The organism is Arthrobacter sp. AG367 (assembly GCF_007828995.1).
Lineage (GTDB): Bacteria > Actinomycetota > Actinomycetes > Actinomycetales > Micrococcaceae > Arthrobacter.
Genome location: NZ_VIVE01000002.1, coordinates 230,687 through 286,191 on the forward strand (window position 1 = coordinate 230,687; position 55,505 = coordinate 286,191).

Sequence of the window (55,505 nt, forward strand, 5' to 3'; positions counted from 1 at the left end):
GTCCACGTCGACGACGTCGAACTGGTCATCCACGTGGACCCGCCCACCGAGCACAAGGCGTACCTGCACCGTTCCGGCCGCACCGCGCGTGCCGGCTCCGACGGCACCGTGGTCACGCTGACCCTCCCGGAGCAGCAGTCCGACGTCAAGAAGCTCATGAAGGCTGCCGGCGTCGACGTGAACTTTGAGCGCGTCACGGCAAACTCCCCGCTCGTGGCCGACCTGGTGGGTGAGATCGCCGACAAGGTCGACCCCCGCACCCGCGCCGCTCTGATGGCCGCCAAGGCTCCCCGCCAGGGCGGCGGCACCTCCACCGGTGCCAATGCTGAGCGCAAGCGTGCACGCCGCCAGGCTGCACCGTCTGCCGGTGGGCGCGGCGGCCGGGGCGGACGCGGCAAGGTTTCGGCCGAACCGGCCCGCACCGATGTTCCCCGCGCCGAGCGCCGGGCCGTGGCCTTCGAAGGCCGCACGGAAGCCCGCGCGGCATTCGACCGCAATGCCGAGCAAAATGAGGACCGCGCGGTGGCAGCAGCCGCTGCCCGCCGCAACGCCCGTGGCCGTGGTACCGCTTCGACCCACCGCAACGACGTCCCCGCAGCAGGTGGCCGCTCATCGGCCGGCCGCGGTTCGGACGGCCGTGCAGCAGAGGGCCGGGGCGATTCCCGGATCACCCGCAGCGACGCACCGCGCGGCGGCACCGGCCGTCCGGCTTCAGGCGGACGCCCCGCCGGCGGCGGCCAGCGCAGCGGCCGCCCCGCAACCGGCCAGCGTGCAGCAGCGGGGGCATCCGGCCAGCGCTCAGGTGCGGGTGCAACCGGCGGCAGCAAGGCTGTCTGGTCCTCCAACACCGGTGGAACCTCAGGCGGCTCCTACAGTGCAGGCAATGGCGGCGGCTCCGGCCGTCCGGCCCGCAGCGGCCCGCGCCGCGCGTCCGCCCCGGCGTCGAACGAACGCCGCGGCCGCTAGCCAATGAAAATGGCGGGCTCAACCACACGGTTGAGCCCGCCTTTTTTGTATTTGACGTACCTACCAGCCGCGGGCGCGCCACTCTTCCAGATGCGGCCGCTCGGCGCCCAGCGTGGTGGGCTTGCCGTGCCCCGGGTGCACCACGGCGCTGTCCGGGTAGGCGTTGAACAGCCGCTCCGTGACATCGGACAGGAGCTGGGTGAACCGGCCGGGATCCTTCTGCGTGTTGCCCACTCCGCCCGGGAACAGCGAGTCGCCGGAGAAGATGTGGGCGGGGCCGTCCGGATCCTGGTAGAGAAAAGCGATCGAGCCGGGCGTGTGCCCGCGCAGGTGCACGGCGGTCACGTCGAAGCCGTCGAAATTGCCGACGTCCCCGTGGCCAAGCCGCACGTCCACGGGAACCGGCAACGCATCGGCGTCGTCCGCTCCGGCGGCTGTCCGCGCGCCGGTGGCCTCCACCAGCCCCTTGAGCGCCCGGACATGGTCCCAGTGCTGGTGCGTGGTTGCGACCAGCGCCAGGCGCGGCGTGGCCGATGTGTCCGCAGCGCCGTCCGCGAGCAGCTGCTGGATGGCAGGGAGATCGTCAGCGGCGTCAATCAGCAGCTGTGCCCCGCTTTCCTTGGCGGTCAGCAGGTACACGTTGTTGTCCATCGCACTGACGGAGATGCTGCGGATGGTCAGGGCCGGCAGGTCGTAGCGAAGTGATTCCATGGGCTTTGTTCCAGCCACGGGCTACAGGTCCAGCGGCAGGGTGGTCGAGTAGACCTGCTTGGATGGCGGCGCGGCCAGGACCTCATGCAGCGCGCTCTTGCCTTCCGGTGTTCTCCGCCAGGCCGCGTAGTCGTCATGGTCCTGCGTGGTGGCCCAGGTTTCCACCACCAGGATGTGGCAGGGGTCGGCGTCATCCACCAGCGCTTCGATGCCCTGGTTGCCGGGCCACGCCCGGGTGGCGGCCAGCGTTTCGGACAGGTACTTCGCGGCGTTCTCGCGGTGGGCGGGGTCGATCTGGACTTCGAAGTGGACGATGGCAGGCATGGGGCTCCTTGGGTTGGGTGAGGGACGGGTTTTTGGAGAGCGGCTTTATTCCCGGCCTTCGGACACCCAGGCGGGGTCCGCTGAACGGGAGCCGACGACGGCGTCCGACGCTGCGTCGAGGGCCTCCAGGTGCGCCGGGGTGAGGTCCAGGCCCAGCGCGCCAAGGTTTTCGTCGATGCGTGCGGCCTTGCGGGTGCCGGGAATGGGGACGACCGGCAGGCCGAGCCGCTTGCCCTGGGCGAGCAGCCAGGCCAGGGCCACCTGCGCCGGCGTGGCGGCCAGCTGGTCCGCCACGGCCCGGACGGCGTCCACCACCGCCTGGTTGGCGCTTGCGGCGTCCGGCGCAAAGCGGGGGATGTTCCGCCGGAAGTCCTTCTCGCCCAGGCTTGCGGTATCGACGGTTCCGGTGAGGAATCCGCGGCCCAGCGGCGAGTAGGGGACGAATCCCACTCCCAGGGCGGCTGCGGCGGGAACAACATTGCGTTCCACGTCCCGGCTCCAGATGGACCATTCGCTCTGGACCGCGGCGATCGGGTGGACCGCTGCCGCGTCCTGCAGCTCCTGCGCCGTCACTTCTGACAGGCCCAGGTGCTTGACCTTGCCCTGCTGGACCAGTTCCGCCATGGCGCCCACGGTTTCCTCGATGGGCACCCTGACGTCCCGGCGGTGCATGTAGTACAGGTCGATGGCGTCGGTGCCCAGCCGCTGCAGGCTCCGCTCAACGGCCTGGTGCACGTACCCGGCGTCGCCACGGATGTCCGTGTAGCCGTCAGTCGGCGTGCCCACCAGCGCGAACTTGGTGGCCAGCTGGACCTCGCCCCGCCGGTCCTTGAGCAGCCGGGAAATCAGTTCCTCGTTGCTGCCGCCGCCGTAGATGTCCGCGGTGTCGATGAAGCTGACGCCGGCGTCAACGGCGTGATGCAGTGTCCGCAGTGCCTCGGCGGGGTCAACCTCGCCGTATACGGGGGTAAGGGCCATGCCCCCGAATCCAAGGGGGCTGACGGCCAGGCCGTCGCCAAGCTGGACGGTGCCGCGGCGGTCGGTGGGTGCGTTTGCCATGGGTGCTCCTGTTCGTTTCCTGCTCTTGGAATTGGTTGTCTAAAGCCAGGGGATGATGCGGTCCGCGGCCGGGCGGGTGGCCTGGATCAGCCGGGCATTTGCTTCATCGGGTCCGCCGGCCCAGGCCACCGCAGCCTCCCGGTCCATCCCGAAGGATACGTGCCGGTCCACCAGCCGCTGCAGCCGCAGCGCGGGCGGGGTCTCGAGGAACCAGACCTGGTCCAGTTGCGCCCGTACCTCCTTCCACGGTTCCTGGTCCGCCAGCAGGTAGGTGCCCTCCGTGATGACCAGCGGGACGTCCGCCGGCACGGCAATGGAAGCCGCCACCGGCTCGTCCAGGGCGCGGCGGAACTCCGGTGCGTAGACGACGGCCTCGTCCCGGCGCACCAGGCGGCGCAGCAGCGAAAGGTACCCGCCGGCGTCGAACGTATCAATGGCGCCTTTACGCTGCCGCAGCGGGGTCCCCTCGATGATGGCGTTGCCCAGGTGAAAACCGTCCATGGGAACCACAACCGACATTCCCGGGCCGAACTGCTCCTGCAGCCAGGCGGCAAAGGTGGACTTCCCGGAGCCCGGCGCCCCGGCGATGCCCAGGATGGTCCGCGTTCCGGGCGCTACCCGGTGCCGCAGGGCGTCCAAGGCGTCAGTGATCTCGGGGGAGTCCATGGCAAAAGCCTAACCGCCGGGATCAGCGGCGGCTCGACTCCACGGGATAGTCAGCGGCGGCGTGGTCCCTGGCCGGCAGCGCCTTGAGGCCGGCCGCGCAGCCCACGATGCCTGCGATGAACAGCAGTTTCACCACGCTGAACGGTTCCACCCCGGTGGCCATCGCCCAGCCCACCGTCAATGCGGCGCCAATGCCCACCCAGATGGCGTAGGCGGTGCCGAGCGGAATGCTGCGGATGGACATGCCCAGGCCCAGCATGCTCAGGGCGGCCGTGACGGCGAAGACGAGCGTGGGCAGCGGCCTGCTGAAACCGTCGGACAAGCCCAGCGCCGTGGCCCACACGGCTTCCAGGACAGCGGAGGCCAGGAGCACCAGCCAGGGAAACGGGCGCTTCATCATCACGCCACCACCTTCAGGCCAACCACGCACGCGGCGATGCCGGACAGCAGCAGCAGGCGCGCCGCCGTCGGACGTTCAACCTTGCTGGCCATCGCATAGGCGGAGGTCAGGACCACGCCCACCCCCACCCAAACCGCGTAGGCAGTGCCGGTGGGAATGGACTGCATGGCCACGGCCAGTCCGCCGGTGCTGGCGGCAACGGCCACAAGGAACAGGGCGGCAGGGGCCACGCGCCGGCGGCCGGAAGCCCGGGAGGCGTTGTGCAGGGCGGCTGCCCAGACGGCCTCCAGCGCGCCGGAAAGAAGAAGGAATAACCACGCCATGACCAGATCCTTTGGCCAGTCTTGTCGCGTGCCGGGTACTGAACCGTCGTCCGGAGGCTCGGGGTGGAGCCTTGGATCCCAGCGTAGCAACGCACTACGGCGGGCGGCCACGTTGGTGCCCAACCTCACCACCCGCGGCGGCCGGCCGGATCAACCGGCGCTCTCAGCCGGCGCGTTGCGCCAGCAGCTGTTCCACCCGCTCCGGCGCGTAGAGGCTCTCCTCCACCAGCCGGCACAGGCCCACTGCGGTGGCCTTCCGGCTGTCAGCAGGGACGATCTCCAGATCCACCAGCGAGGGTTCGAAGGCATCGGCCAGGATTTGCTGCCGGCAGGCCTGCAGGAAACCAGGGAGGACCCCCACCAGCCCGCCCACCGCCACCCGGCCGGGGTTCAGCGTTCCCACGATGGCGGCGAGGACGCGTCCGAGCACCCTTCCGGCGTCTGCGACTGCGGCACGGACGTCCGGATCGTCGTCGGCCGCGTCAACGAGCCGCCGCAGCGACCCGTAATGCGCAAATTGCGGGGCGGCAAGCAGCGCGCGCCCGGAGGCCACCGCCGCCAGGCAGCCGTCCCTGCCGCACCGGCACCGGCAGCCGGCGGCTTCCGGGATGCGCACATGCCCGATGTCACCGGCGGCCCCGTGGGCGCCGCGCACCAACGAGCCCCGGACAATGATGCCGGAGCCGATCCCGGTGCTGACCTTCACCGCGACGAGGGAGTCGAGCGGGCCGCGGACCTCCCCCACCGCCATTGACCGGGTGTCGTTTTCCAGCAGGACCGGGCAGTCGAGCCTGGATTCCATGGCCTCCTGCAAAAGCTGCAGGTCCCAATGGGCAAGGACGGTCCGCTCCAGGCCCAGGCGGTGGAGGGGGTCAACGGGGGCGGGCAGTCCCACTCCTGCCCCTACGGGTTGCCGGCCGTCCAGCAGCCGCAGCGCCTCACCCACCACCTGGTCCACCACCACCTCCTGCGCATTCCCGATCTCCACAGGGATGCGGACGGAAGCCACCACCTCCCTGCTCAGGGACAGGAGATGGATTCCGGCGTGCGTATGGCCGATTTCCAGGCACACCACCAGCTTGTCGCGGTCATCGAACCGGAGGGAGCGGGGCGGCCGGCCCCGCTGGGCGCGCAGGGGAGTGGACTCGTAGACAAGGCCCGCCGCGAAAAGTGCATCGAGCCGCTCGTAGAGGGTGGATCGCGCCATTCCGGTGATCTCCAGCAGGTCCGCCCGGCTGTACCCCGCGGTGTTGGAGCGCAGGAGCTGGAGAAGATGCCCGGCGCTGGTGGCCGGCCCCGGCGACGGCTGGGCGGTCTCGCCCACCAGCGTCCTCTGCTCCGTCATGCGGCAGGCTTCCTTTCCACTGCGGGCGCGGGCGTGGCCCGTCCATCATTGACGCGATCTGTATCACACAATTATGATCGATCATCAGACAAAATACCTAGCAGCCCTTCACCCCAGGAGGCTCTAATGTCCGTTTCCGCCCACCACGACGTCAGCCGGCGAGCATTGCTGAAGGGGGGCCTGACGGTTTTGGCGGCCGGTCCGGTCCTTGCAGCCTGCGGGGTGAATACCAGCGGGAGCGGAGGCAAGGGTTCGGTCAGCTTCCTCTCCACGCAGTTCTCCCCGGTGGAGGAACGCCAGAAGTACGAGGCCACGCTCAAGAAATTCGCGGGGGACATCAGCGTGGCCTACAACCCCGTTGACACGGGCGTATTCAACACCACGCTGAAATCCCAGCTGGCAGCGGGGAAAGTCGAGGTGGGAATCGCAGGCGGACTGCACGGTGACCTGGCCCCCTTCGCCTCGCAGCTTGAGGATCTCAGCTCGCTCATGAGCGACCTCTCCTCGGCGGGCTACTCCAAGGACGTGACCGAGCTGGCCAAGCTGGGCACCGACGTCCCCCGGTACATCCCCTGGATCCAGGCCACCTACGTGCTGGCCATCAACAAGAAGGCGCTGCAGTGGCTGCCGTCGGGAGCTGATGTCAACAAGCTCACCTACGACCAGTACCTTGCGTGGGCCAAGGCGGCCAAGGACGCCAACGGCCGGCCCGTCTTCGGCCTTCCCGCCGGCCCCAAGGGACTCCACCACCGCTTCTACCAGGGCTTCCTGCTGCCCAGCTTCACGGGCGGGCAAATCACCACCTTCCGCAACCAGGACGCCGTCAGCGCCTGGACGTACATGCGCGAGCTTTGGGCCAACACGAATCCGGCGTCCACCAACTACGACTTCATGCAGGAGCCGCTGGCCAACGGCGAGGTCCTGGTGGCCTGGGACCACGTGGCGCGCCTCATCACGGCCGTCAAGGACAAGCCGGACGACTGGCAGATGGTTCCGGCCCCGTCCGGGCCCAAGGGCAGGGGCTACCTCCTGATCGTGGGTGGCATGGCAGTGCCGAAGGGTTCCCCCGAGAAGGACAAAGCCTTTGAGCTCATCAAGGCCCTGTCCAAGCCCGAGGCGCAGATCGAGACACTGAAATCCAACGCATTCTTCCCTGTGGTGAAGACGGACATCGGCGGCGACCTGCCAGGCGGCATCGCCCTTGAAGCGAAGGCCGTCAAGGCGCAGCAGGAGGCTTCCGACGCCCTGCTCGCCCTGCCGCCCGTGGGCCTGGGCGACAAGGACCCCCAGGTCTCCCAGCTGTTCAAGAACTGCTTCCAGGAGATCTGCCTGAACAACTCGGACGTCAAGGCCACGCTGGACAAGCAGGGCGCGGAACTGGCCAAGATCATGGACACCCTCAACGTCCCGTGCTGGGCGCCGGATCCCAAGACATCCCCCTGCAAGGTCGCGTGATGGCCGCACCGGACGCGCCGGCGGCAGCCAGGCCGCACGTTCCCCCTGCGGGGCCCAAGGTCCGTGCCCCCAGGAGGAGGGGAAGCTCCGCGGCCCTGCTCCTGATTGCCCCGTCGATCGTGTTCATGACGCTGCTCTTTGGCTGGCCGATGGTCAGCGGCGTCCTGCAGGCATTCGGCGGCCCCGAAGGCTTGACGACGGCGAACTTTACCCGGATGTCCCAGGACCCGTACTTCTGGTCCTCGGTGGGCAACACCCTCCTGCTCATCGTGGTGATGATCCCCATCCAGTTCGTCCTCGCCCTGGCGATGGCCCTGCTGATCCGGGCCAAGCCCCGGGGGGCGTCTGCCTACTTCTACGTCTGGGCCATCCCGCTCGCGGTCAGCGACCTCGCCGCCGGCCTGGTGTGGCTGACGGTCTTCACGGACCGCGGCTACCTCAACTCGCTCCTTGCATCCATGGGCCAGCAGCCCGTCTCCTGGCTCGCCTATGACAACTACCCCTCCATGTTCGCGGCGGTGCTCATTGCGGAGGTGTGGCGTGCCACGTCGCTGGTGTTCGTGATTGTCGTGGCCGGCCTGCAGTCCATTCCCAAGGATTACGAGGAAGCCGCCGGGGTCTTCGGGGCCAGCTTCTGGAACCGGCTGTGGCACGTGACCCTGCCGCTGCTGCGTCCCAGCCTGCAAACAGCGTTGATCCTGAGGACCATCCTGGCCTTCCAGACATTCGCCGTTGCCCTTGCCCTCACCGGCCAGAACTTTCCGCTGGTGGTGGGCGAGACCTACCGCTGGTACACAGGCCTGCAGGATCCCAACGTGGCATCGGCGCTGGCGCTGGTGGTCATGTTCGTCTCCATGGTCACGGCCGTGGGCTACCTGAAACTCCTGAGGGACCAGACGGAGGCGGCGCGATGAGCCATGCAACGACGGCCAGGACCACTGCCGGTGCCGACCGGCCCGAACCCGAGGTGGACCGCCGGCCCCTGGCCCGGCAGCGCCGCAACCGGGTGCTCCTCCAGGTGGCCTGCATCCTGATCACGCTCTTCATGGCACTGCCCATCTACCTGATCGCACTGGCCGCGATGTCCAGCCGGCAATCGCTGCAGAAGTTCCCGCTCAGCTTCATCCCGGACAACTTCTCCACCGAGACCATGCAGACATTCCTGCAGTCCACCGGCATCCTGGGCGGCCTCATCAACTCCGTCCAGGTGGGCGTGTTCACGCTTGTGCTGTCGCTGCTCATCGGCGTTCCGGCAGGATACGCCGTGGCGCGCTTTGCCTTCCGGGGCAGGGAGCCGTACCAGCTCTTCCTGCTGTTCACCCGCGCCCTGCCGATCGTGGTGCTGTCCGTGCCGCTGGCCCAGCTCTTCCTGCAGACGGGGCTGTACGACAGCGCGCTCGCCGTCGTCCTGCTCCACTCGGCGCTGGCCCTGCCCACCACCATCCTGATTACGGCCTCGGTGTTCCTCGGTGTTCCGCGGGACGTGGAGGAAGCGGCGCGGATCTTCGGCTGCAGCCCGGTGCAGGCCTTCCTCAAAGTGGTGCTGCCCATGGCCATACCCGGCATCGCGGCGGCCTCGATCTTCACGTTCGTCATGTCCTGGAACGAGGTCCTGGGCGCGTCGATCCTGACCCTGAACCAGCGCACCCTCCCTGCCCAGGTCCTCAGCAGCCTCGCCGAATCGCCACTTGCCTACCGCTTCGCCGGCGGCTTCCTGCTGGTGGTCCCGGCACTGGTCTTCATCTTCTTCATGCGCCGCTACCTCACCAACATGTGGGGCTCCACCATCCGCTGATTGCGTCCCAGAGAGGCCGTCCCATGGCTGACATCTCCATCAAGGGTCTGCACAAGACCTACCCGGGCAGCACCGAGCTGGCCACGAACAACGTCTCCCTCGAGGTTGCCGAGGGCGAGTTCATGGTGCTGTTGGGACCCTCCGGCTGCGGGAAGACCACCCTGCTGCGCATGGTGGCGGGCCTGGACTTCCCGGACCAGGGCAGCATCTCCATCGGCGGGAGGGACGTGACCTACCTGCCCCCGCAGGACCGCAACCTGTCCATGGTCTTCCAGTCCTACGCCGTCTTCCCGCACCGGAACGTCCGCACCAACATCGCGTTCGGGCTGATGATGAAGAAGGTCCCCCGGGAAGAGCTGGAGCGGAAGGTGGAATGGGCGGCGGACCTGCTGCAGCTGAGCCCGTACCTGGACCGCTACCCCGCCAACCTCTCCGGCGGCCAGCGGCAGCGTGTCGCCGTGGCCCGGGCCATCGTCATGGACGCCGATGTGCTGCTGATGGATGAGCCCCTGTCCAACCTGGATGCCCTTCTTCGCCTCGACTTCCGCGCCGAGTTGAAGAAGATCGTCCAGCAGCTGGGTTCCACCACGCTGTACGTCACCCACGACCAGGTGGAGGCGATGAGCCTCTCGGACCGGGTGGCGGTGATGAAGAAGGGCCAGATCGCCCAGCTCGGCCACCCGATCACGGTGTACGAGGAGCCGGCCGACCGCTTTGTGGGCGGTTTCATCGGATCCCCGCCCATGAATTTCCTGGACGGCCGGATCACCCCGCAAGGTGGCCTGGAAGTGGGCGGCCAGAGCATCGCGGCGCCCGAATTCCTGGCCCGGGCAGCGGCCCGTACCGGCGGCACGGCGGTCATGGTGGGCATCCGGGCCGAGAACATTTCGCTGGAGCAGCGGGGCGCGGAGGGTTCCCTGGATGCGGCCGTGGAGGTGGTGGAACCGCTCGGACACGCCACCTTGCTGACCGTGGACCTGGGTGGGCAGACCGTCAAGGTCCAGGTTCCCTCAACAGCGCGGGTTTCGGCGGGGGACACGGTAGGACTGCGTTTCGAGCAAAGCGCCCTCCGCTTTTTCGACACGGAAACCCAGTTGGGGCTGACGGCGTGAGCGCCGAAGCGGACGCGACTGGTTTTCCGCTTCGGGACCTGGCGGACATGAGGCAGCGGGCCAGGGATGTCCTGGCCGCCAATGACCTGGGCACCATGGTCACCGCCGCGCCGAATCTCTATCCGCACATGTGGAGCTGGGACGCGGCCTTCGTGGCCACCGGCCTGTCCACGGTGAGCGTGGCCCGGGCGCTGCAGGAGCTGGACTACCTTCTCGCGGCGCAGTGGAAAAGCGGAATGATTCCGCACATCGTGTTCTCCGACGTCCCCGGCTACTTCCCGGACGTGGAGCGGTGGGGAACGCGCGGAGCATCGCCCGAGGGGGTGCAGTCCAGCGGCATCTGCCAGCCGCCCGTCCACGCGACGCTGCTGCGCCGCATCGTGGAGCGCGCGACGGCGGCGGGCGGCGAGGACGCCCGGCTCGCCGAAGAGTTCACCCGGCGGACGCTGCCCCAGTGGATCCGCTGGCATGCGTGGCTGCGCACCAGCCGCGGTGGCGACGGCTCGGGCCTGCTCACGATCTACCATGGCTGGGAGTCCGGCATGGATAACTCGCCGCGGTTCGACGGACCATACTCCAGGGTCCATCCCGGGCCGATGGAGCCCTTTGTCCGGACGGACACGCAAAAGGTCACCGACCGGAGCCAGCGGCCCAGCGACGAGGAATACAGCCGCTACCTCTGGCTGGTGCAGCAGATGGCCGATGTCCGGTTTGACGACGCCCGGCTGCCGGAAGTGATGGACTTCCAGGTCAAGGACGTCTTCATGTCGGCGATCTTCGCCGCGGCCAACGAGGACCTGGCCGTGTTGGCTGAACACATCGGCCTGCGCGGGGATGTGGCCCGGTTGCGGGAGTGGGCGGTGGAGTTCCGGGAGGGCGTGGACGCCACCGTGGATGACCAAACCGGGCTGGCGCGGGACCGCGATGTGCTGGCCGGTGAATGGATCGGGTTGCCCACGATGGCCGGGTTCGCGCCGCTCATCTCCACGGCGGATGACTCCCTGTTGCGGCGGCAGCTGGACATCTTCGAAGGACCGGACTGGACAGGCGACCCGCGCCTGGCCTTCCCGCTGCCGGCATCAACCTCCACCACTTATGAGGGCCTCAAACCCCGGCAGTACTGGCGCGGACCGGTCTGGCCGGTGATGAACTGGTTCCTGGCGGGCTGCCTGCGCAGGCGCGGCGACGGGGAACGGTACCTGCGGCTGCGGGACGCTTCCCTTGCCCAGCTGATGGAGGGCCACTTCGCCGAGTACTACGAACCGTTTACCGGCGAGCCGCTTGGCAGCATGGACCAGTCCTGGACGGCGGCCGTTGCCCTGGAATGGCTCGCCGATCCTGACGCCGGCTGACCCGTGGAGGCGCCGCCGTCGTCCCTTCCAGTAACCGCACCACCGGTGCGCCTCCTCATTGCCGGCGCCGGTGCACGGGGTTCCGCCTATGCCCGTCTTGCCGTGGATACCGGCCGGGCCGCCGTGGTGGGGATCGCGGAGCCGCGACGGCACCTGCGCGAAGCCATCGCGGCGGAGCTCCACGTGCCGGCGGAGCGTGTCTTCGAGGACTGGCAGGCCATGCTCCGCAACCGGCTGCCTGCCGACGGCATCATCATTGCCACCCCGGACCGCGACCACGGAAGGCCGTTTGCGGCCGCCGCAGCCCACGGCTACCCGGTCCTCCTGGAGAAGCCCATCGCGCCCGACCCCGCCGGCTGCGCGGAGCTGGCGCGCCTGCAGCAGGAATCGGGAATCAGGGCAGCCGTCTGCCACGTCCTGCGCTACACGCCGCTGACCACCCTGCTGCGGCAACTTCTCTCCGCCGGGGCAGTGGGCCGGGTCATCTCCGTCCAGCACCTGGAACCCGTGGGCTTCTGGCATTTCGCGCACTCCTACGTCCGCGGGAACTGGCGGCGTGAGGCGGAGTCCAGCCCCTTCCTGCTGGCCAAGTGCACGCACGACGTCGACTGGCTCTCCTTCATCATTGGAAGCCGGCCCCTTCGGGTGTCCTCCTTTGGCAGGCTGTCGCATTTCCGTCCGGAGGAAGCGCCGGAAGGCGCGTCAGGGCGCTGCACGGACTGCCCGGCGGAAGCCCGCTGCCCCTATTCGGCCCTGCGCATCTACGCGCCGGGCCGGCCGCCGGACGGTGCCCCTGCGGACCCCGGCAGGGCCTATTTTGCCGACGTGGTGGACCCGGGCGGCACACCGGAATCGCTGTGGAAGGCGTTGGCAACGGGGCCCTACGGGCGGTGCGTCTACTCAGGAGGCAACGACGTGGTGGACCACCAGGTGGTGAACATCGACTACGAGGACGGCACCACCGCCGCCTTCACCGCCACGGCCTTCACCGCCGCAGGCCCGCGCCGCACCAGGATCTTCGGGAGCCACGGAGAAATCTCCATCGAGGCAGGCAGCATCTCGGTCCATGACTTCCTGACCGGGACCACCACCGCCTACCCCGCCCCCGCCGCTGCCCCCACGGTGCCCGGCGAAAAGCATGAAGGCGGCGACCGGGGACTCGTGCAGGCCTGGGTCGCTGCCCTGGCCGGCGGTGACTGGTCCGGAGTGGTGTCGGGGCTGGAGGAGTCATTGGTCAGCCATGCGGTGGTTTTCGCGGCTGAGGAGGCGCGCCGGAGGGGCGCCGTGGTACCGGTGGAAGGGTTCAGTTCCCGGCCGTAACCGGATCGAGCGACACCACGGCCAGGAAGCCGCGGCCCAGGACCTCGGGCGAGTCGGCGTCGGAACCCACCACGGCGTCGTACCTGCCCAGCTCCAGCGGCTCGGTTCCGCTGTCGCTGACCGTCGCCTGCCCCTGCAGCAGCACCGCAAGCTGGCCCTCAAACACTGGGTGGGCGCGCTTCTTGGACAGCTCGATGATGGACGTGTAGCCCTTGAAGGCGGCCGTTCGCGTGATGACGTTCAGGTCCCGGATGTCACCGGTGGGCAGTTTGGCCGCGGTGGCGGCGCCGCCGTCGAACCTGAAGGGACGGTACTTCTCCAGGGGCTGTTCCGCCCCGTCCACGGTGAGCAGCAGCAATTCCCCCTCGATGACCGTCAGGACCCGCTCCATGCCGGGGAACGCGGAGAAGTCCCCGGCCTTGGCCACGTCTGCGATGCTCACACGCCAGTCCCAGCCGCCGTCGGCCGCGCCCTGGCGGGCGATTTCCCTGGTCACCCCGCCGCCGTTGCGCCATGGTTCGGCCTTGAGTTCAGCGAAGCGGATGATCTGCATCAGCCCAGCCTAGTTCGCTGCGGTGGTCACGCGTCGCAGCCCGTACCCTGTCCCTGCTACTCTCCTGCGGGGGGTCATCACGAAAACAGCCTGAAGGAGCCGGGAATGTTCGTTAAAGTGTGTGGTCTCAGCACGCCCGAATCGGTGCGTGAAGCGGTGGATGCCGGCGCGGACGCCGTGGGGTTCGTCCTCACCGCAAGCCCCCGCGTTGTCTCGCCGTCGCAGGTGGCCTCCCTGCTGTCAGGGGTCCCCAAGGGTGTTTCCCCGATCGGGGTCTTCCGGGATGAGCCCGTGGCGGACGCCATCGCCATTGCCCGGGCCGCAGGCCTGGAATGGATCCAGCTGCACGGCCAGCGGTCGCGTGCGGACGTGGCAACAGTGCACGACGCCGGCATGAAGCTGGTCAGGGCCGTCACCATGGGTGCCGGCCAGGATGAGTTCGACGACTGGGGCGAGGACCTGCTCCTGATTGACGCCGCGGTGCCGGGCTCAGGGGAATCCTGGGACTACGCCTCCGTGGCGGACCTGCCGGTGCTGCAGGGACGGAACTGGCTGCTCGCCGGCGGACTGGACGCTGCCAATGTTGGCCAGGCATCAGCGGCCGCGCATGCCTGGGGGGTGGATGTTTCCTCAGGCGTGGAGGCATCCCGGGGCGTGAAGGACCCTGCCAAGATCCGCGCCTTTGTCCACGCCGCAAAGTCGGCCGCCACGGTGTAGGTGCCGCAGCCCGGCCGGGGATCAGGGCAGGATCAGGGGAGTCCCCCAGCGCCGCGTGGCAGGGGCTGGGGGCAGAATGGGTGCATGAAGACACTTCTGAACATCATCTGGCTGGTTTTCGGCGGCCTGTGGCTGGCCCTGGGCTATTTCCTCGCGGGCGTGGTCTGCTGCCTGCTGATCGTCACCATCCCCTGGGGCATCGCCTCGTTCCGGATCGCCGCCTACACGTTGTGGCCGTTCGGCCGGATGGTGGTGGACAAGCCCGGCGGCACCGGTGTCTTCTCGCTGCTGGGCAACGTGATCTGGCTGCTCGTGGCCGGCATCTGGATCGCCATCGGCCACGTGGTGACCGCGTTCGCCATGGCCGTGACCATCATCGGGATCCCGCTGGCCATCGCCAACCTCAAGCTCATCCCGGTGTCCCTTATGCCGCTGGGCAAGCAGATCGTGCCCACCAATACGCCGTTTGTGAGCAACTACCCCGTCAGCCGCTACCGCTAGGCGGATCCGTCCGGGCGCATCGCCCGCAGCACGCAGAACTCGTTGCCGTCGGGATCAGCCATGACAACCCAGGTTGCCGCTGCCCCCTGTCCCACCGAGATTTGCCGGGCGCCCAGCTCTTCCAGCCTGGCCACCTCCGCGTCCTGGTCCTCCGGGCGGAGGTCCAGGTGAAGGCGGTTCTTGAGTTCCTTCTGCTCCGGGACCCTGAGGAAAAGCAGGTCCGGCAACACGCCGTCCCCGGCGCTGCCTGCCGGCGGCTCCAGCACGATCTCGTCGTCCTCTTCATGGGTGCGGCGCCAGCCAAGCGCTTTTTCCCAAAAGGCAGCAGGAACCCGGGGGTCGGTGGAATCAATGGCAAGGGCTTGGATGCGCAGGCTCATCCGTGCAGTTTTGCATCCGGTTCCGGCATCCGTAAACCCGTGGAAGCCGCAGCCCCTTAGAGCGGCCGGAACGCCCCGTTGCGCAGGAGGGCCACCGAACCGCTTTGGTCCAGTTCCGCGGCGATGTCCACGTCCTCTGGGTAGCCGGCCCCGGTCAACTCGCGGCCGCTGGAACACAACTGGAGCATCTCACGCAGCCGAGGTTCGGCGGCTTCGAAAACGGCCATGGCAGCTACCGCCTCCGGCGCGTAGCCGTGCCTGCCGTCCCCGGCTTCGTAGCCGCCCCTGCCGGCGGCCGCCAGCCCGGCGATGAACGCGCCCGCCCCGATCTGGTCCTCCACCGCAGGCCGCAGCGTGCCGTCCGGCCAGCGCTCCCCGGCAGCAACCACCGCCAGTACCGCGTCCTCCGGAAGGTTCGCCGCCACCCAGTCGGCCGTGGCTGCGGCGTTCCGGAGGCACACTGCGGCCACCAGCGGTACGTCCCCGGCCAGCGCGTGGCAAAGTTCCGACCCGTTGGGGGAGGGCAGGACCACTTTTCCCAGGGCTTCTGCCGCGCGGAGGCTTGCGGGGGAGAGGCTCAGCCCGCCACCGCCGCGCGGGCCGGCCAGCTGCGCCTGGTGGTGGGCGGCGAAGTCTTCGGCGCTGGTGTCCCGCCACGGGTAGGGAAACACCTCCGCGCCGCGGTCCAGCGCCACACTGACGCAGGTGCTGAAGGAAAAGACATCCACCACCACCGCAATGTCGGCGCCGGACGCCACGGTCCCGGCTCCATCAAGGCCCCAGTCCAGCCTGACCGTGAACGGAAGCTGGCGGTGCGCGGCATTGGCGGAGTGCGTGTGCCGTGAACCGGAGCCCGGGGCGTTCATGCCAGTTCACCTTTCAGGTTCAGGTGCGCGGCGTCCTGCCACAGTTCCCGGGCCCGCGGGTGGTGGAAGAGCGGGTCCAGTTCCAGCAGGTGGCGCACGACGGCGGCCCTGCCGGCTGCGAAGTCGGCGTCACCGATGTGCGCGTAGTCTTTGCGGACAGCGGCAAGGTAGCGGGCGTATTCCTCAGGATCGCCGCCGAGGACCGAGAGGTCCGCGTCGCAGAGGAGGGCGCCGTCGTGGTCCCCTGGTTCGGGCTGGTGGTCCGACGTGAGCCGGACCAGCCGCGCCACTTCCGCCACCTCGTCCGGCGGCAGCCCGGTCCCGGCCAGTCGGCTTTCCGCCAGCCGGGCGGACTCCTCCTCGTCCCTGCCCGCCGCGCCGCGGTACACGGCATCGTGGAACCAGGCCGCCAGCAGCACGGTCCGCGGCGCCTGGCCCGGTTCGGTGAGCAGGTCCAGTGCCTCCAGGACGGAGAGCAGGTGGGTGCAGCCGTGGTAATGCCGGTGTGGTTCGCTCCACCGGTCCAGCAGGTCCAGGAACAGTGCGTCACGGCCCGGCATGATGGCTTCCCAGCGGGTCAGCAGCGGGACCTTCAGCGACTTGTTCCGCCGGCGTGCCGGGATCCGGAGCCCGCTGGCGATGAGTTTGCGGACCAGCACCCTGCCCTCCACCCGGACCGCGCCTGCCGCCACCAGCTCCTCAATGCGGCGTTCCGGCACATCGTAATGGTCGCCGTCGAACGCCCGCTCCGGGATCCCCGCGGCAGCTGCGAACGCATGCAGCTCATCCAGCGAAGAGTCCGAGACCAGGTGCGAGAAATGTGTTCCGTGTGCAGGCCACAGCGGCTGGTCAATGTAGATGGCCATGGAAGGAGTCTAGTGCCGCCCTTCGGGCAGGGGACGCGCAGCCACGGGGCACGCAGTCATTTTGCATATGCTCCCAGAAGCGGAGGCCTAATCCGCATCTGCGGACTAGAATCAAGAAATGACCCTTATCCGCGTTTCTGAAGCTGCCCGTCTCCTGGGCGTAAGTGACGATACCGTCCGCCGCTGGACGGAGCACGGAACACTTACCCCGCTCCGGGACGGCTCCGGCCGGCTCGCCGTCGATGGACTCGAGCTGGCGACGCATGCGCAAAAGCTGGCCCAGCTGCCCGATGACCCCAAGAGCGGGAGCAGCTCCGCCCGGAACCGGTTCGTGGGCCTGGTCACCAACGTCATCACGGACAAGGTGATGGCACAGGTGGAACTGCAGTGCGGGCCGTTCCGGGTGGTCTCGCTGATGAGCAGCGAGGCCGTGCTGGAACTGGGCCTGGAACCGGGCTCGGTGGCCACGGCGGTGGTCAAGGCAACAACGGTCATCATCGAATCCCCGAAGGGCAGGGCCACCGCATGACCCGGACCTCCACGCGTACCGCGGTGTCCGCCTCCCTGGCGCGGCTCCTTTCCCTTGCTGTCCTGCCGGCCGCCGTGCTGCTGCTGACCGTCCTCACCGGCTGCGCTGCGGGCGGAGCGGCCCAGGGCGCAGGCCCTGGCGAGGAGAACAGCGCGGGCAACAGCGCAGCCGGCTCAGGCGCCAAGCCGGAAGGCACCATCACCGTTTTCGCGGCCGCCTCCCTCAAAGGCACCTTCACCGAACTCGCCCGCACCTTCGAGGCGGAAAACCCCGGCACCACGGTTGCCCTGAGCTTTGCAGGGTCCTCGGACCTGGCCAGCCAGATCAGCCAGGGGGCGCCGGCGGATGTCTTCGCGCCGGCGGACCTGGCCAACATGAAGAAGGTGCAGGACGCCGGGCTGGTGGACGGCGCCGCCAGGAACTTCGCCACCAACACGCTCGCCATCGCAGTAGCGCCGGGCAACCCGGCAGGAATCACCGCACTGAAGGACCTTGCCCGGCCGGGCCTCAAACTGGTCACCTGCGCAAGGCAGGTTCCCTGCGGGACTGCCGCGGCCACGGCCGCGGAGGCGGCCGGAGTGGCGCTGAATCCGGTCAGCGAGGAGAACGCGGTCACGGACGTCCTGGGCAAGGTGGCCTCCGGGGAGGCCGACGCCGGGCTGGTCTACGGCACGGACATCAAGTCCGCCGGGTCCAAGGTGGCCGGGATCCAGTTCCCGGAATCAGGGAGTGCGGTCAACACCTACCCGATCGCCGGCGTCGCCGGCGGCCGGAACAAGGCCGCCGCCCGGGCTTTCCTGGACCTGGTCACCGGTCCGGAAGGCCGGCGCGTCCTCGCTGCAGCGGGGTTTGGGCCGGCCGGCGCCGGTGACGGAAGCGTCAAGTGACCCGGGAGCAGGCAGCAAGGCGGCAGCCCTTTCTGCCCATGGTGCGGCCACGCACCCCAAGCCCGGCCTACTCCGGCATCCCCGGCTGGGTCCGCGCGCTGGCCGTCCTGGCCGCCGTCGTCGTCGTGCTTCCGCTGCTGGCGATGGTGCTCCGCGTGGACTGGCCGCGGTTCCTCCCGCTGGTGACCTCCGGGCCGTCGCTGACCGCGCTGGGGCTGAGCCTGCGGACCTCGGCCGCCAGCACCCTGCTGTGCATTGTGCTGGGCGTACCGCTGGCTCTGGTCCTTGCCCGGGACACCTTCCGCCTGCAGGGGCTGCTGCGCTCGCTGGTGCTCCTGCCGCTGGTCCTTCCTCCTGTGGTGGGCGGCATCGCGCTGCTCTACACGTTCGGCCGGCAGGGGCTGCTGGGGCAGGCGCTGAACGTGCTCGGCCTGCAGATCGCCTTCTCCACCACCGCGGTGGTCCTGGCGCAGACGTTCGTGGCCCTGCCGTTCCTGGTGGTTAGCCTTGAGGGTGCCCTGCGCACCTCGGGCTCCCGCTACGAGGCGGTGGCGGCGACGCTGGGCGCACGCCCCGGCACGGTGTTCCGTCGCGTCACGCTTCCGCTGGTGCTCCCGGGGCTGGCGTCCGGCGCGGTCCTCGCCTTCGCGCGGAGCCTGGGCGAGTTCGGCGCCACGCTGACGTTCGCGGGCAGCCTGCAGGGGGTGACGCGGACCCTGCCGCTGGAAATCTACCTGCAGCGCGAAACGGACCCGGACGCCGCCGTCGCCCTGTCCCTGGTACTCGTGGCCGTCGCCGTGGCGGTGGTTGCCCTTGCATACCGGCGCCCGGCACCGGGCCGTTCCGGGTCAGGCAAAAGGACGACGGCGCCGGCCCCGGCAGGAGGGGGTGTCCGGTGACATTGTCCTTCCACGCAGTGGTGGCCGGGCGCAGCTTCGACGTGGCCCTGAGCGTCCGACCGGGCGAAACCGTGGCCGTCATGGGGCCCAACGGTGCCGGTAAATCAACCCTGCTGGCCGGCATCGCGGGCCTCCTGCGGCCGGACAGCGGCCGGGCCGAACTCAACGGCAGGACCCTCTTTGACCTCGACGGCGGAAAACGTACGTGGGCGGCTCCGCACCGCCGCGGCACCGCCCTGCTGGCCCAGGAACCGCTGCTCTTCCCCCACCTGAATGCCCTGGACAATGTCTCGTTCGGGCCCCGCAGCGCCGGAGTTTCCAAGCGGAATGCGGAGGAGCAGGCGCTGCACTGGCTGGCCGAGGTGGAGGCCGGAGAACTGGCCGGGCGGCGTCCCGCCCAGCTGTCCGGCGGCCAGGCCCAGCGCGTGGCCGTGGCCCGTGCGCTCGCCGCCGACCCCGCCCTCCTCCTGCTCGACGAGCCGCTGGCAGCCCTGGATATCCACTCCGCGCCGCTGCTGCGCCGCCTGTTCAAGCGCGTCCTCGCAGGCCGGCAGGCCATCATCGTGACCCACGACGTACTGGACGCGCTGGTGCTCGCGGACCGGGTGGTCATCCTGGAAAACGGTCGGATCGCGGAGGAAGGCCCCACCCGGGCGGTGCTGGAGCGGCCGCGCAGCTCCTTTGCCGCCGGGCTCGCCGGGCTGAACTTCATTCCGGGCATCCTCGACGGGGCGGGGGTGCGGACCAGCCACGGCCTGCGGATTGCCGGCCACGACGAGGAAGCCGTCCCCGCCGCGGCGTCCGGGGAGCCTGTCCCGCTGCCCAGGGCGGGCGGTCCCGGCGTCGCCGTGTTCCCGCCGTCGGCCGTTTCCGTGTTCCTCGACGATGCGCACGGCAGCCCGCGGAACTCGTTTGCCGTCACCATCACGGACCTCGAGCCGCACGGCGACCAGATCCGCGTCCGGGCCGGCGGCCTGGCCGCGGACATCACCCCTGCCGCCTCCGCCGACCTGGGCCTTGTCCCCGGCATGACGGTGCACTTCGTGGTCAAGGCTGCGGCCGTGTCCGTGTACGGGACCTAGGCGGAGTATGTCCCGGCAGCCGATTGTCCAAGCAGGCCCGGCGGGACCTCCGGCTCTGGACAGCCGTTTCGCCGTGGGCAAACATGGCTAGTGGACGTCGCCGTCCAAAGTTGAGCGTAGTAGACTCAACTTAGTCAACAAGCCCCCGAAAGGAGCTCTCTTTGGACGTCAAATTCACCACCAAGAGCCAGGAGGCTCTTTCCGCCGCGGCAATGAACGCCTCGACGGCCGGCAACCCCCAGGTGGAACCGGCCCACCTCCTCAAGGCGCTGATGGACCAGCGTGAGGGCGTCGCCGTCGCGCTGCTTCGCGCAACCGGCGCCGATCCCGATGCCGTCAGCGTCCAGGCCAGCAGTGCCATCAAGGCACTGCCCGCCACGTCGGGCGGCTCCAGCCAGCAGGCGCAGCTGTCCCGGCCCGCACTGCAGGCCATCCAGCACGCCAAGGAGGAAGCGGACCGTCTGGGCGACAGCTTTGTCTCCACCGAGGTGCTCCTGGTGGGCCTCTCCACCGGCAACGATGCCGCCGCCCGCCTGCTGCGCGACGCCGGCGCCTCCCGCGAGGCACTCCTCGCCGCCCTGCCGGGCGTCCGCGGCGACCGCAAGGTGGACAGCCCGGACCCCGAAAACACCTTCCAGGCGCTCGAGAAGTACGGCACCGACCTCACCTCCATGGCCCGCGCCGGCAAGCTGGACCCCGTGATCGGCCGGGACGCCGAAATCCGGCGCGTAGTGCAGGTCCTGTCCCGCCGCACCAAGAACAACCCGGTGCTCATCGGCGAACCCGGCGTGGGCAAGACCGCCGTGGTGGAAGGCCTGGCCCAGCGGATGGTGGCCGGCGACGTCCCGGAGAGCCTGCGGGGCAAGACCCTCATCTCCCTTGACCTCGGCTCCATGGTGGCCGGCGCCAAGTACCGCGGCGAATTCGAGGAGCGGCTGAAGGCGGTCCTCGAGGAGATCAAGGGCTCAGACGGCCAGATTGTCACCTTCATCGACGAGATCCACACCGTGGTGGGCGCCGGCGCCACCGGCGATTCCTCCATGGACGCCGGCAACATGCTCAAGCCCATGCTGGCCCGTGGCGAGCTGCGGCTGATCGGCGCCACGACGCTGGACGAGTACCGGGAGAACATCGAGAAGGACGCAGCCCTGGAACGCCGCTTCCAGCAGGTGTACGTTGGCGAGCCCAGCGTGGAGGACACCATCGGCATCCTCCGTGGCCTGAAGGAGCGCTACGAGGCGCACCACAAGGTCTCCATCGCCGACTCCGCGCTGGTGGCGGCAGCCACGCTGTCCAACCGCTACATTTCGGGCCGCCAGCTGCCGGACAAGGCCATCGACCTGGTGGACGAGGCCGCGTCCCGGCTGCGCATGGAGATCGACTCCGCCCCGGAGGAGATCGACCAGCTGCGGCGCCAGGTGGACCGGCTCACCATGGAGGAGCTCGCGCTGGAGGGCGAGACCGACGCTGCCTCCGTGGAGCGGCTGGCTGCGCTCCGGGCCGACAAGGCGGACAAGGAGGAGGAGCTCTCCGCGCTCAACGCCCGCTGGGAGGCTGAAAAGGCCGGCCTGAACCGGGTGGGTGACCTGAAGGCCAAGCTCGATGAGCTGCGGTCCGCCGCGGACAAGGCCCAGCGCGAGGGTGATCTGGAGACCGCCTCGCGGATCCTCTACGGGGAAATTCCGGCGCTGGAACGCGAGCTGAACGCCGCTGCCGAAGCGGAGGCCGCCGTGACGGACAAGTCCGCGCAGATGGTGGCGGAGGAAGTGACGGCAGAAGACATCGCGGAGGTCATTTCCGCGTGGACCGGCATCCCGGCCGGCCGCATGCTGCAAGGTGAAAGCCAGAAGCTGCTGCACATGGAGGAGGAGCTCGGCAAGCGCCTCATCGGCCAGGGCAAGGCTGTAGCCGCAGTCTCAGACGCCGTCCGGCGCGCCAGGGCGGGCATCAGTGACCCCAACCGGCCCACGGGTTCCTTCCTGTTCCTGGGCCCCACCGGCGTAGGCAAGACCGAGTTGGCCAAGGCCCTGGCGGACTTCCTGTTCGACGACGAACGCGCCATGGTGCGGATCGACATGTCCGAGTACGGCGAGAAGCACAGCGTCGCCCGGCTGGTCGGGGCGCCTCCGGGATACGTGGGCTACGAGGAAGGCGGGCAGCTGACCGAGGCCGTGCGCCGTCGTCCCTACTCGGTGGTGCTGCTGGACGAAGTGGAGAAGGCGCACCCCGAGGTGTTCGACATCCTCCTGCAGGTGCTCGACGACGGCCGCCTCACCGACGGGCAGGGCCGTACCGTGGACTTCCGCAACGTGATCCTGGTGCTCACCTCCAACCTGGGCAGCCAGTTCCTGGTGGACCAGACGCTGGACGCCGAGGCCAAGCGCAATGCGGTCATGGCCACGGTGAACGCGTCCTTCAAGCCGGAGTTCCTCAACCGGCTCGATGAAGTGGTGCTGTTCGATGCCCTCACGGTGGAGGAGCTGGCGCACATTGTGGAACTGCACGTGGCGGAACTGGGCCGCAGGCTGCACGAGCGCCGGCTCACCCTCGATGTGACCGACAGCGCCAAGGCCTGGCTGGCGCTGTCCGGCTACGACCCCGCCTACGGCGCCCGGCCGCTGCGCCGCCTGGTGCAGCGCGAGATCGGCGACCGGCTGGCCAAGTCCATCCTCGCCGGTGAAATCAGCGACGGCGACACCGTCCTGGTTGATACCGCGCCGGACTTTGGGGAACTGACGGAGCGCAACGTGGACGCGTTGACGGGCGCCCCCAGTTCCGGACTGTCGGTGCGGCGGAAGGACTAGCCGCAGGGCCTCTGAAGCGGGCCGTGCTGCCCTGGCGGGCTGACCGTCAGGGCAGCACGCTCGCGTTAATCACATTGCCGGTGTCTGCCGTGACGTAGCAATCAACCCTGCGGTCGCCGGATTCCCAACTGGTGCTGCTGGGGAAGCTGCGCTGGTAGTTGAGCTGGAAGTTTTTCGCCGCCGGGCCGAGTTTCGCCGCCTGGCAGACTTCCAGTGCCTTGGCCTTGAGCGGCTCCGCCCCCGGGTACTTGGCGCTTTCCGGATATGTCAAGGTGGCCACCAGCTGGGCCGAATGGCCCGTATCGCAGGGCACCAGCGTGGACGTCAGGGCCTGGGGATCGAAATCCTTGAAGCAGTCACCCAGTGCGTACGCCGGGGGTGCGACCCCTTCGCGGGGAAGGGGTTGGGGAGTGGCCGGCGGCGTGACCGCGGTTTGCAGCACGCCCTGTGCGTCATTCTTTGCCGCATCGGTGCCGGGCGATGAGTTCAACCAGACGGCAAGCCACACCAGTGAGCCGGCAACGGCAAGGATAACGACGACCAGAAACGCCTTCCACAGGGCAGGCTTCCTGTTGGTGTGTTTTTCCGGCGCAGGATCATGGCGCGGCTGGGACCAGGTAACGGATTCCGGGGCGGGGGCTGGACCGGTCCCACTGTGGATCTTCGGCAGGCTTCCGGTCCGCGGAGGCGAAGCGGGTTTCGGCGGGATGTCCTGGTGGTTCACGGGTGCGCATCCTCCTGGGTTTTGGTGCCACGGCTCGCCAACGGCCAGATAAAATCGGCAGTTCTTAAGCGACTCTACCGAAGAAAAATGCCGGAATCCCGCGGGAGGAGGTGCATCATGGTACCCCACCCGGCCGTCCGGGGCGCCGGGCGGCAAGCGGGGCCCGCCGAAAGCATGTAATCTAGGTGTACGACAAATTGACCAAACATTCCGGGGCCTCACCGATCGCCAAGGTGACCACCTCCGGTCCAAGTACAAAAGGGGGTCACGCCATGGGGCGCGGCCGTCAAAAGGCAAAAGCTACCAAGCAGGCTCGGGACATTAAGTACTACTCCCCGAACACTGACTACTCGGCACTTCAGCGTGAGCTGACGGGCCCTGGAAGTCGTTCAACGAGCCATTACTCGAATGAACCGGTCGAACCGGACTATTCGGCTTATGTGGATAAGTACGCGGATGATTTGGATGACGATGACGACGAGGTAGACAACCGTCGCATCGGCTAGTTGTCGCAAGCCTGCTGTGGCCCCTGGCCCGGCTGCTGTGGCGCCGCTTACGTCATGGAGCCCGCTGCCCCACCGAATTACCGGCAGGGCAGCGGGCTTTCCGTGTTTGGTTGGTAACCTGCCCGCATGACTGTTCGGACCACGTACGCCAGCGGCGAGCCCTGCTGGGCGGATCTCCAGACCCCCGATGTTGATGCCGCCAAAGATTTCTACGGCCGCCTGTTCGGCTGGACCTACCAGGACTTCCCCACTCCGGACGGCCGCAGCTACGCGCAGGCCTTTGTCCGCGGGCAGTTGGTGGCCACCATTGCGCCGCAAAATCCCTTGCAGCTTGAGGCCGGCACCGCTGCCGAGTGGAACGTCTACTTTGCGGCCGCAGATGCCGCGGACCTGCTCCAGGAAGCGGGCCATGCCGGCGGAACCGCCCAGTTCGGGCCTGAGAAGGTGGGCGACACCGGGGTGCTGGGCTTTTTGGCCCCTCCCGGCGGCGGAACCACCGGGATCTGGCAGGCAGGTACCCACTTCGGCAGCCGGCTCTTCAACGAACCGGGCGCCTTGGCCTGGGCTGAGCTCTTTACACCCGAGCCGCAGGCCGCCATCGGCTTCTTCCAGCAGCTTTTCGGCCATGAAGTCACCGAGTACCCCCAGGACGACGGCGGCAGCTACCGCACGCTGCTCATCGACGGCAGCGAGGTGGCCGGCATCGTTCCTGCCGACGAAGGCGAGGAAGCGGACTGGCAGATCTACTTTGGCGCGGCAGATATTGCCGCGGCGGCAGCGGCCGCCCTGGCAGCAGGCGGCGAAGTCCTGGTGGAGCCGGATGACCGTCCCACGGTGGGATCACTGGCCACCATCGAGGACCCGCAGGGCGGTGTGCTGAACCTCATACAGGTCGCTTAAAAGTGGAGGCTCCCCACCGCGTGCAGTGGGGAGCCTCCAGCAGTTGGCTAGGCGTAGGCGTTGACCAGGCGGACAGCGCCGCCGTCCACGCCCTTGGCGCCCTGGACGTAATCCGGGCCGGACTTCAGGATGGAGTCCGAATCCTCGGTGACCGTGCCCATGATCCAGGACGGCAGGCCCCGGTCGTTCAGGCGGGCAACGGCGGCGTCGGCAGCTTGGGGCGACACGATGGCCACCATGCCCACGCCAAGGTTCAGGGTGCGCTCGAGGTCCGCCAGGGGCACGTTGCCCAGCTCCGAGACCAGCTTGAAGATGGCCGGCAGTTCCCAGGTGGCGCGGTCCACGGTGGCCACGAGGCCCTGGGGGAGGACGCGGGCCAGGTTGGCGGCCAGGCCGCCGCCGGTAACGTGGCTGAAGCCGTGAACAGCCGCTTCGGCGCTGACCGGGAAGGTGCGGGCCAGGTCCAGGCAATCGGCCGCGTAGACGCGGGTGGGTTCCAGGAGTTCCTCACCCAGGGTGCGGCCCAGTTCGGACACCTGGCGGTCCAGGGCCCAGCCGGCGTGGTTGATGACGCGGCGGACCAGCGAGTAGCCGTTGGAGTGGAGGCCGGAAGAGGCCATGCCGATCACGACGTCGCCCGCACGGACGCGGTCCGGTCCCAGCAGGGCATCGGCCTCGACCACGCCGGTGGCTGCGCCGGCAACGTCGTATTCGTGCTCGCCCAGCAGGCCCGGGTGCTCGGCAGTCTCGCCGCCCACCAGGGCGGTGCCGGCCACGGAGCAGGCGGCCGCGATGCCGCGGACAATGCCCGCGATGCGTTCCGGGACCACCTTGCCGCAGGCGATGTAGTCGGTCATGTAGAGCGGCTCGGCGCCTACCACCACGATGTCATCCACCACCATGCCCACAAGGTCGAACCCGATGGTGTCGTGGATGTCCATGGCCTGGGCGATGGCAACCTTGGTGCCCACGCCGTCGGTGGACGTGGCCAGCAGCGGCCTCTTGTAGGTCAGCAGCCGGGAAACGTCGTAAAGGCCGGCGAAGCCGCCCACCCCGCCGATCACCGAGGAGTTGTGGGTTGCCTTGACGGCATCCTTCATGAGCTCGACGGCGCGGTCCCCGGCTTCAACGTCCACGCCTGCGGAGGCGTAGGTGATGCCGGAGTTGTTTGCGGCGGGGCTAACGGAAGTCATACGGACTCTTTCTTATCGGCGCTGGTGGCGGCGGGTACGTCGGGCACAAGGTCGGCTTCGGTCAGCAGGTTCTCGAATTCTGAGTCCGGGCCCGGATCACAGCCGGTAGCCCCGGCCTTTTCAGCGGGGTCCTCGGTGGCGTCAACGGCCAGGGCGGCGGTTTGGCCGGGAAGCGCGGACGGGGAGGGCTTCAGGCCGCCCAGGTCGGTGCGTTCCAGGAGGTTCTTTCCCAGCTTGTCCGCATCCGGGAGCTTGATGGGGTACTTGCCGGTGAAGCAGGCGGTGCAGAGGCGTTCGCGCGGCTGGCGGGTGGCACCGATCATGCCGTCCTCGGAGATGTAGGCCAGCGAGTCTGCGCCGATGGCTTGGGAGATCTCCTCAATGGTGGCGCCGTTGGCAATCAGTTCGGCCCGGGAAGCGAAGTCGATGCCATAGAAGCACGGCCACTGCACAGGAGGGGAGGAAATCTTCACGTGCACTGCGGCGGCGCCGGCTTCCCGGAGCATCCGCACAATGGCGCGCTGGGTGTTGCCGCGGACGATCGAATCATCCACCACCACAACACGCTTGCCGCGGATCACGGATTCAAGGGCGTTGAGCTTGAGCCGGATGCCCAGCTGGCGCAGGGTCTGGGAGGGCTGGATGAAGGTACGGCCCACGTAGGAGTTCTTGACGAAGCCGTGCGCGAACGGGATGCCGGATTCTTCGGCGTAGCCAACAGCCGCGGGGGTGCCGGATTCCGGCACGGGGATGACGATGTCCGCCTGCTGCGTGTTTTCGCGGGCCAGCTGGCGGCCCATCTCCACGCGGGACTCGTACACGGAGCGGCCGGCGATGGCCGCGTCCGGGCGCGCGAGGTAGACGTACTCGAAAACGCAACCTGCCGGCGTCGGCTCCGCGAACCGCTTGGACCGCACGCCTTCCTCGTCGATGGCAATGAACTCGCCCGGCTCGATCTCCCGGATGAAGCTGGCGCCCACGGTGGCCAGGGCGGACTGCTCGGAGGCAACCACCCAGCCGCGCTCCAACCGGCCCAGGACCAGCGGGCGGATGCCGAAGGTGTCACGTGCAGCGTAGAGCGTGCCCTCGTCCATGAACACGAAGCAGAAGCCGCCCTTGATCTTGGGCAGGAGTTCGGTGGCGGTTTCTTCCAGGGTCTTGCCGGGCTCGCCCTCCAGCAGGGCGGTGACCAAGGCAGTGTCAGAGGTGTTGCCCTGCTTCATTTCGCCGGTGAGGTGGCCGCCGTTGCGCTCGGTGATCATGGCATTGAGCTCGGCGGTGTTGGTCAGGTTGCCGTTGTGTGCCAGGGCCACCGTGCCGGTGGCGGTGGCGCCAAGGGTGGGCTGCGCATTGGCCCAGTGGCTGGCGCCGGTGGTGGAGTAGCGGCAGTGGCCCACGGCCAGGTGCCCGGTCAGGGTGTTCAGCGTGGTCTCGTCGAAGACCTGGGACACGAGGCCCATGTCCTTGTAGACGTTGATCCGCTTGCCGTCGCTGGTTGCTATGCCAGCCGACTCCTGACCGCGGTGCTGCAGTGCATACAGCCCGTAATAGGTAAGTTTTGCTACCTCTTCGCCTGGGGCCCAGACGCCGAAGACGCCGCAAGCGTCCTGCGGGCCTTTTTCGCCGGGGAGAAGATCATGGGAAAGTTTTCCATCGCCGCGTGCCACTGGTCGATTATCTCACGATATGGGGTATGACTTTTCCGGCCGCCCGTTTGTGACTTGCTACGCCTGGGGATCGGTGTCCGGCTCCGAGTCGGGAACGGCCTCCACGACGGCCCGGTCCTGCCGCTTCAGGCTGCGGCGGTCCAGGACCAGCGCCAGTGCGGCGCCCAGGATTGCGCCGCACGCGGCAAACATCACCAGGAAGAATCCGAAGACAGCGCCGGGGTCGAACGTTGCATCGCCCGGTACCGCGTAGGCAACCACTGCGGCTGCAGCAACACCCACCAGCGCACCCAGGACCAGGAAGGGAACGTACTTGGGTGCCCGGCGGACGGTTACTTCGCGCCGCTCGGCAGCGGATTCTTCAAAAGCCATGCCATCAAGCGTACTGCCGGAGATTTTGGGGACATAACGGGGCGTACGCCGCCATTGAGCGCCCCGGGCGACCAAAAACGCCCAGGCGGCCAATGCCGGACGCCTATCGCCCCGCTGCCCTGCAACTGATATATCTATTGACACGAGGTGTGGCCGCTGTCATATTGCTAGGTAGCGCTATGTGCATTCTGTTGTGCATTACGCAATTGTTCAGGGGTTGGTAGGCCCAAGACCCCGTCCTTGAACAGCTGCGTCAGCTAGATTGGCACACGTCGCCGACTTACCGGACTGCCAAGGTCCAGGAAAGGAACACAAGAACAATGGTCCACAAGGTTCAAGCTGTCATTGTCCGGGAGAAGGACGCCCCTGTGTCGTTGGAGACCATCCTGGTGCCGGATCCGGGGCCGGGGGAAGCCCTGGTGGACATCCTGACCTGCGGCGTCTGCCACACCGACCTGCACTACAAGCAGGGCGGTATCGGAAACGACTTCCCGTACCTCCTGGGCCATGAAGCCACCGGTGTGGTCAGTGCCGTTGGCCCGGATGTGACCTCGGTGGCCCCGGGTGACCGGGTCATCCTTAACTGGCGTGCCGTCTGCGGGGAGTGTCGCGCGTGCGCCAAGGGCCAGCCGCAGTACTGCTTCAACACGCACAACGCCACGCAGAAGATGACCCTGGAGGACGGAACCGTGCTTTCGCCGGCCCTGGGCATCGGCGCCTTCGCCGAGAAGACCCTGGTCGCCGCCGGGCAGTGCACCAAGGTGGACCCGGACGTTGACGCAGCCGCGGTGGGCCTGCTGGGTTGCGGCATCATGGCCGGCATCGGCGCCGCGATCAACACGGGCGAGGTCAAGCGCGGGGAATCCGTGGCCGTCATTGGCTGCGGCGGCGTGGGCATCGCTGCGGTCGCCGGGGCCAGGCTGGCCGGTGCGACGACGATCATCGCCGTGGACATCGACGACAACAAGATCGACATGGCCAAGTCGCTCGGTGCCACCCATGGCGTGAACTCGCGCCGGGAGGACGCCGTGGAGGCCATCCGTGCCCTCACCGGAGGCCACGGAGCGGACGTGGTGATTGACGCCGTCGGCCGCCCTGAGACCTACAAGCAGGCCTTCTACGCCCGCGACCTTGCCGGCCGCGTGGTCCTTGTGGGTGTGCCGACGCCGGAGATGACGCTGGAACTGCCGCTGCTGGATGTCTTTGGCCGCGGCGGCTCGCTGAAGTCCTCCTGGTACGGCGACTGCCTGCCCTCCCGCGACTTCCCGATGCTCGTCTCGCACTACAAGCAGGGCAACCTGGACCTGGATGCCTTCGTGTCCGAGCGGATCACCATCGACCAGGTGGAGGAAGCGTTCGGCAAGATGCACGAGGGCAAGGTGCTGCGCTCCGTCGTCGAGGTCCAGCCGGCGGGGGCGTCCGCATGAGCGTCACCATCGAAAACCTGGTCACCTCCGGCACATTTTCGCTCGACGGCGGCACCTGGGACGTGGACAACAACGTCTGGATCGTGGGCAATGACGAGGAATGCATCATCATCGACGCGCCGCACGACGCCGCCGCGATCATCAACCAGGTCCGCAGCCGGAAGGTGAAGGCCATCCTGCTCACGCACGCGCACAACGACCACATCGGTGCCGCACGCGAGGTCGCCGATGCCCTGGGCGCTCCGATCCACCTGAACAAGGAGGACCTGGTGTTGTGGGAGCAGGTCTACCCGGACGCCAAACCGGACCACTACCACTCCGACGGTGACGTGTTCCAGGTGGGCGGGGCAACCCTGAGGGCAATCCACACGCCGGGCCACTCGCCCGGGTCCACCTGCTTCCACCTGGAAAGCGAGGGGACGGTCTTCACCGGGGACACGCTGTTCAACGGCGGCCCAGGCGCCACCGGCCGGTCCTACAGCGACTACCCCACCATCCTCGCCTCCATCCGCGAACGGCTGCTGACCCTCCCGGCCGACACCGTGGTCCGCACCGGCCACGGCGAGGACACCACCATCGCCGCCGAGCAGGAAACGCTGGCGAAGGTAGCCCAGTAGCAAGCGACATTCAGTAAGGTGACGTGCCGGAGAAAGGCGCGCCGGGAGGCCCGGCGCGCTTTTCACTGGCCCTCGAACACCACTCGCCTTCGAACAACACTCGCCTTCGAACAACACAGGCCGGTAAGGAAGTTGGAACGATGAAGTTCGGTAAGCAGCCCGCCCCCGTCGCGGACATCAATGAGGACAACCTTGAGGTCCACAAGCCCAAGACCGAGGCCGCCGGCGTCAAGGCCGTCATGGTTGCCCTGGAGCGTGCAGTCGCCCAGGCAGGGGTGGCCCGCACGGCGCAGTCACTGCTGCGGTTGAACCAGCGTGGCGGCTTCGACTGCCCGGGCTGCGCGTGGCCGGAATCGGACAAGAAGCGCAAGACGGCCGAGTTCTGCGAGAACGGCGCCAAGGCGGTGGCCGAGGAGAACACCCTGCGCACCGTAGGTGCGGAGTTCTGGGCCAAGCACTCCATTGCCGAGCTGTCCACCAAGACCGAGTACTGGCTGGGCAACCAGGGCCGGCTTTCCGAACCGGTGGTGATCCGGGAGGGCGAGACGCACTACTCGCCCATCTCCTGGAATGACGCGTTCGAGCTGATCGGGGAGAACATCCGGGCCAGCACCCCGGACCGCTGCGTCTTCTACACCTCCGGACGCACCGCGAACGAGACAGCCTTCCTCTACCAGTTGTTCGCCCGGTCCATCGGGACGAATAACCTGCCCGACTGCTCCAACATGTGCCACGAGTCTTCCGGCTCGGCGCTGAACCCGACCATCGGCATCGGCAAGGGCACGGTGTCCCTGGACGACATCCACGACGCCGAACTGATCTTCGTCGTCGGCCAGAACCCGGGCACCAACCACCCCCGCATGCTGTCCGCGCTGAAGGAATGCAAGGACAAAGGCGGCAAGGTGGTGGCCGTGAACCCGCTGCCAGAGGCGGGCCTGTTCAACTTCAAGGACCCGCAGACCGTCTCCGGCGTGGTGGGCGGCGGCACCCCGCTCGCGGACGAATACCTGCAGATCAAGGTGGGCGGGGACCTGGCGCTGTTCCAGGCGCTCGGCCACCTGCTCCTGGCGGCTGAAGAAGCCAACCCGGGCACCGTCGTCGACCATTCCTTCATCGCCGCGCAGACGGACGGATTCGACGCCTACCGTGAAGCCCGCCGGACTCTGGACTGGGACGAGACCGAGCGGGCCACCGGCCTGTCCCGTGGGCAGATCGAGAAAGTGGCGTCGATGCTGGTGGCGTCCAAGGCGTCCATCTTCTGCTGGGCGCTGGGTGTGACGCAGCAGCCACACTCGGTGGACACCATCAAGGAGATGGTCAACGTGCTGCTGCTGCAGGGCAACTTCGGCAAACCCGGCGCCGGCGCCTGCCCCGTCCGCGGGCACTCCAACGTCCAGGGCGACAGGACCATGGGCATCTGGGAGAAACCCAAGGAATGGCTTTTGCAGGCCCTGGACAGCGAGTTTGGAATCACCTCCCCCCGGCACCACGGCTACGACGCCGTGGAATCCATGGAGGCGTTCGAGCGCGACGAGGTGGACGTGTTCGTCTCGATGGGCGGCAACTTCTCGCTCGCCTGCTCGGACACCGAGGCCCTGGAAGCCGGAATGCAGCGGATCGGCCTGACCGTGCACATCAGTACCAAACCCAACCGCTCCCACATCGTGCACGGCCGCACGTCGCTGATCCTGCCCACCCTCGGCCGCACCGACAAGGACGACAAGCACCCCAACGGCGCACAGTTCCTGTCGGTGGAGGACTCCATGTCCGTGGTCCACTCCACCCAGGGCCGCCTGACCCCCGTCTCCGAACACCTGCTCGCCGAGCCCGTCATCGTGGCGCGGATGGCCGAGGCGACCTTCGGCCCGGACCACCCCGTCAACTGGAAGGCCATGGCCGAGGACTACGACGTGATCCGCGACCACATTGCCCGCGTGCTGCCCGGCTTCGAGGATTTCAACGCCCGGGTCCGGACCAAGAACGGCTTCGTGCTGCCCAACGCGCCCCGCGACACCCGCTCCTTCGCCACCGACATCGGCCGCGGCCGGTTCACCGTCAGCCCGCTGGAATACCTCACCCCGCCGCCGGGGCACCTGGTCCTGCAGACCATCCGCAGCCACGACCAGTACAACACCACGTTCTACGGCCTGGATGACCGCTACCGCGGCATCTCCGGCGGCCGCCGCGTGATCCTCATCCACCCCGAGGACCTTGCCGAATCCGGCTTCCAGGACCGGGAGCTCGTGGACGTAGTCAGCACCTTCCAGGGCGTGGACCGCCGCGCGGACAAGTTCCGGTTGGTGGCCTACCCGACTGCCAAGGGCTGCGCCGCGGCGTACTTCCCCGAGGCCAACGCCCTGGTCCACAAGGAGAACGTGGCCCGCATCTCCAACACCCCCGGCTTCAAGGCCATGTTCGTCCGCTTCGAACCCCACAAGGGCGAGGACGCGGTGGCCGAAGAGGCAGGATTGCTGCAGGCCAGCGTGTAGATGGCGCGACAGAGCGCCCCTGCGTCCCCGGCTGGATAACAGCGGGGAGGCGGGGGCGCTCTTCCGTCGTTTACGGCCTAAACAGGGTTGTTTCCGTGGGGCTCGGCCTCCGGATCCAGGTCCTTGCCATAACCGCTGGCCGAGGCAAGCCCCGACACCTGCTGGCCGGCGTTCGTTTGACCGGGGGCAAACTGCCCGTCCTGTGGGTCCTGGGCTTCCCCCTCCGACCCGGGTGCGACATCCTGCCGCAGGTGCTCGTCGGAAGGAACGTTCTTGGATACCTCTTCATCAGCCATGCCAACAGCCAAACACTTGGGTCATAACGGCGGCAAGGGGTAAACGTGGGCCGCGTTCCGGCCATGCTCCCGGCATACAGTCCGCCCAGTAGAACCGTGGGGCACGTCCAAAACAGACCGGGGTGCAGCAGTCCTCATACGGGGGCGTGGAGGAACCGTTCCAAGGCTTCTTCTCCCGGGGACAGCGGAATGAACGCAAGGTCCGGTGGGCCGCCGAGTGACCTTCCGGGGGGTCCCACTATCCGTTTGAACCACTGGGGCCACCATGGTGGTTCCCAATCCTGGTGTTCGGACGTGTAATGGCGGCCGGTGGGTGAGGTCCAGCCGGGTGGTTCGTTCCTGGTGGCCGGGGTGGGTGTCCAGCCGGTGCTGTGCCGGAGTTTGTGGTGTTTTCGGCAGGGTTGTCCCAGGTTGGAGATCCCGGTGGTGCCGCCGTTGTTCCAGGCGAGGATGTGGTCGGCGTCGTTGTCGAGTGAATTGTTGCTGCAACCGGGGAACGGGCATTTTCCGTCCCGCAGCCGCAGCCAGGCCCGCATCGCGCCCGTGACCCTGTAGCTGGTCCGCCCGATCTCCAGCGGCGCCCCGTCCCGCGGATCCACCAACACCCGGTAGAACGAGCTGGCGCCGTTGGCGACGAGTTGCCTGGCCATGGACGGCGGGATGGGCCCGTAGCCGTCGAGCATGGCTGGTTCATCGGTCAATCCCATCAGCGAGGACACCGGGACGGTGACCAGCACCTGCGCTTGGATCCGTGGCGATGGGACATGTGCTGCTTCACCGACTTCAACATCCCCGGTTGCGGTGCCGCTGCCCAGAATCGCGTCGGCGAAGGTGTCGGCCCGGAGCTGGGGCATGCTGCGGGGCTCGTCGGGGCCCTGCATGCTCCGGGCGAGGGCGGTGAGCCGGTTCCAGCCGGCCAAGGCTTGGTGGGCGGGCAGGTGTGCGGAGAGCCAGGCCATGCCGTCCTGGTCCGGCCGGAACTCCACCCGCCGATCCGCCACGGACTTAGCGTGGCGTTTTCCGATGCTCTCGGCATGGTGGCGTTCCCGCCAAATCCTTGCCTTGGCCCTGAACCGGTGCGCGGGCATCTGCCCGGCCGGGCAGCCCCGTGCCGGGTCCGGGGCGCCCGGGTCCAGGAAATGCCCTTCCAGTGCGGCGGCACCGGCGGCATCAAGGCTGGCCGTCTCGTCAACCATGGCCAGGGCATGCTGCCACGACAGGTCCCCGGCTTCCAGTGCCGACAGCGTCCGGGGCAGCGTGGTGGCCAGGGCGTGGGAGGCGGCCAGGAACGACGACGCGGCCCGCGGCCCCAGAGACAGCACACACCCGACCTCAGCCGCGACAGCCATCTCCTGCGCCTGCACCGAAGCATCCGGCCCGGCAACACGATGGGCGCTGTCCGAGTACGTCACCGCGGCCTTCGCCTTTAACGCCGCGAACCCTGCCTCCACTTGACGGGCCCCGGCAAGAATATCAAGGCAACCATCGGCGAGCCCCGCCAAGGGATCAGCCGGCGAGAACGGCTCGGGACCGTGCCCCTCCACCTCGGCATGAAGCACAGCAAGGGCACCACGGATATCCGCATATGCCTTGGCCACCGCTGCTTTCCCCATGAACTAATCATCGGGGGAGGGTCTGACATTAAGAGGAGCGGCCGGACCTTTCACCGGCAGGGGAGATCGGAGCTAAACGACGGCTCCGTCATGGCGCTGCACCCGGCGGGAACGGCGGGGGAGGCGCCAGGCCCAGTACGCAATCATGAGTCCTGCCGTCGCTGCCCCTCCCGCGTATGTCGACGGCGAGCGGGAGGACCCAGGGACGGGCCGAACAACAGGAGCGTCAGCGAGGTCACCATCACGCAGACCGCGGCGAACGTCCAAGGGCGGCGGCCCGGGCGCTGCTGAATCACGGCAGTGACGCCAGAATGTCATCTGGCCACACCCTGGTCAGCACGCTGTTCCCCCAAACACCTGTTCCCTCAAATTTGTTGTTGCTCCGGTGAGTCTACGACACGGTTTTGCCGCGCGAATCAGTGCCCTCCCCGAGGCACCAAAAAGGGTGGGTGGTCCTGCCGGTCTCAAGCAGGTCCACCCACCCTTTGGGCGGGGCTGGTCAGCCGCGGAGGCGTTCCATGCCCGGGTCAAAGAGCGGCTCCGCAGTGACGGTGGCGGCCACCCGCCGGCCGAAGTACTCGATCTCCACGGCGTCCCCTTCGGACACTGACGAGGGCAGCCAGGCGTAGGCGATGGGCTTGCGGATGGTGAAGCCGTACGCCGCGCTCGTGACGTACCCAACGGCTTCCCCAGCCACAAACACCGGTTCCTTGCCCAGCACCACGGACGTGCCGTCGTCGACCGTCAGGCAGCGCAGTGTCTTGGCCGCCGGCTGTTCGCGGAGCGACGCCAGGGCCTCGGCACCAACAAAGCCCGTCTTGTCCTTGGCCACGGAGAAGCCAAGGCCGGCCTGGTAGGGGTGGTGCTCGGACGTCATGTCCGTGCCCCACAGCCGGTAGCCCTTCTCAAGGCGCATGCTGTTGAAGGCACCGCGGCCGGCGGCGACGATGCCGTGCTCCTGGCCCGCCTCGAACAGCAGGTCCCAGAGCTTCAGCCCATATTCGGCCGTGGTGTAGAGCTCCCAGCCGAGCTCGCCCACGTAGGAGAGCCGCATGGCCGTAACGGGGATGCCCCCAACGGAGATTTCCTTGGTGCGGAAGTACTTGAGGCCGTCGTTGCTGAGGTCGTCCCCGCTGACCTTGCCGATGACCTCGCGGGCCAGCGGGCCCCAGAGCCCGATGCAGCAGGTGCTGCCCGTGATGTCGGTGACGTGGACCCACTGGGCAGGATCAGCGGCCGACTGCTTCCGGGCCTCCACCCGGAGGTAGTCGAAGTCAACGTTGCTGTTGACGCCCAGCTGGAACTCCTCCTCGGCGAGCCTGGCGACGGTCACGTCACTGCGGATGCCGCCGTCGTCCGCCAGCAGCAGGCAGTACGTCACGGCACCCGGCTTTTTGGCGATATTGCCCGTGCTCAGGCGGTGCAGCAGTGCTTGGGCGCCGGGGCCGGCGACGGAGAGGCGCTTCAGCGGCGTCATGTCGAAAAGTCCGACGGCGGTGCGCGTCTTCCACGCTTCGGCGGCGGAAATGGGGGAGTGGAACATGGCGGACCATTCGTCGCGCCCAGGAGCCCGCCATTCTTCCGGCAGTTCGGCCAGGAGTCCGCGGTTGGCTTCGAACCAGTGCGGGCGCTCCCAGGCGGCGGACTCCAGGAAGAAGGCCCCGAGTTCCTTCTGGCGGACGTTGAACGGGCTGACGCGCAGGTCGCGCGGGGATTCGCGGGGCTGCAGCGGGTGCAGGACGTCGTAGATCTCCACGAAGTTCTGCTGCGACGTCTCGCTGACGTACGCGTCGGAGGTCTGCACCTTCTCGAAGCGTGTCAGCTCGCAGCCGTGCAGGTCGGTCTGCGGCTGGCCGTCGACGAGCAGTTCGGCCATGGCCTTGGCGACGCCGGCCGAGTGCGTGACCCACACTGCCTCGGCCACGAAGAAGCCGTCGAGGTCCGGCGCCTCGCCCATGAGCGGGCCGCCGTCAGGGGTGAACGAGAAGATGCCGTTGAAGCCGTCCTGGATTCCGGTGCTGCGCAGTGCCGGCAGCAGGTCCTGGCTGTCCTCCCACGCGGGCACGAAGTCTTCAAGGGTGAAGTCCAGGCGGGAGGGCATGCGGTGGTCGGACATCTCCCCGGCCGGGACCTTGGGCAGTGCAGCCATGTCCACGGGCATGGGACGGTGGGCGTAGCTGCCGATGCCAATGCGGTCGCCCCACTCGCGGTAGTACAGGTCCTTGTCCTGGTAGCGCAGAATCGGCTTGCTGGCACCCTTCGGAAGCTCGTTGACGCCCTCAAGTTCGGCAAGGGGCGTGGTGACCACGTACTGGTGGGCCAGCGGCAGCAGCGGCACCTCCAGGCCCACCATCCGGCCGAGCTCACGGCCCCAGAACCCTGCGCAGGACACCACGATGTCGGCTGGGATCACACCGGAGGAGGTCTCGACGCCGGTGACCTTGCTGCCCTCCCGTGCGATGCCGGTGACGGTGGTGGAGCCGAGGTAGGTGACACCGAGTTCGCGCGTCCGCTCGATCAGCAGCTGCACGGCCCGGGCCGCCAGGGCGATACCGTCGGTGGGGATAAGCAGGCCGCCCAGGACCTCGCGGCCGCCGGTAAGCTTGCCGGTGTTCAGCAGCGGGTAGATCTTTTCGCATTCGTCGGCGTCCACGATCCGGCTTTCGACGCCCCAGGAGGTCATCAGGCCCATCTTGCGCTTGAGGTCGGCCAGGCGCTCTGGGGTGGTTGCCAGTTCCAAGCCGCCCACTTGGTTGAAGCAGGACTGGCCGTCCTTGGTCAGGGCGAGCAGCTTGTTAACGGTGTAGGTTGCGAATTCCGTCATGGTCCTGGACGGGTTGTTCTGGAACACGAGGCCAGGGGCGTGCGACGTGGAGCCGCCTGCGAGCTCCAGCGGGCCCTGCTCGACGACGGTGATGTCGTTCCAGCCGCGGCTTGCCAGCTCGTCGGCGAGGTTGGTGCCGACGATGCCGGCTCCGATGATGACGACGCGGGGTGATGCGCTCATAATTCTTGGTTCTCCTGGTTGGTGCTGAAATCCGCCTGGCCGGGGTGATGGAGTTCGCTTCGCTATGAGCAACGCGCATCACTATATGCAACAGGGTGTCTCAGCTCACATAGGATGTCAAGGGTTTCCTGCTTTGTTGCGGGGATGGGCGGTGCTGTGATCACAGGCGGCAAAGAGGCCCCCGCCGCTGGTGCGGCGAAGGCCTCTTTGGTGCAGCTCCGGTTATCCGGCGGCGTGTGTCCGTGCGGTCCCGGTGTCAGTGGGAGAAGTCTGCTGAAATCTCGGCGAGGGTGCGCCCTTTCGTCTCAGGCGCGAGCCATTGCGAGAGGACTGCGCCGAGTAATGCGACGGCGGCGGCTACGACCATGGTTGCGCCCATGCCGATGTTGGCGATCGCCCATGGCAGGGCGAAGGTGCCGAGTGCGGCTCCAATCCGGCTGAAGGACGCGGCGAAGCCCATACCGACGCCGCGCAGGTGGCCGGGGAATACCTCGGCCGGATAGACCTGGGTCATCGTGGTGTAGCCGGCATTGAAGTAGGAGAAGGCGAGAAACAGGACGAGCACGAGGATCGCTGGTGCGTTCCCCCATACTCCGATGACCAGCAGGATGCCCGCGCAGAGCCACTGCCCGGGCACAGTGAGGATTCGGCGGCCGAGCTTGTCAATCAGAAGTACGCTGGTGACAACGCCCGCGACTGCAAGTGCGGACAGGCCGACTCCACCGGCCCAGCCGCCGCCGAAGCCGAATTGGTTGAGTACCTCGTCGGCGAAGGTCGCGATCGCGAAGTACGGAGTGACCGCGCAGAACCAAAAACCTGCAGTGAAGACAGTGGCGCGCCAGTACTGCCTCGAGAACAGCATTCCGAAGGAGGCGTTCTTGATTTTGGTCCCACTCTCCGCGGCTTGGGCCTCCTGGAGCATCCTCAGATCCATCTCTCCGGTTATGCTGTCGTGCATCTGCGGCGATTCGACATATCGGTGTGCGATCTCGAGTGCTTCCTTGTGCCGTCCCTTAGTAATGAGCCAGCTCGGCGATTCGGGGAGGCCCATGCGGGCGAGGAACAGAACGAATGCCAGTATCGTGCTCGTGCCGAGTACTAGGCGCCATGGGGTGCCGGCGTCGTGCAGGAGCGTGCCGATGATGAATGCCATCATGAAACCGACGTACCAGGCGATCAGGGTCAGCCCGAGCAACCGCCCGCGGAGCTTGGGTGGGGAGAACTCTGACAGCAGTGGCCCACCGATTGAGTACTCGCCGCCGATCGCGACGCCCATCATGAATCGGATGATGGCCAGCTGGATCACGGCGCCGTCTCCAGAGGTTACGAAGAATTGGGCTCCTGAGGCGACCAGGAACAGGCCCATGTCCACCAGGAACATTGGCTTGCGTCCGAACTTGTCAGTAGCCCAGCCAGCCAGCGGGGAGCCGATGAAGATACCAGCCAGCGGGCCTGCAGCGATCATGCCCAGCGATAGTGCGTCGAGCTGGAGATCTGACCGCATGGATCCGGTGACCGGGCCGATGATTCCGAGGATGTAACCGTCGAGGAACATCCCGCCTATGAAGACCGCTACAAGCCGCATCATGAAGCGGCGCTTGAACTTGGAGCTGGTCTCTTTTGATGAGGAGGTGTCGACGGGGGCCGTCGTCTTGGTTGGATTGATCATTGAGATTCGTTCCCTTCCGGCTTCAGCGCAAACCGCTGAAGGTGCCAGAGCGCTGTTTCCTGGACCCACGGACAGGCTTCGGCGTCGTTCCCCGGTTCCGGCGCCCCGCGCTGCTTTGATCGATGGTGCTGCCATCCCTGATAGTCATAGACAGTTTCCTTTGGTGATCTGGCGCTGCCGCATGGATACTGGCAGCGTTGTGCGGCCGATGCACGGGCCAGGGCCCCTTTCGGATCGGCCATCATGAATTCGTTCGTCTGTTCCCCAAAGTCATCACGGGTGGAGCCGGGGGACGGGAGGAGCGTATCCGGGCGTGCCTCGTTCCGTGATGATCAACAACCTTCGCTGTATGCAACAAAATCGTGCGCTAGCTCACATTCAATGTCAAGAGTGTGACCCCCTAAAGGCAAAGTGTGTAGGCGCTCCTGCTGGGGACTCCGGGTCACGCCAAAGGCCCTGACCGCTGGGAGCTGGTGCTGCCCACGGAAGCGGGAGCACGGGAACGGGTCCCCCGGAATCTACACCCTGGGGTGGAACGGCCATGACCGCGTCCGCCCAGGCAAGCCCGCGCATCATGCCGGGCCCGGTGTGCTGGACTGGGAACGCAAGGCCGGACAGGAACCGGCAGGGGACCAGGCGTGTCCTTCCCGGATCGCCCTCGAGGTCGCAGCCGGACATCACGAGCTGCAACGGAGGCAGCTGCGCGCCCCCAAGCGAGGCCATCAGCGGTGCGCCCAGGGTGAGGAGGGCCATCATGGCCGCCAGGGGATTGCCGGGCAGGCCAATGACGAGCCGGCCGCCGGGAAGCGCGGCGAGCACTGCCGGGTGCCCGGGACGCATCGCGATGCCGTCCACCAGCAACTGCCCGCCCATGGCGTCGACGGCGGCACGGAAATGGTCGGTGCCGGATTTTCCGGTGCCGCCGGTGGTGATGAGCACGTCTGCGTGCCCGCCATGGGGCATCACCGGGTTCTCCAGGGCAGCCAGCCAATCGCTGAAAGAGTCACCGATTCTTTGCGGGCTGTCCGCAACACCGCCGAGCAGGGAAACCACGTGTCCGAGCTGCGGGCCAAAGGTGTCCCGGACCTGTCCCGGGCCCGGAATTCCCTGCGTCACCACTTCGGCGCCGGTGAGTACGACGGCGGCAGCGGGCCGGGCGCGGACCTGGACGGTGTCGTGCCCTGCCGCCGCAGCCAGGGCCACGTGCGCGGGATTAAGGACGGTGCCGGCAGGGATGAGTACGTCCCCTGACCGGGCTTCCTGCCCGGCAGGGCGGATGTGTTGGCCGCTGCACGGCTCACCGGGCTTCGCATCGGCACGCAGCGCCAGGATGTGGTTGCCGTTGGGGTCCCGCACGGCCAGGCCGCTTTCCTTCCGCAGGACGGCATCGGCACCGTGCGGTACCAGGCCGCCGGTGGCAATCACGGCGGCACTGTTTGCAGGCAGGAATCTGTTGCCTGCAGGCACCGGGGAGGCGTGCTGGCCGGCTCCGGCCAGCAGCCATGGACCAGGCCCGTTCACGGCCCAACCGTCCATGGCGGACGAGGCATAATGCGGGAGGTCCTGGAGGGCGGTGACATCCCGGCTCAGCGTGCGTCCATTGGCTTCAGCGAGCGGGACTGCCACGGGCGGGAGCGGACCGGCGGAACCGAAGGCCACATGGCGCGCTTCGGACCACGGTATGCACCCGCGTTCCGGGACGGGACCCGGCGCAGCCGTGCTCCTGGAAACGGTGGCTGTCAATCCATTGGCAGGCATCCGGGGCCCCTCCTTTTTAAGTCACCGGCACCATGCCGGTTGCGGGGTCCCGTTTTCCGAAAACGGTGCTTCGATGAGGAATACCTCCCCAGGTCTTAGGCCCATCGAAGCACCTTTCACGGAAAACGGGACGCCCGTTGCTAACGCTGTGCTTTTCCTAGCCCGCGGCTTCCAGGACCTGGGACTCCAGGGGCCCGGCCGCCAGCGGCAGGGAAGACACTTGCCTGCGTGCAGCCTCCACGGTGTGAAGCAGCAGCAATGCCGTGGTCACTGAGCCCACGCCGCCGGGAACCGGGGTGAGCGCCGCTGCCGTCCCGGTGACGCCGGCTTCGTCCACGTCACCCACCAGCGAGCCGTCGGGAAGGACGTTCGTGCCGACGTCGACCACTACCGTCCGGGAGGAGACATGGCTACCGGTCAGCAGGCCGGCGCGTCCGGCGGCGACCACCACGACGTCGGCATCCTTCGTGTAGCGCTCAAGAGGGCCCGACCTGGAATGGCAGACCGTCACGGCGGCATCGCGTGCCAGCAGCAGGAGGGACAGTGGCTTGCCCACCACGGCGGACCGGCCCACGACCACCACGCCCTTGCCCGCCAGGGGAACCTGGTAATGATCCAGGATTTCGACGACGGAGCGCGCGGTGGCGGGCGCAAAGGCCGGCTGCCCCACGGCAAGGCGACCCAGGCTCAACGGATTTGCGCCGTCAATGTCCTTTTCCGGGGCTATAAGGCCCACCAGGTTGTCCGTCCGGACACCGGGTGGCAGTGGAGTTTGCAGGATGATGCCGTTCACGGACGGTTGGGCGCTCAGGTCCCGCAGGACGCTGGCCAGCACCGGTTCCGTTGCGTCATGGCCCAGGTCGATGATCCGGCAACCCACTCCTGCCCGCTCCGCTGCCCGCTCGATGGAGCGGACGTACCAGTGCGTTGACTCATCGGCGGTCGCCATGACCACCGCCACGACCGGGCGGACGCCGTCCAGTTCAAGCGACCGGACCTGCTCCTGCACTTCCTTGTGGAACAAACCGGCCAAAGGCTTTCCGGAAAGTACTGCGGTGCTCAACCAAGGATCCTTTCCCGCACGCGGGCCGAGAGGGCCTCAGCCGCCAGGACTACCTTTTCCTCAATACCGTCCGTCTGCCGGGCAAGCAGCGCACGTGCCTCCGGGTCCTTGACCGCCACGACGTTGATGTCGATGTTGACGCGCGCGGTGGCGGCAGCTGCGCGGGCGGCATCGGCAGCCGCTGCCACGTCGCTGATGACGTTCGCGTTGGCCACGTCGAACAGCTCCGTGGCGAGGTCCACGATGTCGCCTGAGACCTTGATGAGCTGGGCGGGTGTCTGTGCAGCCTGGATGAGTGCCGACTGGATCCCGGCCGCGCGCGCGGCCTTGGACTCATCCGTGTCGGACGGCAGCCTGTAGGAGTCGATGACTGCCTGGAAGGCCTGTTCGTCCGCGTCGGCCAGGCGCAGTGCCTCGGTAATGAGATTGTCTGCTGCCTGGGTAATGCGCTGCACCTGGGGTGCGTGCTGTTCGTACCTGGCGCCTGTGGTGTAACGCGCCACCATGGCCACCAGGGCTGCACCCTGGGCCGCATGCAGGGCAGCGGCTGCACCGCCGCCCGGCGTGGGCTGTTTTGCGGCCAGGCGCGTGAGGTAGCTGCTGACTGTCTCTGAGCTGATCATGGCACTACCCGCGGAGCCGGGTCATGGTGGGGTCGTACAGCGGGTCCTGGGTCACCGTGGCAACGATCCGGCGTCCGAAGTACTCGATCTCCACGGAGTCGCCGATCGAAACTTCGGCGGGCAGGTAGGAATAGGCGATCGGTTTCCTGACCGTGTAGCCGTAGGCGGCGCTGGTCACGTAGCCAACTGCCTGGTCCTTGTAGAACACCGGTTCCTTGCCGAGCACCAGGCTGCGGCCGTCGTCGACCGTGAGGCAGCGCAGGCGCCGCGCGGAGTTCTCCTCCGTGCGGCCTTCCAGGGCCGCCTTGCCGACGAAGTTGTCCTTGGCCATCTTCACCGCGAAGCCCAGGCCGGCCTCGAAGGGGTCGTGCTCGGTGGTCATGTCCGTGCCCCAGGAGCGGTAGCCCTTTTCCAGGCGGAGCGAGCTGAACGCGGCCCGCCCGGCAGCGATGACGCCAAACGGCTGGCCGGCCTTCCACAGGGCATCCCAGAGCCGCTGTCCGTTGTCGGCGCTGGTGTACAGTTCCCAGCCCAGCTCACCGACGTAGGACAGGCGCATGGCGGTAACGGGGACGCCGCCGAGGACCACCTTCTTGGCGCGGAAGTATTTCAGGCCATCGTTGGAGAAGTCATCACTGCTGACGGTGCTGACGAGGTCGCGGGCGAGCGGGCCCCACAGGCCGATGCAGCAGGTGCCGCCGGTGGTGTCGCGGACCTGGACCCAGTCGTTGGCGGTTCCGCTTTCGGTCTGGTGGCGGGCTGCGCGTTCAAAGTAGGCGGTGTCGATGTTGCCGTTGGCACCGAGCTGGAAGGTGTCCTCGCTGAGGCGGGCCACGGTGATGTCACTGCGAACCCCGCCCTGCTCGTCCAGGAGCAACGTGTAGGTGACGGCTCCGGGCTTCTTGTTCATTTCCGCGGTGGTCAGTTCCTGCAGCAGCTTCAGGGCGCCCGGTCCGGAGATTTCGAGGCGCTTGAGCGGGGTCATGTCGTACATGGCGACGGCGGTGCGCGTCTTCCATGCCTCGGCCGCGGCAATAGGCGAGCTGAACATGCCGGACCAGGAATCACGGGCCGGCGGCTGCCAGTCAGCGGGCATCTCCTTGAGGAGCTCGGCGTTGGCCTCGAACCAGTAAGGCCGTTCCCAGCCGCCGCCTTCCAGGAAGTAGCCGCCCAGCTGCTTGTGCCTGGCATGGAAGGGGCTGACGCGCAGGTTGCGCGGGGAGAGCTTGGGCTGCAGCGGGTGCAGGACGTCGTAGATCTCCACGAAGTTCTGCTGCGAGGTTTCGCTGACGTATTCGGGGGTCAGCTGCACGTCCTCGAAGCGGTGGATGTCGCAGTCGCCCAGGTCGATGGAGGACTTGCCGTCCACCAGGAGTTCGGCCACAGCGCGCGCGATGCCGGCGGAGTGGGTGACCCAGACGGCTTCGGCCACGAAGAAGCCGTCGAGTTCCCTGGACTCGCCAACGAGGGATCCGCCGTCGGGGGTGAAGGAGAAGATGCCGTTGAAGCCGTCCTCGATCTCGCTTTCGCGCAGGGCGGGCAGGATCTGCTTGGTGGCTTCCCACGCGGGGAGGAAGTCCTCGAGGGTGAAGTCCAGCCGGGACGGCATGTTGTGCTCGCTGATCTCATGCGGCTTGAAGCTGCCGAGTTCGTCCAGGTCCACGGGCATGGGCTTGTGGGCGTAGGAGCCGATGCCGTAGCGGTCGCCGTGTTCGCGGTAGTAGAGGTCCTGGTCCTGGTGCCGGAGGATGGGCAGCCGGGCGCCGTTGGGCAGTTCGTTCTTGCCCTGCTGTGCCGGAACCGGGGTGGTCTTGACGTACTGGTGGGCCAGGGGCAGCAGCGGCACGGACATGCCGATCAGCTCGCCCACCTTTGCACCCCAGAAGCCGGCGCAGGAGACCACGATGTCTGCCGGGATCACGCCGTCGGGCGTCTGGACGCCGGTGACCTGCCTGCCGGACTGTTCGATGCCGGTCACAGTGGTGTTGCCCAAGTACTTGACGCCGGCCGCTTCGGTGCGCTTGATCAGCAGCTGCACCGCCCGCGCCGCGCTGGCCAGGCCGTCGCTCGGGACGTGCAGGCCGCCCAGGATGTCCTCATCGTTGATGAGCGGGTAAAGCTCCTTGCATTCTGCCGGGGAAAGAATGGAGCCTTCGATGCCCCATGCCTGCGCATAGCCGAGCTTGCGCTTCAGGTCCGCGAGGCGGGTCTCGGTGGTGGCAACCTCCAGGCCGCCCACCTGGTTGAAGCAGCTGACGCCGTCTTCGGTGAGGGACAGCAGTTTCTCCACGGTGTACTTGGCGAACAGCGCCATGGACTTGGAGGGGTTGGTCTGGAAGACCAGTCCCGGGGCGTGGGAGGTGGAGCCGCCGGGCATGTTGAGGGGTCCCTGGTCCAGGACGGTGATGTTGTTCCAGCCGCGCGTGACGAGTTCATCCGCGAGGTTGGTGCCGACGATGCCGGCTCCGATAATGACAATGCGTGGTGACGATTCCAAGGAAGTCTCTCCTGCTGCTTTACGGGTTGGGTCTGCGGACGAGGGCTGCTTACCGGAACACCACGGTGCTGGTCTGGTCCAGCAGCACGCGGTGCTGGCAGTGCCAGCGGACGGCGCGGGAGAGGGCCAGTGCCTCGGCGTCCTGGCCCACGGTGGACAGCTGCGCCGGGCCGTAGCTGTGGTCCACGCGGATGACTTCCTGCTCGATGATGGGACCCTCATCCAGGTCCGCCGTGACGTAGTGGGCGGTGGCGCCCACCAGCTTGACTCCGCGGTCGTAGGCCTGGTGGTAGGGGCGTGCGCCCTTGAAGCCAGGGAGGAAGGAGTGGTGGATGTTGATGGCCCGGCCCTCCAGCGCCCGGCAGAGATCGTCGGAGAGCACCTGCATGTAACGGGCCAGGACCACGAGGTCGGCCTCGTACTCCTCCACCAGCTCCAGCAGCCTGCGTTCGGCGTCGGCCTTCGTGTCCGGTGTGACGGGGACGTAGATGAAGGGGAGCCCTGCGGCTTCCGCCATTGCACGGTGGGTCTCGTGGTTGGAAACGACCGCTACCAGTTCGCCGCCAAGGCTGCCGCCGCGCCAGCGGAAGATCAGGTCATTCAGGCAGTGCCCGAACTTGGACACCATCACCAGAACGCGCGGCTGGGTCTTGTCGTGGAAGCTGAAACTCATGTCGAACCGGCCTGCAATGGACGCAAATTCTTCCTCGAGCATCGCCGGCGTGTAGTTGGGGGAGCCGGAGAACGCTGTGCGCAGGTGCAGGGTCTCACGCAGGCTGTCATCGAACTGCTGGTGTTCCTCGATGTTGAAGCCACGCTCGAAGAGGAACGTGGTCACGGCCTGCACAATCCCTGCCTGCTCGCGGCAGGACAAGGTCAGCACGAACTTCTGCGCCTGCTCTTCCTTGAGCGCCGGCAGGGTAGCGGTTGCTGAAGCTGTTTCAATGAGGGTCATGTCCCTCCTCCTTCTAGATATATTCAAAAGCTGCGGACTGATATATTAGATTGGGTGTCAGCGTATACTGGTCTCGAGGCGAGGTCAATAGTTTTTTTCTGGTTGGGAAGAAGGGGCTCAGCATGGCATTCGAAGCTTTGGCGGTGGCGGACGACGCCGGCAGGAAGTCGCTGGCAGACGTCGCGTACGAGAGCATCCGCGACTGGTTGCTGACCCTTGAAATCAAGCCCGGCGAGCTGCTGAATGACGAGCTCCTTGCCAAGAACCTGGGCGTGGGGCGGACTCCGGTGCGCGAAGCGCTGAAGCGGCTGGAGCTGGACCGGCTGGTGAAGACCTATCCCCGGCGGGGTACCTTCGCCACCAGGGTGGACGTGACCGACCTTTCCTTCATCTCGGAAATCCGGGCCCAGCTCGAGCCCCTTGCTGCCGCACGTGCTGCCCGGGTGGCATCCCCGGCGGTTCGGGACGGGCTGCGTGCCACGCTCGAGAAGGTCGAGGCATTCGATGTTGCCGCAGCAACCGTAACCGAGACGCTGCAGCTGGATGCCCGGGTGCACCAGGGCATTTACGCCGCCGCTGCCAACCCTCACCTGGAGGACATCCTGATCCGCTATGACAACCTGGCAACGCGGATCTGGTGCATGGTCATCGACCGCCTGCCGGACCTGTCCCACCACGTGCGCGAACACCTCGATCTGCTCCGCGCCGTCATTGACGGGGATGAGGAGCGGGCCTCCGAGCTTGCCAAGGCCCACGTGAGTGGATTCGAGCATGCGGTCCGGGAGGCCCTCTTCAAGGCTTAGTCCCGGCCGGTCTGCGCGTCTGTTGACATCGGGTGTGACCTGCACCATGCTGTGAATCCAGATTGATATATCAATCAAATATCAGAGTTGGATTCCCATGAGCGGCGATGGCGCCGGCGAACGGAGCGACCAGTGAATTCCCAGGCAACCCTTGAAGCCCCGCGGAGAGCCACCGGCCTTGACCTTCAACAACGTGGCCAGGGCGGCGGCACGTCGAAAAAGGCCCTTGGCCTCCGGACTGACTGGGCGCGCCTGCCTGGCCGCAATGTCGAGGTGTGGCTACTGGGGGAGTGCGTGGCCAGTGGGGTGGTGGACCAGGCTGCGGAGGATGGATCGGTGCTCTGGATAGCCGCCGAGGGCATCAGCACGCGGCGCATCTTCGACAAGCAATCGGGCTACCAGATCTGGGTGTGACTGTTCTTAGCCCTCGACGCTGCAGGTCCTAACGCAGTCCGTGGCTGTGGGCCAGCGCAATGGCTTCGGTCCGCGAAGCCACGCCCAGCTTCCTGAACAGGTTCCGCACGTGGAACTTGACCGTGTTCTCGCTGATGTTGAGCGCGGCGGCTATGCTTCGGTTGCGTTGGCCCGCAGCCAGCAGTTGGAGGACCTCGAGTTCCCGGGCCGCGAGGTTCCAGCCCGAGACGTCTGCCGGAGAAGCAGGCGGGTCCAGGGGCAGCGTGACGGAAATGTCCGCGCCCCACCCCGGCATGAGATCGACTTCCATGCGGCCGTCCAGTGCCTGGACCCTGCGCTGCAGCCGTTCCATGTTCGGGGCGTCAGCCGAGAGTCCGCCCCGTCCGTCGTCCCGGACATTGATCAGCAGGTTTTCGCCGTCGCAGTCCCACTGGGTCCGCACCCTGCGGACTTCCGGTTGCTCCATCATGGCCAACAGCAGCCCGCGCACTATGGCCCGCGCCGCGATGGCTATCTCGCCGGGCAGCGCCCGGCCATTCAAGGGGGGTTCGATGAATTGCACGTCGATCCCACTGAACCGGGTCAGCGGACGCAGATCCTCGCGAAGCCGTTCGAAGGCGGTGGCCACCGGTTCCTTCACCAGTTCTGCCGTCTGGTCATTGTGCGTGCGCAGTTCCACCAGCGCCTTGGCCGCGGCGTCACTGACGGTGGCCCGTGCCGTTGCGTCATCCAGGGAGCCTGACCGTGCGGCCGCCAGGATGGTTTCCAGGGTTGTGGAATGAAGGTCCACCAGCTCGCCCGTGACCCTGATCCGTTCCGCGGATGCTGCCCGTGACTCCAGCAGGTAGGACGGCGGCGCATCCTTCACCTTCTCCTGGATCCGGCGTGCTGCCATTACCCAGAGATAGGACACGAGGTCCAGGTTCTCCATGTCCCCGGCCTGCTGCCGGCCCCCGGCCGTCCCGGGATAGGTAATGACCAGCAAAGCGTTGCTGGGAGCGTACCTCAGGGCGAAGGCCTGCCGTTGCCTGCCTGCGATCTGTGCCGTTCCCGCCCAAGGCCCCTCAGCGGCCACCTGCTCGCGCAGCTGCTGGAGTTCGCTGATCGATACCCGGGCCACCACCTCCCCGTCGCCTGACTTCTTCTGCGGGCGTCCTGTGCATTCCTCGGTGAAGATCACGAGGGCGTCGCCGCCAGTGTAGGGGCGGACAGCTTCGTGCAGCCGTTCGGCAATGGCGGAGAGGGGCGCCTCCGCGATCCGGGCCACCGCGCGGAGCAGGGGCCAGGGAAGGGCGGTTTCGGGGAAGTCCGTAACCAGCCGAACGGGCGGGGTGCTCTCAATCATCTCGACAGATTACGCGAAGAATCCCGTCCTGAACTACCCGAACGGGTGGTTAAAACCATCCCGAATTGGCGTATCACCTACCCGCCCGTTTCGGCACGATGGATGCCAGGTACACGATGAAGGAGGAGATATGGACTCAACCGTTCTGACCGCTCCCGCGGTGGAAGCAACCGGCGGGGCCATCACGGGCAATATCTCCCTGGTGTTAAGGGAGATCGCAGACACCGCGGCCCGCATCAGCCCGGACAGGCTGCGCCAGGCGGTCTCGATGCTGGAGAACGCCGACCGCGTCTTTGTGGCCGGGGCAGGCCGCAGCGGCCTGGTGCTGCGGATGGCAGCGATGCGGCTGATGCACCTCGGCCTCGTGGTCCACGTGGCCGGGGACACCACCACCCCCGCCATCCGGAAGGGTGACCTTCTGCTCGTCGCATCGGGCTCCGGCAGCACGTCGGGGATCGTGAAGGCCGCCGAGACCGCCGCCAAGGCGGGGGCCCGGATCGTCGCCTTCACTGCCAACCCCGGTTCGGCACTCGCAGGACTGGCTGACGCCGTCGTGCTGCTCCCGGCCCAGCAAAAGACCGACCACGGCTCGGGCGTCTCCCGCCAGTACTCCGGGAGCCTCTTCGAACAGGTGCTCTTCGTGGCAACGGAGGCGGTGTTCCAAACACTCTGGGACAACGCCGACGTCCCCGCCGAGCAGTTGTGGCTGCGCCACGCCAACCTCGAATAGACCTTTCCCGACTTTCCAGTCCTTTGGACAAAACCCCAACAGAAAGAAGAAGCAATGAAACTTCAGGTAGCCATTGACCTCCTCACCGTCGAGGACGCCCTCGAGCTGGCCGGCAAGGTCGCTGAATACGTGGACATCATCGAACTGGGCACGCCCCTCATCAAGGCTGCGGGCCTCTCCGCCGTTACGGCCATCAAGGACGCCCACCCGGACAAGCTGGTTTTCGCCGACATGAAGACCATGGACGCCGGCGAACTTGAAGCCGACATCGCCTTCAAGGCGGGCGCCGACCTGGTCACCGTGCTCGGCTCCGCCGATGACTCCACGATCGCGGGCGCCGTCAAGGCCGCAAAGGCACACAGCAAGGGCGTCGTCGTTGACCTGATCGGCATTGCGGACAAGGCCACCCGGGCCAGGGAAGTGCGCGCCCTGGGTGCGAAGTTCGTCGAGATGCACGCGGGCCTGGACGAGCAGGCAAAGCCCGGCTTCGACCTGACTGGACTGCTCCGCGCGGGCGAAGAATCGCAGGTGCCCTTCTCCGTGGCAGGCGGCGTGAACGTCAGCACCATCGCAGCCGTCCAGGCCGCAGGAGCCGACGTGGCGGTGGCCGGCGGCGCCATCTACGGCGCCGCAGATCCGGCTCTGGCCGCCAAGGAACTCCAGGCTGCCATCAACTAGGCCCTGGCATACGGCGGCGTCTCCACCTGGACCGGGGTGGGGCCGCCGCTGTGCCATGCCCTCATCGAGCCCATTCCGTGGCGGACGAACCTGGAGAAGGCCATGATCGTTAACCTGCCCGACACCACCACCTCGAAGGTGTCCAAGAAACTCATGGCCCTGCGCGAGCAGGGCGGCGTGATCGCGCTGGGCCGGGTCCTGACCCTGGTGGTCGTGACCAAGTCCGGGCTCGAGGAAGAAGCGATCGAGGCCGCGAACGACGCCAGCCGGGAACACCCCTGCCGGATCATCGTCCTTGCCGACGCCGGGAAGACGCCGAAGACCGGCTCGACGCGCAGATCCGGGTGGGCGGGGACGCCGGCGCCTCGGAAGTGATCGTGCTGCGCGGCTATGGCCAACTGGCCCACGAGTCCGAGTCCCTGGTGGCCGCGCTGCTGCTTCCGGACGCCCCAATCGTGGCCTGGTGGCCGCACGGCGCCCCCGCGAACGCGTGCGAGACCTCCATCGGCGCGATCGCGCACCGCAGGATCACCGACTCCGCGAACGAACCCGACCCCCAGGCCGCACTGGAACGGATCCACCGCACCTACAAGGCCGGCGACACCGACCTCGCCTGGACCCGACTGACCAACTGGCGGATCCAGCTCGCAGCAGCCCTGGATCAGGTCGACCCATCCTTGGTGCTTGCCGCCGAAGTGGAGGGCGCCCCGGATTCCCCCAGCCCGCTGCTGATGGCTGCCTGGCTCAACGACGCGCTGGACGTACCTGTGAACAAGGTTGCAGGACCGGCAGGATCAGGCCTTGGCCGAGTGAGCCTCACGCTGGCCGACGGTCGGATTCAGCTTCTCCGCCCCGGAGGCTTCGTCGCCGAACTCACCCAACCCGGCCAACCTGCCCAACGGATCCCGCTCCCACGCCGCAGCCTCAGCGAATGCCTCGCCGAAGAACTCCGCCGCCTCCAGCCGGACCCTGTTTTCGGTGAGGTGCTGGCCACCGTGGGGCGTTTGTGCGCGGACAGGCAAGTGCAGCCGGTGCCTGAGGCCGGTTACCAGCTGCAGGGTTGCATGGTGGTGGCCTAGCCGCAGTGCCATTAAAGGATTTGGCCCCGGCGCATGATGCGCCGGGGCCAAATTCGGGTGTTTACCTAACGTGTGGCTGCCTTCTCCAGATCCTGCCCGTTGCCCGGGCACCTCTGGCCATCGGCGCACTCTTCTGCGCACTCGTGCTTTGTCACAAGGTCGAACTGCGCGCCCCGGTGTTGCTCCACGCCCGCCCGGATAGCCCGTTCCACCACAGAGTCCGCCAGCCGGCGGCGCAGGGAAAGGGGGTCCCTGCGCAGGTCCTTGGTGATGGCGAAACAAAGCAACAGCATGACGATCACGAAGGGCAGGGCCGCGACGATGGTGATCCGCTGCAGGCCCGACAACGCTTCGGAGGGCTGGTCACCGCCGGCCAAAAGCATGACGGCGGCCACGGCGCCGGTGAGGGCGCCCCAGAAGATGACCAGGGCACGCTTGGGGTCGGAGCTGCCGTTGGAGCTCAGCGACGCCATGATCAGGGAGGCGGAGTCGGCGCCGGTAATGAAGAAGATTGCCACCAGGACCATGGCCAGGACAATCACGGCCGCAATCATCCACTCCGGCAAGGGGAGGTTCTTCACCAGGTTGAACAGGGCGCCGTCAAAATCGATGGTTGCCTTGCCGTCGGTGACGGTCATCAGGCCCGGCGTGCCGGCTTTGTCAGCTTCCTGCTGGATGTGGAAGGCTGTACCGCCGAAGATGCCAAACCAGATGACACTGACAATGCTGGGGACCAGCAGTACGCCGGTGACGAACTGCCGGATGGTCCGGCCGCGGCTGATCCGGGCGATGAACATGCCCACGAAGGGCGTCCAGGAAATCCACCAGGCCCAATAGAAGATGGTCCAGCCGGACATCCAGGTCCGCAGCGCCTCGTCGCCAACGGCCTCGGTGCGGGAGGACATTTCGGCCAGGTCGCGCAGATAGTCGCCCACCGCCGAGGGGATGAGGTTGAGGATGAAAAGAGTGGGGCCCGCCACGAAGACGATGGCGGCGAGGACCACTGCAAGGACCATGTTGACGTTGGACAGCCACTGGATTCCACGGCTGATGCCGGACACGGCGGAGGCGATGAAGCACGCTGTCAGGATGGCCACGATGGCCACGAGCACGGGTGTTCCGATCTCGCCTGTCCAGCCGTTCGAGGTGAAGCCGCTGCCGATCTGCAGGGCCCCAAGACCCAGTGACGCGGCGGTACCGAAGAGGGTGGCGAAGATGGCCAGGATGTTGATGACCTTGCCCACCGGCCCCTCAACGGTCCTGATGCCGAACAACGAGGTGAAGGCGGCGGAGATCAATTGCCTGCGTCCCAGCCGGTAGGTGCCATAGGCCATGGCAATGCCCACCACCGCATACATGGCCCAGGGGTGCAGGGTCCAGTGGAAAATCGAGGTGGCCATGGCAGTCTGGATGGCTGCCGGGGTGCGCCCGTCAACCGTTCCGGGCGGGGGAGAAACGAAGTGGTACAGCGGCTCGGCCACCCCATAGAACATCAGGCCGATGCCCATTCCGGCGGCGAACATCATGGCGATCCATGACACCGTGCGGAATTCGGGTTTTTCGCCGTCCTTGCCCAGCGGAATGTTGCCGAACTTGCCCATGGCCAGCCACAGGACAAACACGACGAACAGGGACGCCAGGACCATGAAGAGCCAGCCGGTGTATTCCATGACCCAGTCCAGGGCGTCCTTGGAAGTGGTGGCCAGGCTGTCCTTGTCGGCAAATCCCCACACCACGAAGGCAAGGGCAATGGCGCCGGTGATGCCGAACGTGGCCTTGTCCAGCGTCAGCTTCCGGTCGCGGCGCTGGGAGACGGCCTGCTCCCTGTTACTAAGCCGAAGTTCGGCCAGAATCTGCTTGTGTTCGTTGACGGCGGGAAGGGCCGCTGTCGATTCCTCTTGGTCGGTGTCCAGAGGCTCGGGGGGAGCGCCATCTGAAGGCGGCACTTTTGGCTTGGCGGAGGTTAGATCACTATTAATGGCCATGAAAGCGGGTCCTTTGGCTAGTCCATGGGCTTGCGTTTAGTGCTGGGAATCGGGCAGAGCAATCCGGGGGTGAATTGCCGCGTGGCCGTTCGCCAGCGGTGGCAGGGCCTGAGCCCCATGGGGAGGTGTTCCGCAAAGATCAACAGAGTTCGCGCTAAGCAACAAGAGTGCTGTACGTCACTTTGAAAGTCAAGGATGCCAGGCAGCATGAACCTCTTGGGGCGCATTGTGTCGCCGGACCGCGCAGTTGCATATGCGCTTGTTGTTGCGCTCCAGCGGCCGGGGGTTAGTGCACCGGCAGTGGCTCCCGCATAGGCGAAAGGACAGGCCAACTGTTTGGGGACACAACAATGGCCCCGGGCACTGCCCGGAGCCATTGTTGTGTCATTTCCGCGTGTACCCCATATTGGCGCTGACCTGGAGCCCGGCTTCCTTGAGCGATTCGAGCAGGCCGGGAATCTTCTCGGGGTCGAACCGGAAGGCCGGGCCGGAGATGCTGAGGGCGCCAATCACGGTGCCCTGGTGGTTGTAGACCGGCACCGCCACGGCATTCAGGCCGATCTCGAACTCCTCGCGTACCACGGCGTACCCCTTGGCGGCTACCTCGAGCAGCTGTGCGTCCAGTTCCTTGCGGCTGGTGATGGTGCGGGCAGTCCGGGCAGCAAGGCCCGTCTCCTTGAGGATACGGTCCCGGTCGTCCGCCTCCAAGGCAGCCAGGAGGACTTTGCCGCTGGACGTGGCGTGCAGCGGGGTGAGGCTCCCCACCCAGTCGTAGGTGGCCAGGGTGGACGGGCCCATGGCCTGGTCCACATTCACCGCGTAGTTCGAGCGCAGGACCGCGAGGTTGACGGTTTCCTTGAATTCGTCGGCCAGGCTTTCCAGGACGGGCCGTGCCTCGCGGACCAGGCTGAGCCGCCCGGGGATGGAACTGGCCAGGCGCAGGATTCCAAAACCGAGCTGGTACTTGCCCCGCTCGCTGTTCTGGTGCACCATCTCGCGGGTCACCAGCGATCCCATCAGCCGGGAGACGGTGGACTTGTGGATCCCCATTTCCTCGGCTATTTCGCTCACGCCCGCGTGCCCTTCCCGGGCGAGGATCTCCAGGACGGTCAGGGCGCGCTCCACGGACTGCACGCCGCCGGACTGGCCGCCTTCGGCATCGGTATCGGATTCAGGGTCTCTATTCGAAGCCATACTTCCTGATCCTATGCCGGAAACTGTGACGGCGGTGACATTGGGTTAACGCGCTTGACACCCGGGCGCCCCCAGGCCGGCCTAGCTGCCGCGGTAGGTGGAGTACGCGAACGGGCTCAGGAGCAAAGGAACGTGGTAATGCTCCGGGCCGGTGACTTCGAAGACCAGGTCCACTTCAGGGAAGAACGTCGCGGTCTGCAGGCCGGCGTAGTACGTGCCCGTGGCGAAGTTCAACTTGTAGTGCCCGGGCTCCAGCTGTTCAGGCCCCAGGTCCTTCGCCCGGCCGTCGGCGTCCGTGCTGGAGGTGGCCAGCTCGCGCCAGGTACCGCCGTCGTTCTTCAAAAGGACGACGGCGACCCCCGCCGCCGGGCGCCCGGCGCCGGTGTCGAGGATGTGGGTGGTCACGTGGGAAACGCTCATTCGCTGATCAGTCCTTCAAGCCGCAGTACGGCGATTTCGCGCAGCTGCTGGGCCACGATGGTGTCTTCCTCCTGCGGGGAATTGCCGAGCCGCTGGTTCAGGGCCTGCAGGATTTCCGGAGCGGTGCGTCCGGCGGCCCGGATCAGGAAGACGCGGCCGAACTTCTCCTCGTACTCGCGGTTCCCCCGGGCCAGGGCTTCTGCTGCCGCAGCATCGGCCGGATCCACCCCGGCCTGCTCGGAACGGGACATGGACGCCTCGGTGCTGGCCGCCGTCGGACGTTCCCCGATCCTGGGGTGGTGGGCCATGGCGGCGTCAACCTCCGCAGGAGTGAAGGGGTTGGCTGCCTGGGCGGCGAACTCCAGCAGCTGGTCCCGGCTGGCGAACGGCCGGGCTGCTGCCACCGCCTCCACCCAGCGGCTGACGTCGATGCAGGGCCGGAGGGTGGCCTGGGCCGCGGCGGAGCCGGCGGCGTTGAATTCGGCAAGCTTCATGCTGGCGTATTCCTCGATGGTCATGCTGGCATCCATGGTGACGGCTATGCGGATGCCGGAGAACCCGGCGCCTGT

52 protein-coding genes, 1 pseudogene and 1 riboswitch (1 of these 54 cut by a window edge) are annotated in these 55,505 nt (G+C 67.3%); of the genes and pseudogenes, 24 read left to right on the forward strand and 29 right to left on the reverse strand.

Translation table 11 applies throughout. The features are described from left to right. Positions 1–966, forward strand: the 3' portion of a protein-coding gene (locus FB478_RS08110; protein WP_018770079.1) for a DEAD/DEAH box helicase. Its footprint begins 927 nt before the window's first position; the window shows 966 of its 1,893 coding nt (coding positions 928–1,893); the start codon falls outside the window, past its left edge; its stop codon occupies positions 964–966. A gap of 60 nt (positions 967–1,026) precedes the next feature. On the opposite strand, the gene FB478_RS08115 is transcribed toward FB478_RS08110, so the two are convergent. The 7 genes from FB478_RS08115 to FB478_RS08145 form a co-directional block, all read right to left on the reverse strand. Then, complete coding sequence (locus tag FB478_RS08115) at positions 1,027–1,677, reverse strand: MBL fold metallo-hydrolase (RefSeq protein WP_144600148.1); 651 nt, start codon at positions 1,675–1,677, stop codon at positions 1,027–1,029. A 21-nt stretch (positions 1,678–1,698) separates the two neighbouring features. Beyond that, a complete protein-coding gene (locus FB478_RS08120) occupies positions 1,699–2,001 on the reverse strand; it encodes a putative quinol monooxygenase (RefSeq protein ID WP_018770081.1) in 303 nt (100 codons plus the stop codon). A 45-nt stretch (positions 2,002–2,046) separates the two neighbouring features. Continuing rightward, complete coding sequence (locus tag FB478_RS08125; protein ID WP_144600149.1) at positions 2,047–3,060, reverse strand: aldo/keto reductase; 1,014 nt, start codon at positions 3,058–3,060, stop codon at positions 2,047–2,049. A 39-nt stretch (positions 3,061–3,099) separates the two neighbouring features. Then, complete coding sequence (locus FB478_RS08130) at positions 3,100–3,726, reverse strand: nucleoside/nucleotide kinase family protein (protein ID WP_144600150.1); 627 nt, start codon at positions 3,724–3,726, stop codon at positions 3,100–3,102. Positions 3,727–3,748: 22 nt separating this feature from the next. Further along, positions 3,749–4,126, reverse strand: a complete 378-nt coding sequence (locus tag FB478_RS08135; RefSeq protein WP_056391787.1) for a multidrug efflux SMR transporter — start codon at positions 4,124–4,126, stop codon at positions 3,749–3,751. After that, positions 4,126–4,449: a multidrug efflux SMR transporter gene (locus tag FB478_RS08140; protein WP_144600151.1), complete on the reverse strand. Its 324-nt coding sequence runs from the start codon at positions 4,447–4,449 to the stop codon at positions 4,126–4,128. The genes FB478_RS08135 and FB478_RS08140 overlap by 1 nt, the downstream gene beginning before the upstream one ends. Before the next feature lie 10 nt (positions 4,450–4,459). Beyond that, a riboswitch (guanidine-III (ykkC-III) riboswitch) is annotated at positions 4,460–4,524 on the reverse strand. An 88-nt stretch (positions 4,525–4,612) separates the two neighbouring features. Continuing rightward, positions 4,613–5,794: an ROK family transcriptional regulator gene (locus FB478_RS08145; RefSeq protein ID WP_056391782.1), complete on the reverse strand. Its 1,182-nt coding sequence runs from the start codon at positions 5,792–5,794 to the stop codon at positions 4,613–4,615. A gap of 126 nt (positions 5,795–5,920) precedes the next feature. Between FB478_RS08145 and FB478_RS08150 the strand changes: the two genes are divergently transcribed. From FB478_RS08150 to FB478_RS08175, 6 genes are read left to right on the forward strand one after another with little or no spacing between them, the layout of a single operon-like run. Further along, positions 5,921–7,249, forward strand: coding sequence for an ABC transporter substrate-binding protein (locus tag FB478_RS08150; protein ID WP_144600152.1), 1,329 nt, complete (start codon positions 5,921–5,923; stop codon positions 7,247–7,249). Then, positions 7,249–8,163: a carbohydrate ABC transporter permease gene (locus FB478_RS08155; protein WP_144600153.1), complete on the forward strand. Its 915-nt coding sequence runs from the start codon at positions 7,249–7,251 to the stop codon at positions 8,161–8,163. The genes FB478_RS08150 and FB478_RS08155 overlap by 1 nt, the downstream gene beginning before the upstream one ends. Beyond that, positions 8,160–9,044, forward strand: coding sequence for a carbohydrate ABC transporter permease (locus FB478_RS08160; protein ID WP_144600154.1), 885 nt, complete (start codon positions 8,160–8,162; stop codon positions 9,042–9,044). The genes FB478_RS08155 and FB478_RS08160 overlap by 4 nt, the downstream gene beginning before the upstream one ends. A 23-nt stretch (positions 9,045–9,067) precedes the next feature. Next, positions 9,068–10,156, forward strand: a complete 1,089-nt coding sequence (locus FB478_RS08165; RefSeq protein WP_144600155.1) for an ABC transporter ATP-binding protein — start codon at positions 9,068–9,070, stop codon at positions 10,154–10,156. Continuing rightward, entirely contained in the window at positions 10,153–11,508 is a 1,356-nt protein-coding gene (locus FB478_RS08170) for an MGH1-like glycoside hydrolase domain-containing protein (protein WP_144600156.1), read from the forward strand. Before FB478_RS08165 ends, FB478_RS08170 begins: the two co-directional genes overlap by 4 nt. A 45-nt stretch (positions 11,509–11,553) precedes the next feature. After that, entirely contained in the window at positions 11,554–12,828 is a 1,275-nt protein-coding gene (locus tag FB478_RS08175) for a Gfo/Idh/MocA family protein (RefSeq protein WP_144600157.1), read from the forward strand. Here FB478_RS08175 and FB478_RS08180 read toward each other — a convergent pair. Further along, positions 12,812–13,381 carry a HutD family protein gene (locus tag FB478_RS08180; protein WP_144600158.1) on the reverse strand — a complete coding sequence of 190 codons (570 nt, stop codon included), beginning with the start codon at positions 13,379–13,381 and terminating at the stop codon, positions 12,812–12,814. The two genes, FB478_RS08175 and FB478_RS08180, sit on opposite strands and share 17 nt — an antisense overlap. 105 nt (positions 13,382–13,486) lie before the next feature. On the opposite strand from FB478_RS08180, the gene FB478_RS08185 reads away from it, so the two are divergent. After that, positions 13,487–14,098 carry a phosphoribosylanthranilate isomerase gene (locus FB478_RS08185; RefSeq protein ID WP_018772138.1) on the forward strand — a complete coding sequence of 204 codons (612 nt, stop codon included), beginning with the start codon at positions 13,487–13,489 and terminating at the stop codon, positions 14,096–14,098. A gap of 84 nt (positions 14,099–14,182) precedes the next feature. Continuing rightward, a complete protein-coding gene (locus tag FB478_RS08190) occupies positions 14,183–14,599 on the forward strand; it encodes a YccF domain-containing protein (protein WP_134165067.1) in 417 nt (138 codons plus the stop codon). Here the strand turns inward: FB478_RS08190 and FB478_RS08195 are convergent. Genes FB478_RS08195 through FB478_RS08205 form a run of 3 tightly spaced genes read right to left on the reverse strand, consistent with a single transcriptional unit; the run spans position 14,596 to position 16,711 of the window. After that, on the reverse strand, positions 14,596–14,979 hold the full coding sequence (locus FB478_RS08195; RefSeq protein WP_018772136.1) for a VOC family protein: 384 nt from the start codon (positions 14,977–14,979) through the stop codon (positions 14,596–14,598). The two genes, FB478_RS08190 and FB478_RS08195, sit on opposite strands and share 4 nt — an antisense overlap. A 56-nt stretch (positions 14,980–15,035) precedes the next feature. After that, positions 15,036–15,845 (reverse strand): 2-phosphosulfolactate phosphatase, encoded by an 810-nt coding sequence (locus FB478_RS08200; protein WP_144600159.1) that lies wholly within the window; start codon positions 15,843–15,845, stop codon positions 15,036–15,038. After that, on the reverse strand, positions 15,842–16,711 hold the full coding sequence (locus FB478_RS08205) for a DUF4031 domain-containing protein (RefSeq protein ID WP_144600160.1): 870 nt from the start codon (positions 16,709–16,711) through the stop codon (positions 15,842–15,844). The genes FB478_RS08200 and FB478_RS08205 overlap by 4 nt, the downstream gene beginning before the upstream one ends. 118 nt (positions 16,712–16,829) lie before the next feature. Here FB478_RS08205 and FB478_RS08210 point away from each other — a divergent pair, with 118 nt between their 5' ends. From FB478_RS08210 to clpB, 5 genes are all read left to right on the forward strand, one after another. Next, a complete protein-coding gene (locus FB478_RS08210) occupies positions 16,830–17,240 on the forward strand; it encodes a molybdopterin-binding protein (RefSeq protein WP_144600161.1) in 411 nt (136 codons plus the stop codon). After that, the gene (modA, locus tag FB478_RS08215; RefSeq protein WP_144600162.1) at positions 17,237–18,127 is read left to right on the forward strand and encodes a molybdate ABC transporter substrate-binding protein; all 891 of its coding nucleotides are present in this window, start codon (positions 17,237–17,239) and stop codon (positions 18,125–18,127) included. The genes FB478_RS08210 and modA overlap by 4 nt, the downstream gene beginning before the upstream one ends. Before the next feature lie 38 nt (positions 18,128–18,165). After that, positions 18,166–19,026 carry an ABC transporter permease gene (locus tag FB478_RS08220; RefSeq protein WP_134165119.1) on the forward strand — a complete coding sequence of 287 codons (861 nt, stop codon included), beginning with the start codon at positions 18,166–18,168 and terminating at the stop codon, positions 19,024–19,026. Next, complete coding sequence (locus tag FB478_RS08225; RefSeq protein WP_144600163.1) at positions 19,023–20,108, forward strand: sulfate/molybdate ABC transporter ATP-binding protein; 1,086 nt, start codon at positions 19,023–19,025, stop codon at positions 20,106–20,108. The genes FB478_RS08220 and FB478_RS08225 overlap by 4 nt, the downstream gene beginning before the upstream one ends. Before the next feature lie 161 nt (positions 20,109–20,269). Continuing rightward, the gene (gene clpB / locus FB478_RS08230) at positions 20,270–22,912 is read left to right on the forward strand and encodes an ATP-dependent chaperone ClpB (protein ID WP_144600164.1); all 2,643 of its coding nucleotides are present in this window, start codon (positions 20,270–20,272) and stop codon (positions 22,910–22,912) included. Between the two features lie 46 nt (positions 22,913–22,958). On the opposite strand, the gene FB478_RS08235 is transcribed toward clpB, so the two are convergent. Further along, positions 22,959–23,636 carry a septum formation family protein gene (locus FB478_RS08235; protein ID WP_144600165.1) on the reverse strand — a complete coding sequence of 226 codons (678 nt, stop codon included), beginning with the start codon at positions 23,634–23,636 and terminating at the stop codon, positions 22,959–22,961. A gap of 272 nt (positions 23,637–23,908) precedes the next feature. Here FB478_RS08235 and FB478_RS08240 point away from each other — a divergent pair, with 272 nt between their 5' ends. Together FB478_RS08240 and FB478_RS08245 are read left to right on the forward strand one after the other, a co-directional pair. Further along, complete coding sequence (locus FB478_RS08240; RefSeq protein WP_018772127.1) at positions 23,909–24,142, forward strand: DUF3073 domain-containing protein; 234 nt, start codon at positions 23,909–23,911, stop codon at positions 24,140–24,142. A 126-nt stretch (positions 24,143–24,268) separates the two neighbouring features. Beyond that, positions 24,269–25,042: a VOC family protein gene (locus tag FB478_RS08245; protein WP_144600166.1), complete on the forward strand. Its 774-nt coding sequence runs from the start codon at positions 24,269–24,271 to the stop codon at positions 25,040–25,042. Positions 25,043–25,089: 47 nt separating this feature from the next. Here FB478_RS08245 and purM read toward each other — a convergent pair whose 3' ends face one another. The 3 genes from purM to FB478_RS08260 are packed head-to-tail and all read right to left on the reverse strand — an operon-like array spanning position 25,090 to position 28,274. Beyond that, a complete protein-coding gene (gene purM / locus FB478_RS08250; RefSeq protein WP_018772125.1) occupies positions 25,090–26,235 on the reverse strand; it encodes a phosphoribosylformylglycinamidine cyclo-ligase in 1,146 nt (381 codons plus the stop codon). Further along, complete coding sequence (purF, locus tag FB478_RS08255; RefSeq protein WP_018772124.1) at positions 26,232–27,902, reverse strand: amidophosphoribosyltransferase; 1,671 nt, start codon at positions 27,900–27,902, stop codon at positions 26,232–26,234. Before purF ends, purM begins: the two co-directional genes overlap by 4 nt. Before the next feature lie 57 nt (positions 27,903–27,959). Further along, positions 27,960–28,274: a hypothetical protein gene (locus tag FB478_RS08260; RefSeq protein ID WP_018772123.1), complete on the reverse strand. Its 315-nt coding sequence runs from the start codon at positions 28,272–28,274 to the stop codon at positions 27,960–27,962. Positions 28,275–28,594: 320 nt separating this feature from the next. Between FB478_RS08260 and FB478_RS08265 the strand changes: the two genes are divergently transcribed. From FB478_RS08265 to FB478_RS08275, 3 genes are all read left to right on the forward strand, one after another. After that, positions 28,595–29,701, forward strand: a complete 1,107-nt coding sequence (locus FB478_RS08265; protein WP_144600167.1) for an S-(hydroxymethyl)mycothiol dehydrogenase — start codon at positions 28,595–28,597, stop codon at positions 29,699–29,701. Further along, a complete protein-coding gene (locus FB478_RS08270; protein ID WP_144600168.1) occupies positions 29,698–30,318 on the forward strand; it encodes an MBL fold metallo-hydrolase in 621 nt (206 codons plus the stop codon). The genes FB478_RS08265 and FB478_RS08270 overlap by 4 nt, the downstream gene beginning before the upstream one ends. 140 nt (positions 30,319–30,458) lie before the next feature. Further along, positions 30,459–32,807: an FdhF/YdeP family oxidoreductase gene (locus FB478_RS08275; RefSeq protein ID WP_144600169.1), complete on the forward strand. Its 2,349-nt coding sequence runs from the start codon at positions 30,459–30,461 to the stop codon at positions 32,805–32,807. A 77-nt stretch (positions 32,808–32,884) separates the two neighbouring features. On the opposite strand, the gene FB478_RS08280 is transcribed toward FB478_RS08275, so the two are convergent. The 9 genes from FB478_RS08280 to purU all read right to left on the reverse strand — a co-directional run bounded on the left by FB478_RS08280 (position 32,885) and on the right by purU (position 46,288). After that, on the reverse strand, positions 32,885–33,103 hold the full coding sequence (locus FB478_RS08280; protein WP_056391747.1) for a hypothetical protein: 219 nt from the start codon (positions 33,101–33,103) through the stop codon (positions 32,885–32,887). 134 nt (positions 33,104–33,237) lie between these two features. Next, a complete protein-coding gene (locus FB478_RS08285; RefSeq protein ID WP_144600170.1) occupies positions 33,238–34,716 on the reverse strand; it encodes an HNH endonuclease signature motif containing protein in 1,479 nt (492 codons plus the stop codon). A gap of 499 nt (positions 34,717–35,215) precedes the next feature. Then, complete coding sequence (locus FB478_RS08290) at positions 35,216–37,723, reverse strand: FAD-dependent oxidoreductase (protein ID WP_134165079.1); 2,508 nt, start codon at positions 37,721–37,723, stop codon at positions 35,216–35,218. Positions 37,724–37,979: 256 nt separating this feature from the next. Then, a complete protein-coding gene (locus tag FB478_RS08295) occupies positions 37,980–39,392 on the reverse strand; it encodes an MFS transporter (protein WP_018771783.1) in 1,413 nt (470 codons plus the stop codon). Positions 39,393–39,776: 384 nt separating this feature from the next. Beyond that, positions 39,777–41,150, reverse strand: a complete 1,374-nt coding sequence (locus FB478_RS08300; RefSeq protein ID WP_261377366.1) for a molybdopterin molybdotransferase MoeA — start codon at positions 41,148–41,150, stop codon at positions 39,777–39,779. A gap of 157 nt (positions 41,151–41,307) precedes the next feature. Further along, positions 41,308–42,213: a bifunctional 5,10-methylenetetrahydrofolate dehydrogenase/5,10-methenyltetrahydrofolate cyclohydrolase gene (locus FB478_RS08305; protein WP_144600171.1), complete on the reverse strand. Its 906-nt coding sequence runs from the start codon at positions 42,211–42,213 to the stop codon at positions 41,308–41,310. Beyond that, entirely contained in the window at positions 42,210–42,836 is a 627-nt protein-coding gene (locus tag FB478_RS08310; protein WP_134165081.1) for a cyclodeaminase/cyclohydrolase family protein, read from the reverse strand. Before FB478_RS08310 ends, FB478_RS08305 begins: the two co-directional genes overlap by 4 nt. 4 nt (positions 42,837–42,840) lie before the next feature. Then, positions 42,841–45,333: an FAD-dependent oxidoreductase gene (locus FB478_RS08315; RefSeq protein ID WP_144600172.1), complete on the reverse strand. Its 2,493-nt coding sequence runs from the start codon at positions 45,331–45,333 to the stop codon at positions 42,841–42,843. A gap of 49 nt (positions 45,334–45,382) precedes the next feature. Continuing rightward, complete coding sequence (gene purU, locus FB478_RS08320) at positions 45,383–46,288, reverse strand: formyltetrahydrofolate deformylase (protein WP_018771778.1); 906 nt, start codon at positions 46,286–46,288, stop codon at positions 45,383–45,385. 122 nt (positions 46,289–46,410) lie between these two features. On the opposite strand from purU, the gene FB478_RS08325 reads away from it, so the two are divergent. After that, positions 46,411–47,091, forward strand: coding sequence for a GntR family transcriptional regulator (locus FB478_RS08325; protein ID WP_018771777.1), 681 nt, complete (start codon positions 46,411–46,413; stop codon positions 47,089–47,091). Between the two features lie 132 nt (positions 47,092–47,223). Continuing rightward, positions 47,224–47,505 carry a hypothetical protein gene (locus tag FB478_RS08330; protein WP_144600173.1) on the forward strand — a complete coding sequence of 94 codons (282 nt, stop codon included), beginning with the start codon at positions 47,224–47,226 and terminating at the stop codon, positions 47,503–47,505. Positions 47,506–47,533: 28 nt separating this feature from the next. Here FB478_RS08330 and FB478_RS08335 read toward each other — a convergent pair whose 3' ends face one another. Further along, on the reverse strand, positions 47,534–48,850 hold the full coding sequence (locus tag FB478_RS08335) for a response regulator transcription factor family protein (protein ID WP_144600174.1): 1,317 nt from the start codon (positions 48,848–48,850) through the stop codon (positions 47,534–47,536). A 130-nt stretch (positions 48,851–48,980) separates the two neighbouring features. Here FB478_RS08335 and hxlB point away from each other — a divergent pair, with 130 nt between their 5' ends. The 3 genes and pseudogenes from hxlB (at position 48,981) to FB478_RS08350 (ending at position 51,337) form a co-directional block, all read left to right on the forward strand. Next, positions 48,981–49,580, forward strand: a complete 600-nt coding sequence (gene hxlB, locus FB478_RS08340; RefSeq protein WP_134165085.1) for a 6-phospho-3-hexuloisomerase — start codon at positions 48,981–48,983, stop codon at positions 49,578–49,580. A 54-nt stretch (positions 49,581–49,634) separates the two neighbouring features. Beyond that, a complete protein-coding gene (gene hxlA / locus FB478_RS08345) occupies positions 49,635–50,258 on the forward strand; it encodes a 3-hexulose-6-phosphate synthase (RefSeq protein ID WP_144600175.1) in 624 nt (207 codons plus the stop codon). 102 nt (positions 50,259–50,360) lie between these two features. Then, positions 50,361–51,337, forward strand: a pseudogene (locus FB478_RS08350) (glucose-6-phosphate dehydrogenase assembly protein OpcA). Between the two features lie 65 nt (positions 51,338–51,402). Here the strand turns inward: FB478_RS08350 and FB478_RS08355 are convergent. The 4 genes from FB478_RS08355 to uraD all read right to left on the reverse strand — a co-directional run bounded on the left by FB478_RS08355 (position 51,403) and on the right by uraD (position 55,430). Next, positions 51,403–53,322, reverse strand: coding sequence for a BCCT family transporter (locus FB478_RS08355; RefSeq protein ID WP_043425550.1), 1,920 nt, complete (start codon positions 53,320–53,322; stop codon positions 51,403–51,405). Positions 53,323–53,706: 384 nt separating this feature from the next. Continuing rightward, positions 53,707–54,516 (reverse strand): IclR family transcriptional regulator, encoded by an 810-nt coding sequence (locus tag FB478_RS08360; RefSeq protein WP_018771770.1) that lies wholly within the window; start codon positions 54,514–54,516, stop codon positions 53,707–53,709. A gap of 81 nt (positions 54,517–54,597) precedes the next feature. Next, positions 54,598–54,936 (reverse strand): hydroxyisourate hydrolase, encoded by a 339-nt coding sequence (uraH, locus tag FB478_RS08365; RefSeq protein ID WP_018771769.1) that lies wholly within the window; start codon positions 54,934–54,936, stop codon positions 54,598–54,600. Next, the gene (gene uraD / locus FB478_RS08370; RefSeq protein ID WP_056392068.1) at positions 54,933–55,430 is read right to left on the reverse strand and encodes a 2-oxo-4-hydroxy-4-carboxy-5-ureidoimidazoline decarboxylase; all 498 of its coding nucleotides are present in this window, start codon (positions 55,428–55,430) and stop codon (positions 54,933–54,935) included. Before uraD ends, uraH begins: the two co-directional genes overlap by 4 nt. Positions 55,431–55,505: the final 75 nt, after the last annotated feature.

What these genes read in the sequence shown, in the direction of transcription:
- FB478_RS08115 (WP_144600148.1), bottom strand. Translation starts at nt 1,677, where the DNA reads ATGGAATCACTTCGCTACGACCTGCCGGCCCTGACCATCCGCAGCATC.
- FB478_RS08120 (WP_018770081.1), bottom strand. Translation starts at nt 2,001, where the DNA reads ATGCCTGCCATCGTCCACTTCGAAGTCCAGATCGACCCCGCCCACCGC.
- FB478_RS08125 (WP_144600149.1), bottom strand. Translation starts at nt 3,060, where the DNA reads ATGGCAAACGCACCCACCGACCGCCGCGGCACCGTCCAGCTTGGCGAC.
- FB478_RS08130 (WP_144600150.1), bottom strand. Translation starts at nt 3,726, where the DNA reads ATGGACTCCCCCGAGATCACTGACGCCTTGGACGCCCTGCGGCACCGG.
- FB478_RS08135 (WP_056391787.1), bottom strand. Translation starts at nt 4,126, where the DNA reads ATGATGAAGCGCCCGTTTCCCTGGCTGGTGCTCCTGGCCTCCGCTGTC.
- FB478_RS08140 (WP_144600151.1), bottom strand. Translation starts at nt 4,449, where the DNA reads ATGGCGTGGTTATTCCTTCTTCTTTCCGGCGCGCTGGAGGCCGTCTGG.
- FB478_RS08145 (WP_056391782.1), bottom strand. Translation starts at nt 5,794, where the DNA reads ATGACGGAGCAGAGGACGCTGGTGGGCGAGACCGCCCAGCCGTCGCCG.
- FB478_RS08150 (WP_144600152.1), top strand. Translation starts at nt 5,921, where the DNA reads ATGTCCGTTTCCGCCCACCACGACGTCAGCCGGCGAGCATTGCTGAAG.
- FB478_RS08155 (WP_144600153.1), top strand. Translation starts at nt 7,249, where the DNA reads ATGGCCGCACCGGACGCGCCGGCGGCAGCCAGGCCGCACGTTCCCCCT.
- FB478_RS08160 (WP_144600154.1), top strand. Translation starts at nt 8,160, where the DNA reads ATGAGCCATGCAACGACGGCCAGGACCACTGCCGGTGCCGACCGGCCC.
- FB478_RS08165 (WP_144600155.1), top strand. Translation starts at nt 9,068, where the DNA reads ATGGCTGACATCTCCATCAAGGGTCTGCACAAGACCTACCCGGGCAGC.
- FB478_RS08180 (WP_144600158.1), bottom strand. Translation starts at nt 13,381, where the DNA reads ATGCAGATCATCCGCTTCGCTGAACTCAAGGCCGAACCATGGCGCAAC.
- FB478_RS08185 (WP_018772138.1), top strand. Translation starts at nt 13,487, where the DNA reads ATGTTCGTTAAAGTGTGTGGTCTCAGCACGCCCGAATCGGTGCGTGAA.
- FB478_RS08190 (WP_134165067.1), top strand. Translation starts at nt 14,183, where the DNA reads ATGAAGACACTTCTGAACATCATCTGGCTGGTTTTCGGCGGCCTGTGG.
- FB478_RS08195 (WP_018772136.1), bottom strand. Translation starts at nt 14,979, where the DNA reads ATGAGCCTGCGCATCCAAGCCCTTGCCATTGATTCCACCGACCCCCGG.
- FB478_RS08200 (WP_144600159.1), bottom strand. Translation starts at nt 15,845, where the DNA reads ATGAACGCCCCGGGCTCCGGTTCACGGCACACGCACTCCGCCAATGCC.
- FB478_RS08205 (WP_144600160.1), bottom strand. Translation starts at nt 16,711, where the DNA reads ATGGCCATCTACATTGACCAGCCGCTGTGGCCTGCACACGGAACACAT.
- FB478_RS08210 (WP_144600161.1), top strand. Translation starts at nt 16,830, where the DNA reads ATGACCCTTATCCGCGTTTCTGAAGCTGCCCGTCTCCTGGGCGTAAGT.
- modA (WP_144600162.1), top strand. Translation starts at nt 17,237, where the DNA reads ATGACCCGGACCTCCACGCGTACCGCGGTGTCCGCCTCCCTGGCGCGG.
- FB478_RS08220 (WP_134165119.1), top strand. Translation starts at nt 18,166, where the DNA reads ATGGTGCGGCCACGCACCCCAAGCCCGGCCTACTCCGGCATCCCCGGC.
- FB478_RS08240 (WP_018772127.1), top strand. Translation starts at nt 23,909, where the DNA reads ATGGGGCGCGGCCGTCAAAAGGCAAAAGCTACCAAGCAGGCTCGGGAC.
- FB478_RS08245 (WP_144600166.1), top strand. Translation starts at nt 24,269, where the DNA reads ATGACTGTTCGGACCACGTACGCCAGCGGCGAGCCCTGCTGGGCGGAT.
- purM (WP_018772125.1), bottom strand. Translation starts at nt 26,235, where the DNA reads ATGACTTCCGTTAGCCCCGCCGCAAACAACTCCGGCATCACCTACGCC.
- FB478_RS08260 (WP_018772123.1), bottom strand. Translation starts at nt 28,274, where the DNA reads ATGGCTTTTGAAGAATCCGCTGCCGAGCGGCGCGAAGTAACCGTCCGC.
- FB478_RS08265 (WP_144600167.1), top strand. Translation starts at nt 28,595, where the DNA reads ATGGTCCACAAGGTTCAAGCTGTCATTGTCCGGGAGAAGGACGCCCCT.
- FB478_RS08270 (WP_144600168.1), top strand. Translation starts at nt 29,698, where the DNA reads ATGAGCGTCACCATCGAAAACCTGGTCACCTCCGGCACATTTTCGCTC.
- FB478_RS08275 (WP_144600169.1), top strand. Translation starts at nt 30,459, where the DNA reads ATGAAGTTCGGTAAGCAGCCCGCCCCCGTCGCGGACATCAATGAGGAC.
- FB478_RS08280 (WP_056391747.1), bottom strand. Translation starts at nt 33,103, where the DNA reads ATGGCTGATGAAGAGGTATCCAAGAACGTTCCTTCCGACGAGCACCTG.
- FB478_RS08285 (WP_144600170.1), bottom strand. Translation starts at nt 34,716, where the DNA reads ATGGGGAAAGCAGCGGTGGCCAAGGCATATGCGGATATCCGTGGTGCC.
- FB478_RS08290 (WP_134165079.1), bottom strand. Translation starts at nt 37,723, where the DNA reads ATGAGCGCATCACCCCGCGTCGTCATCATCGGAGCCGGCATCGTCGGC.
- FB478_RS08295 (WP_018771783.1), bottom strand. Translation starts at nt 39,392, where the DNA reads ATGATCAATCCAACCAAGACGACGGCCCCCGTCGACACCTCCTCATCA.
- FB478_RS08300 (WP_261377366.1), bottom strand. Translation starts at nt 41,150, where the DNA reads ATGCCTGCCAATGGATTGACAGCCACCGTTTCCAGGAGCACGGCTGCG.
- FB478_RS08310 (WP_134165081.1), bottom strand. Translation starts at nt 42,836, where the DNA reads ATGATCAGCTCAGAGACAGTCAGCAGCTACCTCACGCGCCTGGCCGCA.
- purU (WP_018771778.1), bottom strand. Translation starts at nt 46,288, where the DNA reads ATGACCCTCATTGAAACAGCTTCAGCAACCGCTACCCTGCCGGCGCTC.
- FB478_RS08325 (WP_018771777.1), top strand. Translation starts at nt 46,411, where the DNA reads ATGGCATTCGAAGCTTTGGCGGTGGCGGACGACGCCGGCAGGAAGTCG.
- FB478_RS08335 (WP_144600174.1), bottom strand. Translation starts at nt 48,850, where the DNA reads ATGATTGAGAGCACCCCGCCCGTTCGGCTGGTTACGGACTTCCCCGAA.
- hxlB (WP_134165085.1), top strand. Translation starts at nt 48,981, where the DNA reads ATGGACTCAACCGTTCTGACCGCTCCCGCGGTGGAAGCAACCGGCGGG.
- hxlA (WP_144600175.1), top strand. Translation starts at nt 49,635, where the DNA reads ATGAAACTTCAGGTAGCCATTGACCTCCTCACCGTCGAGGACGCCCTC.
- FB478_RS08355 (WP_043425550.1), bottom strand. Translation starts at nt 53,322, where the DNA reads ATGGCCATTAATAGTGATCTAACCTCCGCCAAGCCAAAAGTGCCGCCT.
- FB478_RS08360 (WP_018771770.1), bottom strand. Translation starts at nt 54,516, where the DNA reads ATGGCTTCGAATAGAGACCCTGAATCCGATACCGATGCCGAAGGCGGC.
- uraH (WP_018771769.1), bottom strand. Translation starts at nt 54,936, where the DNA reads ATGAGCGTTTCCCACGTGACCACCCACATCCTCGACACCGGCGCCGGG.
- uraD (WP_056392068.1), bottom strand. Translation starts at nt 55,430, where the DNA reads ATGAAGCTTGCCGAATTCAACGCCGCCGGCTCCGCCGCGGCCCAGGCC.